41 protein-coding genes and 1 riboswitch (1 of these 42 only partly in view) are annotated in these 46690 nt (G+C 71.1%); of the genes, 25 read left to right on the top strand and 16 right to left on the bottom strand.

What is annotated here, in order from left to right; translation table 11 throughout:
- Positions 1 to 46: 46 nt before the first annotated feature.
- The 3 genes from BIV25_RS26805 (at position 47) to BIV25_RS26795 (ending at position 4426) form a co-directional block, all read left to right on the top strand.
- Positions 47 to 1348: a PP2C family protein-serine/threonine phosphatase gene (locus tag BIV25_RS26805; RefSeq protein WP_071374999.1), complete on the top strand. Its 1302-nt coding sequence runs from the start codon at positions 47 to 49 to the stop codon at positions 1346 to 1348.
- Positions 1349 to 1509: 161 nt separating this feature from the next.
- Entirely contained in the window at positions 1510 to 2985 is a 1476-nt protein-coding gene (locus BIV25_RS26800) for an aminopeptidase P family protein (RefSeq protein ID WP_071374986.1), read from the top strand.
- Positions 2986 to 3052: 67 nt separating this feature from the next.
- A complete protein-coding gene (locus BIV25_RS26795; RefSeq protein ID WP_071374985.1) occupies positions 3053 to 4426 on the top strand; it encodes a PLP-dependent aminotransferase family protein in 1374 nt (457 codons plus the stop codon).
- 14 nt (positions 4427 to 4440) lie between these two features.
- Here BIV25_RS26795 and BIV25_RS26790 read toward each other — a convergent pair whose 3' ends face one another.
- A complete protein-coding gene (locus BIV25_RS26790) occupies positions 4441 to 4911 on the bottom strand; it encodes an ATP-binding protein (RefSeq protein WP_071374984.1) in 471 nt (156 codons plus the stop codon).
- Positions 4912 to 5146: 235 nt separating this feature from the next.
- On the opposite strand from BIV25_RS26790, the gene BIV25_RS26785 reads away from it, so the two are divergent.
- The 9 genes from BIV25_RS26785 to BIV25_RS26745 all read left to right on the top strand — a co-directional run bounded on the left by BIV25_RS26785 (position 5147) and on the right by BIV25_RS26745 (position 15193).
- Entirely contained in the window at positions 5147 to 6010 is an 864-nt protein-coding gene (locus tag BIV25_RS26785) for a hypothetical protein (protein WP_071374983.1), read from the top strand.
- A 139-nt stretch (positions 6011 to 6149) separates the two neighbouring features.
- A complete protein-coding gene (locus tag BIV25_RS26780) occupies positions 6150 to 6887 on the top strand; it encodes a YcnI family protein (protein WP_071374982.1) in 738 nt (245 codons plus the stop codon).
- Between the two features lie 118 nt (positions 6888 to 7005).
- Positions 7006 to 7662 carry an SCO family protein gene (locus tag BIV25_RS26775; protein WP_071374981.1) on the top strand — a complete coding sequence of 219 codons (657 nt, stop codon included), beginning with the start codon at positions 7006 to 7008 and terminating at the stop codon, positions 7660 to 7662.
- Positions 7659 to 8150, top strand: a complete 492-nt coding sequence (locus BIV25_RS26770) for a copper chaperone PCu(A)C (protein ID WP_071374980.1) — start codon at positions 7659 to 7661, stop codon at positions 8148 to 8150. The genes BIV25_RS26775 and BIV25_RS26770 overlap by 4 nt, the downstream gene beginning before the upstream one ends.
- 13 nt (positions 8151 to 8163) lie before the next feature.
- On the top strand, positions 8164 to 10158 hold the full coding sequence (locus tag BIV25_RS26765; RefSeq protein WP_071374979.1) for a copper resistance protein CopC: 1995 nt from the start codon (positions 8164 to 8166) through the stop codon (positions 10156 to 10158).
- 8 nt (positions 10159 to 10166) lie between these two features.
- A complete protein-coding gene (gene efeB, locus BIV25_RS26760; protein ID WP_071374978.1) occupies positions 10167 to 11450 on the top strand; it encodes an iron uptake transporter deferrochelatase/peroxidase subunit in 1284 nt (427 codons plus the stop codon).
- A gap of 142 nt (positions 11451 to 11592) precedes the next feature.
- A complete protein-coding gene (pheA, locus tag BIV25_RS26755; protein ID WP_071374977.1) occupies positions 11593 to 12525 on the top strand; it encodes a prephenate dehydratase in 933 nt (310 codons plus the stop codon).
- A 593-nt stretch (positions 12526 to 13118) separates the two neighbouring features.
- Positions 13119 to 14396, top strand: a complete 1278-nt coding sequence (serS, locus tag BIV25_RS26750; protein WP_071374976.1) for a serine--tRNA ligase — start codon at positions 13119 to 13121, stop codon at positions 14394 to 14396.
- The gene (locus tag BIV25_RS26745) at positions 14393 to 15193 is read left to right on the top strand and encodes an HAD family hydrolase (RefSeq protein ID WP_071374975.1); all 801 of its coding nucleotides are present in this window, start codon (positions 14393 to 14395) and stop codon (positions 15191 to 15193) included. The genes serS and BIV25_RS26745 overlap by 4 nt, the downstream gene beginning before the upstream one ends.
- A gap of 338 nt (positions 15194 to 15531) precedes the next feature.
- On the opposite strand, the gene BIV25_RS26740 is transcribed toward BIV25_RS26745, so the two are convergent.
- The 5 genes from BIV25_RS26740 to BIV25_RS26720 form a co-directional block, all read right to left on the bottom strand.
- Complete coding sequence (locus BIV25_RS26740; protein WP_071374974.1) at positions 15532 to 15783, bottom strand: hypothetical protein; 252 nt, start codon at positions 15781 to 15783, stop codon at positions 15532 to 15534.
- Positions 15784 to 15860: 77 nt separating this feature from the next.
- Complete coding sequence (locus BIV25_RS26735; RefSeq protein ID WP_071374973.1) at positions 15861 to 16580, bottom strand: ABC transporter permease subunit; 720 nt, start codon at positions 16578 to 16580, stop codon at positions 15861 to 15863.
- A 10-nt stretch (positions 16581 to 16590) separates the two neighbouring features.
- A complete protein-coding gene (locus BIV25_RS26730) occupies positions 16591 to 17502 on the bottom strand; it encodes an ABC transporter ATP-binding protein (protein ID WP_071374972.1) in 912 nt (303 codons plus the stop codon).
- Complete coding sequence (locus BIV25_RS26725) at positions 17499 to 18407, bottom strand: ABC transporter permease subunit (RefSeq protein ID WP_071374971.1); 909 nt, start codon at positions 18405 to 18407, stop codon at positions 17499 to 17501. Before BIV25_RS26725 ends, BIV25_RS26730 begins: the two co-directional genes overlap by 4 nt.
- On the bottom strand, positions 18397 to 19380 hold the full coding sequence (locus tag BIV25_RS26720) for an ABC transporter ATP-binding protein (RefSeq protein WP_071374998.1): 984 nt from the start codon (positions 19378 to 19380) through the stop codon (positions 18397 to 18399). Before BIV25_RS26720 ends, BIV25_RS26725 begins: the two co-directional genes overlap by 11 nt.
- Before the next feature lie 255 nt (positions 19381 to 19635).
- On the opposite strand from BIV25_RS26720, the gene BIV25_RS26715 reads away from it, so the two are divergent.
- From BIV25_RS26715 to BIV25_RS26685, 7 genes are all read left to right on the top strand, one after another.
- Positions 19636 to 20478, top strand: coding sequence for a M24 family metallopeptidase (locus tag BIV25_RS26715; protein ID WP_071374970.1), 843 nt, complete (start codon positions 19636 to 19638; stop codon positions 20476 to 20478).
- 32 nt (positions 20479 to 20510) lie between these two features.
- A complete protein-coding gene (locus tag BIV25_RS26710) occupies positions 20511 to 22265 on the top strand; it encodes an SDR family oxidoreductase (RefSeq protein ID WP_177235428.1) in 1755 nt (584 codons plus the stop codon).
- A gap of 1 nt (position 22266) precedes the next feature.
- Positions 22267 to 23214 (top strand): MerR family transcriptional regulator, encoded by a 948-nt coding sequence (locus tag BIV25_RS26705; RefSeq protein ID WP_071374969.1) that lies wholly within the window; start codon positions 22267 to 22269, stop codon positions 23212 to 23214.
- Between the two features lie 121 nt (positions 23215 to 23335).
- Positions 23336 to 23896: an RNA 2'-phosphotransferase gene (locus tag BIV25_RS26700; protein WP_071374968.1), complete on the top strand. Its 561-nt coding sequence runs from the start codon at positions 23336 to 23338 to the stop codon at positions 23894 to 23896.
- A gap of 58 nt (positions 23897 to 23954) precedes the next feature.
- Entirely contained in the window at positions 23955 to 24413 is a 459-nt protein-coding gene (locus tag BIV25_RS26695) for a hypothetical protein (protein WP_071374967.1), read from the top strand.
- Positions 24414 to 24455: 42 nt separating this feature from the next.
- Positions 24456 to 25367, top strand: coding sequence for an LLM class flavin-dependent oxidoreductase (locus tag BIV25_RS26690; protein ID WP_071374966.1), 912 nt, complete (start codon positions 24456 to 24458; stop codon positions 25365 to 25367).
- A gap of 94 nt (positions 25368 to 25461) precedes the next feature.
- A complete protein-coding gene (locus BIV25_RS26685) occupies positions 25462 to 26349 on the top strand; it encodes an HAD-IIB family hydrolase (protein WP_177235425.1) in 888 nt (295 codons plus the stop codon).
- Between the two features lie 128 nt (positions 26350 to 26477).
- Here the strand turns inward: BIV25_RS26685 and cydD are convergent, their stop codons facing one another.
- From cydD to BIV25_RS26670, 3 genes are read right to left on the bottom strand one after another with little or no spacing between them, the layout of a single operon-like run.
- On the bottom strand, positions 26478 to 29987 hold the full coding sequence (gene cydD, locus BIV25_RS26680) for a thiol reductant ABC exporter subunit CydD (RefSeq protein WP_071374964.1): 3510 nt from the start codon (positions 29985 to 29987) through the stop codon (positions 26478 to 26480).
- Positions 29988 to 30046: 59 nt separating this feature from the next.
- Entirely contained in the window at positions 30047 to 31051 is a 1005-nt protein-coding gene (cydB, locus tag BIV25_RS26675) for a cytochrome d ubiquinol oxidase subunit II (protein ID WP_071374963.1), read from the bottom strand.
- A gap of 15 nt (positions 31052 to 31066) precedes the next feature.
- Positions 31067 to 32575, bottom strand: coding sequence for a cytochrome ubiquinol oxidase subunit I (locus BIV25_RS26670; RefSeq protein ID WP_071374962.1), 1509 nt, complete (start codon positions 32573 to 32575; stop codon positions 31067 to 31069).
- Positions 32576 to 32783: 208 nt separating this feature from the next.
- Here BIV25_RS26670 and BIV25_RS26665 point away from each other — a divergent pair, with 208 nt between their 5' ends.
- Positions 32784 to 33167, top strand: a complete 384-nt coding sequence (locus tag BIV25_RS26665) for a cyclophilin-like fold protein (protein ID WP_071374961.1) — start codon at positions 32784 to 32786, stop codon at positions 33165 to 33167.
- A 15-nt stretch (positions 33168 to 33182) separates the two neighbouring features.
- On the opposite strand, the gene hisC is transcribed toward BIV25_RS26665, so the two are convergent.
- A complete protein-coding gene (gene hisC / locus BIV25_RS26660; RefSeq protein WP_071374960.1) occupies positions 33183 to 34262 on the bottom strand; it encodes a histidinol-phosphate transaminase in 1080 nt (359 codons plus the stop codon).
- 432 nt (positions 34263 to 34694) lie between these two features.
- Between hisC and BIV25_RS26655 the strand changes: the two genes are divergently transcribed.
- From BIV25_RS26655 to BIV25_RS26645, 3 genes are all read left to right on the top strand, one after another.
- Positions 34695 to 35807, top strand: a complete 1113-nt coding sequence (locus BIV25_RS26655) for a LacI family DNA-binding transcriptional regulator (protein ID WP_079176901.1) — start codon at positions 34695 to 34697, stop codon at positions 35805 to 35807.
- A 284-nt stretch (positions 35808 to 36091) separates the two neighbouring features.
- The gene (locus tag BIV25_RS26650) at positions 36092 to 37195 is read left to right on the top strand and encodes a metallophosphoesterase (protein WP_071374958.1); all 1104 of its coding nucleotides are present in this window, start codon (positions 36092 to 36094) and stop codon (positions 37193 to 37195) included.
- A 181-nt stretch (positions 37196 to 37376) separates the two neighbouring features.
- Complete coding sequence (locus tag BIV25_RS26645) at positions 37377 to 38240, top strand: hypothetical protein (RefSeq protein WP_071374957.1); 864 nt, start codon at positions 37377 to 37379, stop codon at positions 38238 to 38240.
- 689 nt (positions 38241 to 38929) lie between these two features.
- On the opposite strand, the gene BIV25_RS26640 is transcribed toward BIV25_RS26645, so the two are convergent.
- Both BIV25_RS26640 and thiC read right to left on the bottom strand, forming a co-directional pair.
- Positions 38930 to 40201, bottom strand: a complete 1272-nt coding sequence (locus BIV25_RS26640; RefSeq protein WP_071374956.1) for a DUF4241 domain-containing protein — start codon at positions 40199 to 40201, stop codon at positions 38930 to 38932.
- 187 nt (positions 40202 to 40388) lie between these two features.
- Complete coding sequence (gene thiC, locus BIV25_RS26635) at positions 40389 to 42173, bottom strand: phosphomethylpyrimidine synthase ThiC (RefSeq protein ID WP_071374955.1); 1785 nt, start codon at positions 42171 to 42173, stop codon at positions 40389 to 40391.
- A riboswitch (TPP riboswitch) is annotated at positions 42166 to 42343 on the bottom strand. Its footprint overlaps the gene before it by 8 nt.
- An 81-nt stretch (positions 42344 to 42424) precedes the next feature.
- Here thiC and BIV25_RS26630 point away from each other — a divergent pair.
- On the top strand, positions 42425 to 43924 hold the full coding sequence (locus BIV25_RS26630; RefSeq protein ID WP_071374954.1) for a YibE/F family protein: 1500 nt from the start codon (positions 42425 to 42427) through the stop codon (positions 43922 to 43924).
- A gap of 142 nt (positions 43925 to 44066) precedes the next feature.
- Here BIV25_RS26630 and BIV25_RS26625 read toward each other — a convergent pair whose 3' ends face one another.
- The 4 genes from BIV25_RS26625 to BIV25_RS26610 all read right to left on the bottom strand — a co-directional run bounded on the left by BIV25_RS26625 (position 44067) and on the right by BIV25_RS26610 (position 46562).
- Positions 44067 to 44504: an SsgA family sporulation/cell division regulator gene (locus BIV25_RS26625; protein ID WP_071374953.1), complete on the bottom strand. Its 438-nt coding sequence runs from the start codon at positions 44502 to 44504 to the stop codon at positions 44067 to 44069.
- Positions 44505 to 44602: 98 nt separating this feature from the next.
- A complete protein-coding gene (locus BIV25_RS26620; RefSeq protein ID WP_371273067.1) occupies positions 44603 to 45337 on the bottom strand; it encodes an IclR family transcriptional regulator in 735 nt (244 codons plus the stop codon).
- A 532-nt stretch (positions 45338 to 45869) separates the two neighbouring features.
- The gene (locus BIV25_RS26615; protein WP_071374951.1) at positions 45870 to 46082 is read right to left on the bottom strand and encodes a DUF5326 family protein; all 213 of its coding nucleotides are present in this window, start codon (positions 46080 to 46082) and stop codon (positions 45870 to 45872) included.
- Positions 46083 to 46244: 162 nt separating this feature from the next.
- The gene (locus tag BIV25_RS26610) at positions 46245 to 46562 is read right to left on the bottom strand and encodes a cupin domain-containing protein (protein WP_071374950.1); all 318 of its coding nucleotides are present in this window, start codon (positions 46560 to 46562) and stop codon (positions 46245 to 46247) included.
- Positions 46563 to 46621: 59 nt separating this feature from the next.
- Between BIV25_RS26610 and BIV25_RS26605 the strand changes: the two genes are divergently transcribed.
- Positions 46622 to 46690 carry the 5' portion of a phage holin family protein gene (locus BIV25_RS26605; RefSeq protein WP_071374949.1) on the top strand. Its footprint extends 309 nt past the window's final position, so only the first 69 of its 378 coding nucleotides appear in the window; it begins with the start codon at positions 46622 to 46624; the stop codon falls past the right edge of the window.

The following is a 46690-nucleotide window of genomic DNA, read 5'->3' as shown; positions in this document are numbered from 1 at the left end:
GTCTGGAAGCCGGACACCATGAGTGCCCCGCACCCTCCGAAAGTGGCTGGAATCGATTCAACGGTTCCGACGTTCCCCCGGCGTCCCCGCCCCCGGCACCCTCCTCCAGGACCGGCTGGCCGGCTGGGTCTCGGACCTCACCACCCTGCACGAACTGACCGAGCGCATGTCGCGCACGGACAGGCTGGAACCCGCCCTGCACGAGTTGCTGCGCGCCGGAGCGACCCTCGTCGGCGCCCGCCGCGGCCTCGTCGTCCTGGAGCCCGCCGACGGGCTCGGCCCGCACACCTCCCTCGGCCTCGGCCTCGCCCGCGCCGACCTCGGCCACATCGAGACCGTCCCGCGCGGCGCCCTGCCCTACGACACCGGCGCGGGCACCGAGATCGCCCACCCCGACCTGCTCGCCGAGGACGGTCTCGACCCCCGCCACCGTGAGGTCGCCGCCCGCCTCGGCTACGCCGCCAGCTACGCCCTGCCCCTCGCCGGCGAGTCCGCCGGCCGCCTTGGCGCCGCGGTCTGGCTCTACGACGAACCCGCCGAGCCCGACGAGCGCCGGCGCCACCTGACCGGCCTCTACGTCCGGTACGCCACCGAGCACCTGGCCCGGCTGCTGGAGGTGGAGCGCGCACGCGCGCGCGTGGCGACCATCACCGCGGAACTGCTGCCCTCCCGGCTGCCCCGTGTGCCCGGCATCCAGCTCGCCGCCCGGCACCGCACCGGCCCGCGCGGCGGCGGCGACTGGTACGACGCGCTGCCGCTGCCCGACGCCGCCCTCGGCCTGTCCGTCGGCTCGGTCACCGGCTCCGGCCCGAGCGCGGTCGCCGCCATGGGCCGGCTGCGCGCCTCCCTGCGCGCGTACGCCGTGATGGAGGGCGAGGACCCGGTCGCCGTCCTGTCCGACCTGGAGCTGCTGCTCAGGCTGACCGAGCCCGCCCGATCCGCCACCGCCCTGTTCGCCTACTGCGAGCCCGCCCTGCGCAAGATCACCCTGGCCGGCGCCGGACACAGCCCGCCGCTGCTCATCGGCCGCCTGCGCACCGAGTTCGCCGAGACCTCCGTCTCCGCCCCGCTCGGCATGCTCGCGTGCTGGGAGGCGCCCAGCGTGGAGATCCAGGCCGAGGCCGGAGAGACGGTCCTGCTCTACACCGACGGGCTGCTGCACCGTACCGGCGACCCCATGGACCGCGCCTTCGCCCGGCTGCACACGGCCGCCGCGAGCGTCCCGCGCGCGCTGCGCCACGACCCCGGCGCGGTCGCCGACCACGTCCTGCGCACGGTCCTGCCGGACGGCCTGGACGCGGCCGACAGCGACGAGGACGTGGTCCTGCTGGCGGCCCGCTTCGACTGAGCATCCGGTGCGTATCCGGAATGCATGACCGGGCATAACAGGTCATCCGGCCCTGGTCCGCCCGCGGTACGACCGTACGATGATGGAGGCCCCCGCTCGGAGACGATCGCGAGCGACGTGGGCCGCCGGGGGAGATCACACGCCGTACCGAGGAGGATCACGTGTCCGACGAGCTCAACCCGGAGACCCCGGAAGAAGCGTCCGAGGAGCCCATCAAGCAGCGGAAGAACGGCCTGTACCCGGGCGTCTCCGACGAGCTGGCCGAGAACATGCAGTCCGGCTGGGCCGACACGGAGCTGCGTGACCTGAAGCCGATCGCGCAGGCCGCCGAGACCGCGCGCCGCCGCGCCGCGCTCTCCGCCCGCTTCCCGGGCGAGCGCCTGGTGATCCCGGCGGGCAACCTGAAGACCCGCTCGAACGACACGGAGTACTCCTTCCGCTCCTCCGTGGAGTACGCGTACCTCACCGGCAACCAGACGGAGGACGGCGTCCTCGTCCTGGAACCCACGACCGCCCCGGACGGGACGAGCAGCCACCAGGAGACGATCTACCTCCTGCCGCGCTCGAACCGCGAGAACGGCGAGTTCTGGCTCTCCGGCCAGGGCGAGCTGTGGGTCGGCCGCCGCCACTCCCTCACCGAGTCCGAGGCGCTGTACGGCATCCCGGCCGCCGACGTGCGCGAGCTGACCGACCGGCTGCGCGAGGCCACCGGCCCGGTGCGCGTCGTGCGCGGCTACGACGCCGGCATCGAGGCGGCCCTGACCGACAAGGTCACCGCCGAGCGCGACGAGGAGCTGCGCGTCTTCCTCTCCGAGGCCCGGCTGGTCAAGGACGAGTTCGAGATCGGCGAGCTGCAGAAGGCCGTCGACTCGACCGTCCGCGGCTTCGAGGACGTCGTCAAGGTCCTGGACAAGGCGCAGGCGACTTCCGAGCGCTACATCGAGGGCACGTTCTTCCTTCGCGCGCGCGTGGAGGGCAACGACGTCGGCTACGGCTCCATCTGCGCCGCCGGCCCGCACGCCTGCACCCTGCACTGGGTCCGCAACGACGGCCCGGTCCGCTCCGGCGACCTGCTCCTGCTCGACGCCGGCGTGGAGACCCACACCCTCTACACCGCCGACATCACGCGCACGCTGCCCGTCGACGGCACGTACAGCGAGATCCAGAAGAAGATCTACGACGCCGTGTACGAGGCCCAGGAGGCCGGTATCGCGGCCGTGCAGCCGGGCGCCAAGTACCGCGACTTCCACGACGCCGCCCAGCGCGTGCTCACCGAGAAGCTCGTCGAGTGGGGCCTGGTCGAGGGCCCGGTCGAGCGTGTCCTGGAGCTGGGCCTGCAGCGCCGCTGGACCCTGCACGGCACCGGTCACATGCTCGGCATGGACGTCCACGACTGCGCGGCCGCGCGGACCGAGACGTACGTGGAGGGTGTGCTGGAGCCGGGCATGGTGCTGACGGTCGAGCCCGGCCTGTACTTCCAGGCCGACGACCTGACGGTGCCCGCGGAGTACCGGGGCATCGGCGTCCGGATCGAGGACGACATCCTCGTGACCGCGGACGGCAACCGAAACCTTTCGGCCGGGCTGCCGCGCCGGTCCGACGAGGTCGAGGCGTGGATGGCCTCGCTGAAGGGCTGAACTGCGTTTCAATGGCCGGGTGCCGGGGAGGTGCCCGGCCATTGGCATGCCTAGGGGGAGGGTGTTGGTGGACGACTTCTGGTCCGGTGCGGGTGTGGACCTGCATCTTGAGACCGACGCGGGGGACGGCCGGCGGATCGGGCTGGAGCGGGCGCTCAGGGACGGCATCCGGGACGGACGGCTCGCGCCCGGGACGCGGCTGCCGGCCACCCGGCGCCTCGCGGCCGACCTCGGAGTCTCCCGGGGCACGGCGAAGGCGGCGTACGACCAGCTGGTGGCGGAGGGCTACCTGACGGCGCGACAGGGCTCGGGCACCCGGGTCGCCGCGCTGCCGCCTGCCACGGATGCCACGGGCCCGCAGGCCGCCGCACACGCGCGTGCGCCACGTTTCGACCTGCGCCCGGGCAGCCCGGACGTCGGCGCGTTCCCGGCCGCGGCCTGGCTGCGCGCGCTGCGCCGCGCCATCGCGACGGCACCGTCCCTGGCGTACGACTACGGCGACCCGCGCGGCCGCGTCGAGCTGCGCACGGCCCTGTCGGGCTACCTGGGCCGGGCCCGCGGCGTCGTCGCGCCTCCGGAACGGATCGTCATCACCTCCGGGTACGTCCAGGGCCTCGCGCTCCTCACGCGCGTGCTGGACGGCGCCACCGTCGCCATGGAGGATCCCGGGCTGCCGTTCCACCGGGAGGTGGTGCGACGCAACGGCGGGACCGTGCGCCCGGTACCGGTCGACGCGCACGGCGTACGCCCCGGGGAGCTGGGCGAGGCGGCCGCCGTGGTGGTCACCCCGGCGCACCAGTACCCGACCGGGGTCACCCTGCGCCCCGAGCGGCGGCGGGCACTCGGCGACTGGGCACGCGCGCGTGGCGGGCTGATCGTCGAGGACGACTACGACGGCGAGTTCCGCTACGACCGCCAGCCGGTCGGCGCGCTCCAGGGCATGGCACCGGGCCAGGTGGTCTACCTGGGCACCGCCTCCAAGACCCTCGGCCCCGCACTCCGCCTCGGCTGGATGGTGCTGCCCGCGCACCTGGTCGACGCGGTCGCCGACGCCAAGCTGCACAGCGACCACCACACCGAGACCATCGGCCAGCTCGCGCTCGCCGAGCTGATCGACAGCCACGCCTACGACCGGCACGTACGCGCGTGCCGGCTGCGCTACCGGCGCCGCCGCGACCAGCTGCTGGACCGGCTGGGGACGGACCGGGGCGTGCGCGGGATCGCGGCCGGACTGCACGCCCTGATCGACGTACCCGACGAGGCCGAGGCCCTCGCCCGCGCGCAGGAGCAGGGCCTGGCCCTCGGCGCCCTGGGCGACCACTGGCACACCCCCGGCGCCCCTGCCGACCGCCCCCAGGGCCTGGTCGTCGGCTACGGCACACCGCGGGAACGGGCGTATCCGGAGGCACTGGAGGCGCTGGCGAAGGTGCTGGACGGCTGAAGGGCGACTGCCCGTCACGCCGTCAGCAGTGACGGGTCCTTCGTCCACTTGAGGATCTTGTCGAAGCTGACCACCGTCCCGCCGCGGCCCGGCTTGGCCCCGATGTGGACGTGATCGGCCAGCTCCCGGATCAGACACAGCCCCCGGCCGTGCTCGGCGTCCGCGCGGGCGGGGCGGATGTCCTGGGTGCGGGTGAACCCCGGGCCGTGTCCCGGGCCGAACCCCGGCCCCGAATCGGCCACTTCGATACGGCACTTCTCGCCGTCGAGGTACGCCGTCACCCGGTACGCCTCCACCGAGCCGTCCCGGGATCCGTCCCCGCCGTGCTCGACCGCGTTCGCGCAGGCCTCGCTCAGGGCGACGGACAGGTCGTAGGAGATCTCGGGGTCGACGCCTGCCGTCTCCATGGTGCCGATCAGCAACCGCCGGGCGAGCGGCACGCTCGCGGCTTCGCGACGCAGATGGAGTGACCACCAGATGCTCATGCTCCAGCCTCCTGGCCGCGGCTCGACATACCGATACCTATTGCCGCCCATAGGGGGCCGTAAGCACACCGTTGACGTGACACCGCCCATACAGCCGATGCGCGGCGGGAGGAATCGGTGTATGAGGGACGGCTCGAGCGCGCTGCCGACAGGCCGGCTCCCGCGTCCTGCCCCTGGCCGACTCCCGCGCCCTGCCGTAGGGAGCCGATAAGGGCAGTGCGATGATGAGGCCGCCATGACTGCCCCCCACGCGCGCACGGCGCACCCCGGAGCCGGGCTCCGGATCCTGCGGGCCGCGGTGTTCGCCGCGGTCTGCGTCGTGCTGGCCGCGTGCGGACACGCCCTGGCCTCCTGCGCGGGCGTGCCGCTGTGGACGCTCGGCGCCGGGTTCCTGGGCTGTCTGCTGGTCGTCGTGCCGCTCACCGGGCGGGCCCGCTCGCTGCCCGGCATCGCCGCGCTGCTCGCGCTCGGCCAGGCCGCGCTGCACGCGCTGTTCGGGCTGGGCCAGCACGGGGCCGCGATGGCCTCCGGCGGCATGGTGATGACCACCCAGGGGACGGCTGGCGCGCCGGGCACCACGGGTGCGTCGCTCAGCGACACCGCACTCGTGGAGAACGCCGCCCGGCTGCTGTGCGGCTCGAACGCCGCCGCGCTCACCCCCGGGCACTCCTTCCACCTGCTGCTCGACGCGCGCCTCATCGACCGCGCCGGTCGGCCCGTCGCCGCCCCGGGCGCCCTGTCCGGCGCGCGCGGCGCCACCGGCTCCGCCGCGGGGCTGCTGCCCTCGCTGCCGATGCTGCTCGGCCACGTCCTCGCGGCCGTCGCCGCCGGCTGGCTGCTGCGCCGCGGCGATCTGGCCCTGCTGCGGCTGATCGAGCTGTCGGCGCACGGAGTCACCGAGGGGGCGCTCGTACGGTCCCTGCGCGCAGCGCTCGCGCTGGCGTGCGCCCTGTGCGCCGGGCTGCTGCCCGCCGCCGATCCCTTCCCGCGCGGCCGTCGTACCGCCCGGGACGAGGCGCCCGCCCCGCACGCCACCGCACTCCGGCACGCGGTGATCCGGCGCGGCCCGCCCGCCGCCGCCTTCCTCCTCGCCGCCTGACGCGACGCGCGCACTCCGCCCCGGTTCCCACCGTGTATCCGGTTCCGACCGTGAAGAGGCCGCCGTCGTGCGGCGCGCGCGTGTGCGCACGCGTACCTCTCTTCATCACCGGAACTCTCACCAGTGGAGTGCTCCTGCCATGCAGGCTTCCCGTATCGCCTCTCGGGTCACCGCCGCCACCGCCGTCGCGGGCACGGCCGTCCTCGCCCTGTCCGCCCCCGCCTTCGCGCACGTCTCCGTGCAGCCGGAGGGCGACGCGGCCAAGGGCGGCTACGCGGTCGTCGACTTCAAGGTCCCCAACGAACGCGACAACGCCTCGACCACCAAGGTCGAGGTCACCTTCCCCACGGACCACCCGCTCGCCTCGGTCATGCCCGAGCCGATCGCCGGATGGAACGTGAAGGTCACCAAGTCCAAGCTGGACAAGCCGCTGACCATGCACGGCGAGAAGATCGACGAGGCCGTCTCCCAGGTCACCTGGACCGCCGCCGACGGCAAGGGCATCCAGCCCGGCTACTTCCAGAAGTTCCCGCTCTCCATCGGTGCCCTGCCGGACAACACCGACCAGCTCGTGTTCAAGGCGCTCCAGACCTACTCCAACAAGGAAGTGGTGCGCTGGATCGAGGTACCGCAGGCGGGCCAGGACGAGCCGGAGAACCCGGCCCCCGTCCTCCAGCTGTCCGCCGCGACCGACGGCCACGGCGGCTCGGCGGGCGCCAGGGACACCTCCGACAAGACCGAGACCGCGGCCTCCGCCACGGACTCCGAGGCGCACGACACCGACACCACCGCGCGCGTGCTCGGCATCGTCGGCATCGTCGTCGGCGCCGCGGGCGTGGCCTACGGCGTCTTCGCGGGCCGCCGCCGGACCGCCTAGCCCCCTTCCTTCCGGAGCGCGCACCGGGGTCGTACGACAGGTTCGAACGGCCCGCCCGCGGGACCCGCCCGTCCGGCCCCGGTGCGCACCGGAGTTCTTACATCTGGGACATTTCTCTATGCGCAAGAAGACGTTCGCAGCGGCTCTGCTGCTCGCCGCCACCGCCGGTCTCGCCCTCTCCGCCTGCGGCAGCGGCGCCGACAGCACCTCGCCGGTCACCGCGGTCTCGCAGGAGTCCGACTCCGGCAAGGCCGCCACCGTGCTCGACCAGCCCTTCGCCAAGCCGGACCTGGTCCTCACGGACACGCACGGCAAGAAGTACGACCTCCGCAAGGAGACCCAGGGCCACCCGACCCTGCTCTACTTCGGCTACACGCATTGCCCCGACATCTGCCCGACGACGATGAGCAACATCGCCGTCGCCAAGAAGGCGCTGCCCAAGGCCGAGCAGGACGACCTCCGGGTCGTGTTCGTCACCACCGACCCCGGCCGCGACACCCCCACCGAGCTGGGCAAGTGGCTGAAGGGCATCGACCCCCAGTTCATCGGCCTGACCGGCGACTTCGCCACCATCCAGGCCGGCGCCCGCTCCGTCGGCATCTCCGTGGAACCGACGACGAAGGACAAGAACGGCAAGCTCGTCTCGGTCCACGGCACCCAGGTCATCGCGTTCTCGCCGAAGACCGACGGCGGTTACGTCCTCTACGGCGAGGGCGCCACCGTCGACGACTACACCAAGGACCTGCCCAAGCTCGTCAAGGGAGCCAACCCGTGAACCGTCCCGTGACGCGCCGCTCCGCCCTGGCCGGCACGGCCGCCGCACTCGCCGGCGTGCTGGCCCTCGCCGGCTGCTCGGACTCCGGGTCCGGCTCCGGCTCCGGTTCTTCCAAGCCCGAACTGTCGGTGAGCGGGCCGTACATACCGCAGCCCGTCTCCGCCGACATGGCGGCCGGCTTCCTGACGATCACCAACAAGGGCGGCACCAAGGAGGAGCTGACCTCGGTGACGAGCGAGGCCGCCGGCCAGGTCACCATGCACAGCACCGCAGGCGGCACCATGCAGGAGCAGAGCTCCTTCGCCATACCCGCCCACGGTCAACTCGTGTTCAAAAGCGGCGGCAACCATCTGATGTTCGAGAAGCTGAAGCGGCAGCCGAGGCAGGGCCAGACGGTCACCGTGAAGCTCACTTTTGCCAAGTCCGGTCCCCTCACCGTCGAGATGCCGGTGAAGTCCGCCACGTACAACCCGGCGACCGGCCACTGAGGGAGGGACCACCTTGACCCGGACCATCACCCCCAAGGGGAGGAACGGCGGCCTGCGCAGCCTGGTGCTGCTGCTGTTCGCCGTCGCCGGCGTGCTGCTCGCGGGCGCCGCCCCGGCCTCCGCGCACGCCGCGCTGACCGGCAGCGACCCGGCCCAGGGGGTGGTGGTCAAGCAGGCGCCCAGCCAGGTGACGCTCACCTTCTCCGAGAAGGTGGCGACGAACGACGACTCCCTGCGCGTCCTCGACCCCCGCGGCAAGCCGGTGCAGACGGGCAAGCCCGCCAACCTGAGCGGGACGACGTACGGCATCAAGCTCAAGAGCGGGCTGGGCAAGGGCACCTACACGGTCACCTACCAGATCGTCTCGGCCGACAGCCACCCCGTCTCCGGCGCCTACACCTTCTCCATCGGGGCGCCCTCGCCGACGGTCGTCAGCGGCACCGGACCGACCGCCGGCGGCGGCACCGTGGGCGCGCTCTACGCGATCGGGCGGTACGCGTCGTACGCCGGCTTCATCGTGCTCGCCGGCGGCGCCGCCTTCGTGCTCGCCTGCTGGCAGCGCGGCGCGGGCGTACGGCCCGTGCAGCGCCTGGTCGTCGGCGGCTGGCTCACGCTCACCGCGGCCACCCTGTGGCTGCTGCTCCTGCGCGGCGCGTACACCACCAGCGGGAAGTTCGGCGACGTCTTCGACCTCGGGCTGCTCGGGCCGGTGCTCCAGACGAAGACCGGCGCCGCCCTGGTCTCGCGGCTGTTGCTGCTCGCCGCCGCCGCGCTCTTCATCGCCGTCCTCTTCGGTGCCTACACCAAACGCGAGGAAGGCCAGGAGAAGCGCGATCTGACCTTCGGGCTGGCGATCGGCGGAGTGGTCGTCGCGGCCGGGCTCGCGACCAGCTGGGCCATGGCCGAGCACGCCTCGGTCGGGCTCCAGCCGGGCATCGCCATGCCCGTCGACGTCCTCCATCTGCTCGCCGTCGCCGCCTGGCTGGGCGGGCTCACCGCGCTGCTGGTCGCCCTGTACCGGGCGCCCGCCGAGACACCGGTCGAGGCCGCCGCCGTCCGCCGCTTCTCCCGGCTCGCCTTCTGCTCCGTCGTCACGCTCGTCGCCACCGGCGCCTACCAGTCCTGGCGCCAGCTCGGCTCCTGGTCGGCCTTCACCGACACCCGGTACGGCCAGCTGCTGCTGGTCAAGATCGGTCTGGTGGCCGTGATGGTCGCCACCGCGTCGGTGTCACGGCGCTGGACCCGGCGGCTCGCCGGCATCACCGGCCCGGGTGCGGAGGCGGAGGCGACCGCCGGGGAGGCGGAGAAGGCAACGGAGACCGAGAAGGAGCGGGTGACGACCGGCGCGGCCAAGCAGTCCACCGACAAGAGCGCCGACAAGAGCGCCAGCAAGGGCACCGGCAAGGGCAGGACGAGCGGCAACCCACAACGGGCCGAGCAGCTCGCCCGCCAGCGGGCCGCCATGGCCGCCGCCCGGCAGAAGCGGCTGCGCGACGGCGACGCCCACCGCTTCGGACTGCGCCGCTCGGTACTCGCCGAGGCGGGCGTCGCCGTCGTACTGCTCGCCGTGACCACCTGGCTGACCCAGACCGAGCCCGGCCGCACCGAACTGGAGGCCAAGGCCGCCACCTCCTCCTCTGCCGGTGCCGCCACCGCGCCCACGAACGGCGCCCTGACCCTGGACATGCCCTTCGACACCGGCGGCACCAACGGCAAGGGTGTCGTCAGCATCGACCTCGACCCCGCGGGCGTGGGCGCGAACGAGATGCACCTCTACGTCCAGAACCCCAGCGGCAAGCCCTTCGACATCCCTGAGGTGAAGGTCGAGTTCACCCTTGAGGCGAAGAAGATCGGACCCCTTCCCGTGACCCCCGAGCACATCACCACCGGTCACTGGTCGGCGAGCGGGGTACAGATCCCCATGGCCGGCGACTGGAAGGTCGCCGTCACCGTGCGAACCTCCGACATCGACCAGGTGACCGTCTCCAAGAACGCGCAGATCGGCTGAACCACACCATGACCGACCAGTCCGTCCCGCAGGTCCGCACCTCCGCCGAGGTGCCGAAGTCCTCCGAGTCCGCACGCGGCCACGGAGTCTCCCGGCGTGCGCTGCTCGGCACCGCCGGTGCCACCGGGCTCGTGCTCGGCACGGCCGGCGGGGCCGTGGGCTACGCCACCGCGCCCGCCTCGGCCACCCCGCTCACCTCGGTGGGCTCCGACCGGGTGATGTTTCACGGGAAACATCAGCCCGGCATCACCGAGGGCCTCCAGGCGCGCGGACATCTCGCCGCCTTCGACCTGGCGGCGGGTGCGGGCCGCAAGGAGGCGGCGGCCCTGCTGCGCCGCTGGTCGGCGACGGCCGAACGGCTGATGGCGGGCGAGGCCGCGCCGCACGACGACACCGACGTGGCCCGCGACGCCGGCCCCTCGTCGCTGACGATCACCTTCGGCTTCGGGTACGGCTTCTTCGGGAAGACCGGCCTGGAGACACAGCGGCCGGGTGAGCTGGACCCGCTGCCGGACTTCTCCTCCGACCACCTGGACAAGACGCGCAGCGGCGGCGACCTGTGGGTGCAGATCGGCGCGAACGACGCTCTGGTCGCCTTCCACGCCCTGCGCGCGATCCAGAAGGACGCGGGCGGCGCGGCCCGGCTGCGCTGGCAGATGAACGGGTTCAACCGCAGCCCGGGCGCCACCGCACACCCCATGACGGCCCGTAACCTCATGGGCCAGCTCGACGGCACCCGCAACCCGAAGCCAGCCGACCCGGACTTCGACCGGCGGATCTTCGTGCCCGCCTCGGGCGAGCCCGCCTGGATGGCGAACGGCTCCTACGCCGTCGTACGCCGTATCCGGATGCTCCTGGACGACTGGGAGAAGCTGTCGGTGGCCGCCCAGGAACAGGTCATCGGGCGACGCAAGGCCGACGGGGCGGCGCTGTCCGGGGGCGACGAGACGACCCCGATGGACCTGGAGAAGACCGACTCCCAGGGCAATTACGTCGTCCCGCTCAACGCGCACGCCCGGATCACCCGGCCCGACAGGAACGGCGGCGCGGCCCTGCTGCGGCGCCCGTTCTCGTACCACGACGGCTTCGACGCGGACGGCACGCCCGACGCCGGTCTGCTCTTCGTGTGCTGGCAGGCGGACCCGCTGCGCGGCTTCGTCCCGGTGCAGCGCAAGCTCGACCGGGGCGACGCGCTGTCGCAGTTCATCCGGCACGAGGCGAGCGGGCTGTTCGCGGTGCCGGGCGGTGCGGCGCAGGGCGAGTACGTGGGGCAGCGGCTGCTGGAGGGCTAGCCCGGAACCCGGGCGGTCCGGAACTCGGAGAGGTTACGGGGTTTACCGGTTTTACTGGGCGTTCCCGGCTCAAACCATCCGGTCGAGTGGCTTTCCTGAGACGGCCGGGCCGGTGCGGCCAGCGGCCATTAGGGTGAGGGACATGCCAGCGAGCTATGCGTATCTCGGCCCCGAGGGCACCTTCACCGAAGTCGCCCTGCGGACACTCCCGGAAGCGGCCACCCGGGAGCTGATCCCGTACGTGTCGGTGCAGTCCGCGCTGGACGCGGTGCGGGCGGGCGAGGCCGAGGCCGCGTTCGTGCCGATCGAGAACTCCGTCGAGGGCGGCATCACCACCACCCTGGACGAGCTGGTCGCGGGTGAACCGCTGACCATCTACCGCGAGGTGCTGCTCTCGATCACCTTCGCGCTGCTGGTCCGGCCCGGCACGAAGCTCACGGACATCAAGACGGTCTCCGCCCACCCGGCGGCCCAGCCACAGGTGCGCAACTGGCTGCGCACACACCTCCCGGACGCGGTCTGGGAGTCGGCCGCCTCCAACGCGGACGCCGCCCGCCTGGTCCAGGAGGGCCGTTACGACGCCGCGTTCGCGGGCGAGTTCGCCGCCGCCCGGTACGGCCTTGTGGCCCTGGAGACCGAGATCCACGACGCGGAGAACGCGCAGACCCGGTTCGTGCTGGTCGGCCGCCCGGCCCGGCCCGCCGCGCCGACCGGTGCCGACAAGACCTCGGTGGTGCTGTGGCAGCGCGACGACCACCCCGGCGGCCTGCGCGACCTGCTCGGCGAGTTCGCCTCGCGCGGGATCAACCTCATGCTGCTCCAGTCCCGGCCGACCGGTGCCGGGATCGGCAACTACTGCTTCTGCATCGACGCCGAGGGCCATATCTCCGACCGGCGGATGGTGGAGGCGCTGATGGGGCTGAAGCGGATCTGCCTCCAGGTGCGCTTCCTGGGCTCCTACCCGCGCGCGGACATCACGTCGTCCGAGACCCGTCCGACGCCGGCCTGGGCTTCGGACGAGGAGTTCATGGCCGCCTCGGACTGGGTGGCGCGCTGCCAGGACGGCCGGTTCTGATCGGGCCGATCAGGCCGCAGGACCGGCTGGGGCCCGCTTCCAGCCAGTCCTACCTGCATATCATCGTTATCCACAGAAGTTATCCACAGGTCCGCTTCTCGACCTGGGGACAAGTCGACAGAGGTGCGTGAGTCGGTCGACAAATCGCCCCTCACGTCTCCGATGCGGCCATCGGTCCGCACCTCACCCTTCGTCCACCCGTTTCCTTTGATTCATCTTTTGGGGCGACCGCTTTCCACCGAAAGTGGGTGTCACCCAGGTTTGTCCTGGGAATTCTTCACTCGGTCACGGAGTTCCGGAGTGATCAATTCCGAAGTCCACAGACCTTCCACACAGCCTGTGGATAACTCTCGGGAGGGTGTGGATTCCTGTGGACAGCGAGGCCGTGAAGTCCCGTTCTCCACAAGGGAATCCGGTCAACCCGGCGCCGGAGGCATGCCTCGTCCCAGGGAGTGAGACACTTTCCCTTGACCAGTTCCGACACGTTCCGCAATTCGTTCATAACGGAACGTAAGTGACGAATTGTGGCGCATCGGAACCTCCACGGAATAGTGATTCGTGAGCGGCGAGCCCACACCGGTAGCCTTGGCCTCGTGATTGACCTTCGCCTGCTTCGTGAGGACCCCGACCGTGTGCGCGCGTCCCAGCGCGCCCGTGGAGAGGACGTCGCGCTCGTCGACTCCCTCCTGTCTGCCGACGAGCGGCGCAGGTCCTCCGGCGTCCGCTTCGACGAGCTGCGCGCCGAGCAGAAGCAGCTCGGCAAGCTGATCCCCAAGGCCACCGGCGACGAGAAGGCCGAGCTGCTGAAGAAGGCCGGCCAGCTCGCCGCCGACGTCAAGGCCGCCGACGCCGACCGCGACGCGGCCGACGCCGAGACCCAGGAGCTGCTGCTCCGGCTCGGCAACCTCGTCCACCCCGACGTGCCCGTCGGCGGCGAGGAGGACTTCGTCACGCTGGAGACGCACGGCACGATCCGCGACTTCGGTGCCGAGGGCTTCGAGCCCAAGGACCACCTGGAGCTGGGCCAGCTGCTCGGCGCGATCGACGTGGAGCGCGGCGCCAAGGTCTCCGGCTCCCGCTTCTACTTCCTCACCGGTGTCGGCGCCCTGCTGGAGCTCGCCCTGGTGAACGCGGCGATGGCGCAGGCCACGGCCGCGGGCTTCACCCCCATGCTCGTGCCGGCCCTCGTCCGCCCCCAGTCCATGGCGGGCACCGGCTTCCTCGGCCAGGCGGCCCAGGACGTCTACCACCTCGACAAGGACGACCTGTACCTGGTCGGCACCTCCGAGGTCGCGCTCGCGGCGTACCACATGGACGAGATCATCGACGCCGACCGGCTGCCGCTGCGGTACGCGGGCTTCTCGCCCTGCTTCCGCCGCGAGGCCGGCTCGCACGGCAAGGACACCCGGGGCATCTTCCGGGTGCACCAGTTCGACAAGGTCGAGATGTTCTCGTACGTCGACCCCGAGGACTCCCGCAATGAGCACCAGCGCCTGCTGGAGTGGGAGAAGCAGTGGCTGGCCTCGCTGGAGCTGCCGTTCCGCGTGATCGACGTCGCCTCCGCCGACCTCGGCTCCTCGGCCGCCCGTAAGTACGACTGCGAGGCATGGATCCCGACCCAGGGCAAGTACCGCGAGCTGACCTCGACCTCGGACTGCACCGAGTTCCAGTCCCGTCGGCTGTCGATCCGCATGCGTGACGGCAAGCAGGTCAAGCCGCTCGCCACGCTCAACGGCACGCTGTGCGCCGTACCGCGCACGATCGTGGCGATCCTGGAGAACCACCAGCTGGCCGACGGCTCCGTCCGGGTCCCCGAGGTGCTGCGCCCCTACCTGGGCGGCCGCGAGGTCCTGGAGCCGGCCGCGCAGTGACCGGCTTTCCGTACCGGCTGATCGCGACCGACCTCGACGGAACGCTCCTGCGCTCCGACGAGTCGGTCTCGCAGCGCACCCGTGACGCGCTCGCCGCGGCCACCGCGGCGGGCGCGGCCCACATCGTCGTCACCGGCCGCGCCGTCCCCTGGACCCGGCACATCCTGGACGACCTCGGCTACGACGGCCTCGCCGTCTGCGGCCAGGGCGCGCAGGTCTACGACGCCGGCGCCCACCGCCTGCTGACCTCGGTCACCCTGGACCGTCAGCTGGCGGGGGTCGCCCTGGCCAAGATCGAGGCCGAGGTGGGCCCGCTGTACCTGGCGGCGAGCCGGGACGGCCTGGACGGCGATGTGCTGGTGGGACCGGGGTACGCGGTGACGGGCGCGCTGCCCGCGATCCCCTTCACGGACGCGTCCGACCTCTGGACGGCCCCGCTGAACAAGATCTACATACAGCACCCGACGCTGTCCGACGACGAGCTGGCGGCGGCGGCCGAGCGCGCGGCCGGCGGCTTCGTCACCGTGGCCATGGCGGGTGAGGGCATCGTCGAACTGCTTCCGCTCGGCCTCTCCAAGGCAACGGGCCTGTCCCTGGCGGCCCGCCGCCTGGGCCTGAAGGCCGCGGACACGATCGGCTTCGGCGACATGCCCAACGACATCCCGATGTTCGCCTGGGCCGCCCGGGGTGTGGCCATGGCCAACGCCCACGAGGCACTGCGCGAGGTCGCCGACGAGGTGACGACGTCCAACGAGGACGACGGGATAGCGGTCGTGCTGGAGCGGTTGCTGGGCTGAAGGCCGGGGAGGCGGCCGCGCGGCCGACCGCTGTGGGCCATCGTTCCGCAGGGCGGAACGGGTGGGCGCAGCCTGCAGTGCGGGGCGCCGACATGACCAACCCCGGCTGAAGACCGGCCGTACCACAGCGGCAGCGCCGCGCGGCTGCCCCGGACAGCTCCCGTGGCTCCACGGTGGGGTAACTACACCGGAGCCGGCCTCGGGCTGTCCTGTCGGGAGCTGGGCGCAGTGCCGTGCATGGGCATCGCCCACCTCCACTCCCGGATCACGGCGCCGGGGCGATCCCGGCGGATGGGGCACAACCACTCTGCCCCGCCGCCGAGTTGGGCGCCACCGAATTACCGGCGGCGCCACCTGCGGCGCCGGGCCTTGCCGAAGAACCAGCCCGCCGGCGGCTCGTCGGAGCGCCATGGCTGCGGCTCGGGCGCCTCGGCACGCCAGCGGGCGGCGAGCATACGGGCCCGCGCGGACGGCTCGGAGGTCTCGGCGCCGCGGATGAAGGCCTCGTCCAGGACCAGTTCGTCCAGCCCGTCCCAGACATCGCCCCCGGACCGCCCGCGCCCGTCGTTTTCCGGTATTTCCTCCGTCATCGACGACCTCCTCGCCCTGCATCCGCTTTGCTCAGTTTGCCCGGACCGGTGTGAAGCCCCCGTCAAGCCGCCGGGGCCTACTCCTCGCCCGCGAGCTTCAGGGCCCGCAGCTTCTGGCCGGCGTACCAGGTGGCCAGCACGGTGACCGCCACCAGCAGCACCGTGGCCGTCGGCAGGCCCACGGTGGAGGTCACGAGGTCCCCGCCGGCGACCTTGTGGGCGACGGCCAGCGACCACTGCTGGACGCTGAGCGTGCGCGCACCGGGCACCAGGGAGCCGAACAGCGCCTCCCAGACCAGTGCGTAGACGAGCCCGAAGACCACGGCGTGCCGGGAGACCGTGCCGAGCAACAGGAACAGCGCCGAGTAGGCGATGGACGAGACCAGCGCGGCGACCGTGTAGGCGACGGCGATCTGCTGGCCGTTGCCGTTGAGGATCAGGCCCGCGATCAGGGTCGGCAGCGCCGAGAAGACCATGGTCACGGCGATGGCGACGATCAGCTTGGTGAAGATGATCGTGGGCCGCTTCAGCGGCTTGGACAGCAGGTAGACGACGGAGCCGTCGTCGATCTCGGGGCCGATCGCTCCCGTGCCCGCGATGACGCCGATGATCGGCACCATCGTGGCGATCGCGAAGCCGCCGAGGACGTCGGCCGCGGTCTGGTCGTCGGCGCCGGTCAGGGCCCGCACGGCGACGGCGAGCACGATCAGCAGCAGCGGCAGCGCGCCGAGGATGAGGGCCCGGCGACGGCCGAGCAGGGCCCGGTAGGTGAGCCGGGCGACGGTGGGGTCGTACATCTTCGGCCTCCTACGCCGCGACCAGGTACGAAAAGACGGACTCCAGGGACTCGTCGGACGGCGAGACCGTGAGGAGCCGGATGCCGTGGTCCCGGGCGACCTTCGGCAGCAGGGCGGTGAAGCGGCCGAAGTCGACGGCCTGGATGCGCAGCGCGCCCTCGCTGTGGTCCACCTCGATGCCGGCCGTCGAGGGGTCGGCGATCAGCGCGGCCGCGAGGGCGCGGTCGTCGCTGGAGCGGACGAGGTAGCGGTGCGGGCGGTCGGTCATCAGGCGGCGGATCTTGCGGAAGTCGCCACTGGCCGCGTGCCGGCCGGCGACGACGACCTCGATGTGCCGGGCGAGCTGCTCGACCTCTTCGAGGATGTGCGAGGAGAACAGCACGGTGCGGCCCTCGTCGCCCATCTTGCGCAGCAGGTCCATCAGTTGCATGCGCTGGCGCGGGTCCATGCCGTTGAACGGCTCGTCCAGCAGGAGCAGCGACGGCTCGTGGACGAGGGCGCTCGCCATCTTCACGCGCTGGCGCATGCCCTTGGAGTACGTGGAGATCCGCCGGTCCTGCGCGTACTCCATCTCGACCGTGGCCAGGGCCTTCTGGGCCGCGCTCGCGCCCAGGCCGTGCAACTCGGCGTTGGCCACGACGAATTCGCGGCCGGTGAGGAAGTCGTACATCGCCTCACGCTCGGGGACGATGCCGATGCGCCGGTAGATGGCCTCGTTGCGCCACACCGGCTGTCCGTCGAGGGTGACCGTGCCGGTGGAGGGGGCGAGGAAGCCGCCCATCATGTTGATCAGGGTGGACTTTCCGGCGCCGTTGGGGCCGAGCAGGCCGGTGACGCCGGGGCCGATCGTCATCGTGATGTCGTTGACGGCGACCACGTTGCCGAACCAGCGGGAGACGTGGTCGATGCTGAGCGTGGTCACAGTCCCACCTTCTTGTAGCGGCGCATCAGCAGGCCGTAGCTGCCGGCGATCAGGCCGAGCACGAGCAGGACGTAGACCACGCCCTGTCCGGCCGACGGGTTGATCGCGCCGGGGTTGCGGGCGGTCGCGCCGAGGAAGGCCGACTGGACGCCGTCGATGAGCGTGACCGGCGAGAACAGGCCGATCCACGGGATGGCGGAGGAGTGGTTCTGCACATCGGCGATGGCCTGGAGCGTGGAGACCGCGCCGTAGGAGATGATCATCACGGCGATCACGGCGGCGATGCCGAAGCCCCGGCGCGGGGTGACGGCGGCGATGACCAGGCCGATGCCGGCGAACAGCAGGGAGAGCAGCGCCACGGAGACCAGTCCTTCGGCGAATTCCTTCGTCTGGTGGGCGAAGCCCAGCTTGGCCAGCAGCGCGCCCACGTACATCACGAGCAGGGGAGTGGCGGTCAGGATGAAGATCGCCGAGGCCAGCGACGCGAACTTGGCGCGGACGTAGTCGGCGGTCTCGATGGGCCGCGAGAAGTACAGCGGCACGGTCTTGAAGCGCAGGTCGCGGGAGACGGACTGGGGTGCCTGCGCAGCGACGTACAGGCTGATCACGGCCTGCATGATGATCGCGTAACGCGTGTAGGTCACGGGCAGTTCGTGCGCCTTGGTGAAGACCGTGACGGCCACCATGATGGCGGCGGGCACGCACATCACCGCGAACAGCACCATCGGCAGCACCTTGGACTTCACCGAGCGGCCGAGTCCGTAGGAGCCGCGCAGGGACTGCGCGTACAGCGAGCGGCGGGCGTAGGCGCGGCCGAGGCGGGGGCCGTCGTAGCCGCGGTAGCCGATGTCGTGGATGCGGGTCTGGTCGCCGGCCGGGGCCGGCAGGGGGTGCTCAACCGCCATGTCCGACGGCCTCCTTCCGCTGCTCGTCGCTGCTGTGTGCGTCGTCGGTGAACACCTCGGAGATGTGGTGCCGGCGCTGCTCCATGCGCACCAGGCCGAGGCCGAGGTCGGCGACGACGTCCCGGACGAGGTCGTAGGTCTCCTCGCCCTCGGCGGTCAGCAGCAGGATGTGGCCCGCGCCGGGCAGTCCGGCGCCCTCGTTCTGTGTGTCGAGCCCGCGCGCGTGGAGCGCCTCGCGGACCGCGCGGGTGCCGTCGGGGTGGGTCTCGCTGTCGGTGACCTCGATCGCCAGGGTGGTCGTGGTCCGGGTGAAGTCGGTGGTGGAGCTGGAGCGCAGGAGCTTGCCGCCGTCGATGACGACGACGTGGTCGCAGGTGCGCTCCAGCTCGCCCAGCAGATGGGAGGTGACCAGGACGGAGATGCCGAAGTCGGTGTGGATGCGGCGGATCAGGCCGAGCATGTCGTCCCGCCCGACCGGGTCGAGGCCGTTGGTCGGCTCGTCCAGGAAGACCAGCTCCGGATCGTGCACCAGCGCCTGGGCGAGCTTGACCCGCTGCTTCATGCCCGTGGAGTAGCCGCCGATGGGGCGGTAGCGCTCCTCGTACAGGCCGACGTGGCGCAGGGTGTCCGCGGTGCGCTCGCGCGCGGCGGTGGGCGGCAGGCCGGACATCCGCGCCATGTGGACGACGAACTCGGTGGCCGAGACGTCGGGCGGCAGGCAGTCGTGCTCCGGCATGTACCCGACGCGCTCGCGGATGGCGCGGCCCGACGACGGGTCGGCGACGTCCAGACCGAGCACCTCGGCGCGGCCCTCCGTGGCGGGGGACAGACCCAGCAGGATCTTGATCAGGGTGGACTTGCCGGCGCCGTTGGCACCGACGAGTCCGGTCACACCGGGTCCGATGTCCACGGACAGCCGGTCGAGAGCGGTCACCCGGGGGAACCGCTTGCTCAGGCTTTCGGTCGCGATCACAGTCACGCATACGACCGTAGTGATGCGGGCCACGCCGGTCGTCAGACCTCAGAGCCGTCTTCGTGTCAGTCCCAGGTATTACGGGGCCCTAAGGGATGCCCTGCCTAAGGGTTACCGCAGGTTCTCCACAGCCTGCCGCCCCTCCTATTGACGCCGCCTCTAACAACTGTCACATTCACCAGTGTCAAGTTACGGACGCGTACCGCAGTCGGCGAGGCGACGCGTCGAGTCGGCGGCACGACGGGACGGGGCGGCATGACGACGGCAGTGAGCAGCGAACTCTCCGTGGAGCTGCGGGGGTTCAGGCGGGTGCAGCGCCTCGCCTACGAGTGCGCGGAGGCGGTCGCGGCACGCCTGGAGCCGGGTGTGACGGAGCGCGAGGCGGCGCGGATGCAGCGCGAGTGGCTGCGCGAGCGCGGGGTGCGGGACTGGTTCCATCTGCCCTTCGCCTGGTTCGGCGACCGCACGGCGTTCGTGAACTTCCGCGTCCCGCTCCAGTTCTTCCCCACCGACCGCGCCCTGGCGCCCGGGATGCCGTTCATCCTGGACATGGCGCCGGTCTACGAGGGATACACGGCGGACATCGGCTACTCGGGCTCCCTCGGGGTCAACCCGGTGCAGGACCGGCTGATGGCCGACCTGGAGGCGCACCGGGAGCTGATCCTGCGCGAGGTGCGCGAGCGGCGCCCGCTGCGCGAGATCTACGAGGACGTGGACCGCCTCATGGTCCGCCAGGGCTACGCCAACCGGCATCGCGCGTACCCGTTCGGCGTGATCGCCCACAAGGTGGACCGGGTGAAGCAGCGCCGATTCTCCCCGCACCTGTTCGGGTTCGGCACGCAGTCCCTGAAGGGACTGGCCGCCGACGCGCTGCACGGCCACCGCGAGGGCTGGTCGCCCCTGTGGTCGCCGTACCGCTTCTCCGACCATCCGCCGCAGCCGGGCCTGTGGGCGGTCGAACCCCACCTCGGCTTCCGGGGTACGGGCGCGAAGTTCGAGGAGATCCTCGTGGTCACCGACTCCGGGGACCCCGAGCAGAGCGCGTTCTGGCTGGACGACGATCTGCCGCACGTGCGGCGCTGGGCGGAGGAGAAGTGACGGCGGACGGAGCGGGAGAGGCGAGGGCGGACGTGACGCTGAAGGGGGCGCGGGAGCGCCGGATCGCGACCGGCGGGGTCGAGCTGTGCGTGGCCGAGCTGGGAGATCCGGAGCAGCCGACGGTGGTGCTGGTGCACGGCTACCCGGACAGCAAGGAGGTCTGGTCGGAGGTGGCCGGCCGCCTCGCCGACCGCTTCCACGTGGTGCTGTACGACGTCCGGGGCCACGGCCGCTCGACGGCGCCGCAGCCGCTGCGCGGCGGCTTCACGCTGGCCAAGCTCACCGACGACTTCCTGGCCGTGCTGGACGCGGTCAGCCCGGACCGGCCGGTGCACCTGGTCGGGCACGACTGGGGCTCGGTGCAGTCGTGGGAATTCGTCACGGTGGGCCGCACGGAGGGCCGTATCGCCTCCTTCACCTCGATCTCCGGCCCGTCCCTGGACCACTTCGGACACTGGATCAACGCGCGCGTGAAGCGGCCGACGCCCCGCCGGGTGGGCCAGCTCCTCGGCCAGGGCGCCAAGTCCTGGTACGTGTACATGCTGCACACGCCCGTGCTGCCCGAGCTGGCCTGGCGCGGTCCGCTGGGCAAGCGCTGGCCGCGCATCCTGGAGCGCGTCGAGCAGGTCCCCGGCGGCGACTACCCGACCGCGTCCCTCTCCTCCGACGCGGCACACGGCGCCTGGCTCTACCGGGACAACGTCCGCGCCCGGCTGACCAGGCCCCGCCCGGACGCCTACGCACACGCGCCGGTGCAGCTCATCACGCCGCAGGGGGACGCGTTCCTGTCCGAGCGGCTCTACGACGACCTGGAGCGGTGGGTGCCGCAGCTGACCCGCCGCACGCTCCCGGCCAAGCACTGGGTGCCGCGCACCCGGCCCGACCACGTCGCCTCCTGGATCGAGGAATTCATCGTGTCCGTCGACGGCGGCCGCCCGGAACCGAAGGCCACCGGCCGCCACGCGGCCCGGTTCGGCGGGCAGTTGGTGCTGGTCACCGGCGCGGGCAGCGGCATCGGCCGGGCCACGGCCTTCGCCTTCGCGGAGGCCGGCGCGCGCGTGGTCGCCGTCGACCGCGACGCCGAGTCCGCCGCCCGCACCGCCGAGCTGTCCCGGCTCGTCGGCGCGCCCGAGGCCTGGGCGGAGACGGCCGACGTCTCCGACGAGCAGGCCATGGAGAAGCTCGCCGAGAAGGTGCACCGCGAGTACGGCGTGCTGGACGTGCTGGTCAACAACGCGGGCATCGGTCTGTCCGGCTCCTTCTTCGCCACCACGACCGACGACTGGCGCAGGGTCCTGGACGTCAACCTGTGGGGCGTGATCCACGGCTGCCGGCTCTTCGGCGCGCGGATGAGCGAGCGCGGGCAGGGCGGCCACATCGTCAACATCGCCTCGGCGGCGGCCTTCCAGCCCTCCCGGGCCCTGCCCGCCTACAGCACCTCCAAGGCGGCGGTGCTGATGCTCTCCGAGTGCCTGCGGGCCGAACTCACCGGTCAGGGCATCGGGGTGAGCGCGATCTGCCCCGGCATCGTCAACACCAACATCACCTCCACGGCCCGCTTCGCCGGGGTCGACGAGACGGAGGAGAAGCGCCGGCAGAAGAAGTCGGCCCGGCTGTACGGCAAGCGCAACTACCCGCCGGAGAAGGTGGCCGAGGCGATCCTGGACGCGGTGATCGACGACAAGGCGGTCGTTCCGGTGACCCCGGAGGCGCGGGGCGCCCACCTCATGTCCCGCTTCCTGCCGGGGGCGCTGCGGCGCATCGCGCGCGTGGAGCCGAGGCTGTGACATGACCGGACCGCCGCCCGCGCGGACGTACCGCATCGAGGACCTGGCACACCACACGGCCACGACCGTGCGGACCATCCGCGCCTACCAGGACCGCGGTCTGCTCCCGCGGCCCGAGCGCCGGGGCCGTGCCAACCTCTACTCCGAGGCGCACGTCACCCGGCTGCACCAGATCGCCCATCTCCTCGACCGCGGCTACACCCTGGCGTCGATCAAGGAGTTGCTGGAGGCCTGGGACACCGGCCGGGGCCTCGGCGCGGTGCTCGGTCTGGTCACCGAGGTGGAGGGCCCGTGGACGGACGAGCGCCCCGACCGGATCACCCGGGCCGAGCTCGGCGCCCGCTTCGGCGCCGAGCCCGACGACGACGCCGTGGCGGAGGCGGTCGAGCTGGGCGTGCTGGAGCGGATCGACGGCGACCCGGACACGTTCGCGGTACCGAGCCCCCAAGAGCTGGCCGTGGCCGTCGAGTTGCACGCGGCCGGGGTGCCGCTGTCGGCGATCTCTGGCCACCTGCGGGAGTTGAGGGGCCAGGTCGAGCACATCGCCGCCCGTTTCCTGGAGTTCACCACCGAGCATGTCTTCGCGCGCTATCTGGACGATCCCGGGCGGCGCACGGACGCGCACGCCGAGGAGGCGGCCTCCCTCGTACGCCGGCTGCGGCCGCTGGCCCAGCAGACGATGGAAGCCGAACTGGCACGGGCCATGCGCACGTTGGCGACCAGACGGCTGCGCACCCACCTCGTCACCGAGAAGCCCGCGGAGGAGGCGTCCGGCACACGTTCGGTGCGCTTGCCCACCGGGACGATCTCCGCTGTGGAAAGGCTTGTTGGACCGGCACATGTCGCCGAGTTCATCGCACTGGCAACCGAACGGGAGGTGGGAGGACGGGCCTTGGAAAAGCTTGCCTCAGCTCTCCCTGTGGACAAGGGACTTCTCGAATCACCCTAAATCACCTGCCACTTATCCACAGTTTCACCAATTCCCCTGTGGATAACCACAGTTGGTTGTGGATCAAACCTGGGGGCAAAAAAGACCTGCGTGATCCGCGTCTCTCGCGCACGCTGGACACATGAACGACGAGCATGACGAAAGACGCACCGTGAAGGTGTCGAAGTACCTCTCCAAACACCTGCGCCACCAGCCGGAGCGCATCGGGCTCACCCCGGACCCGGCCGGCTGGGTGGAGATCGACGCGCTGATCGCCGCGGCCGCCGCGCACGGGTTCCCGGTCACGCGCGAGGAGCTGGACCACGTGGTGGCCGCCAACGACAAACGGCGCTTCGCGGTCGACGGCGACAGGATCCGCGCCAGCCAGGGCCACAGCATCGAAGTCGACCTCGGCCTGCCCCCGGCGACCCCGCCGCCGTACCTCTACCACGGGACTGTCGCCCGCGTCCTGGACGCGATCCGCGCGCAGGGGCTGCGGCCCATGAACCGGCACGACGTGCACCTGTCCGCCGACCGCGAGACCGCCACCCGGGTCGGCGCCCGCCGCGGCCGCCCCGTCGTGCTCACCGTGGACGCCGGCGCCATGCACCGTGACGGCCACGTGTTCCGCGTCAGCGCCAACGGTGTCTGGCTGACGAAGGCCGTACCACCGCGCTACCTGCGCTTCCCCGGCCCCCGCTGACCTGCGCTCTCCCCTCCCTACGAGGAACCCTCGCGCGCACGTCGCCGTCCTCGGTGGTATGGACCACTCGCCCGGACACCTGCCGACCACCCAGGCCGCCGTCGAAGCCCTGCGCGCCCTCGCCGCCCGCTACGCGCGCGAGATCGAGGTGAGCGACGACATCGGCGCCGACCGCACCTCCCGCCGCGGCGCCGCGGGCATCGGGGTGACCACGGACCCCGACGGATCCCTGCCGCACGAAGCGTACGTCGAATTCGGCGGCCTGCCCCGGGTGAGCGTGCGGCTCTATCCGGACGACGACGCGCTGATCACCGTCGAGGGCGTCGAGTGCCCCGACATCGCGCGCGACGACGTGCCGGCCTTCCTCCGCTCCGTCTTCGACGGCCTCGCCCACGTCAAGGTGCGCCGCTTCCCGCCCGGCTACCGCCTGGTCGTCCCGCTGCCCGGCGACCGCACGCACACGGAGTACGTCCCGATGATCCTGCTGAGCCCGTGGCTGAGCCGGAACATCCGCTGACCGTTTCGGCCGTTGTCCGTGGGGCCGCTTACTCTCGGACGCATGAGCCTGCGTCTGAGCACCGTGATCCTGCCCCACCGCCGCTGGAGCGAAGGCGGCCGTTCGACCTGGACACGGGCCGAGCAGCTGGGCTTCCACACGGCGTACACCTACGACCACCTGTCCTGGCGCACCTTCCGTGACGGCCCCTGGTTCGGCGCGGTCCCGACCCTGGCCGCGGCCGCCGGCGTCACCGAGACCCTGCGCCTCGGCACGCTGGTGACCTCGCCGAACTTCCGCCATCCGGTGACCCTCGCCAAGGAGCTGATCTCCCTCGACGACATCTCCGGCGGCCGGATCACCCTCGGCATCGGCGCCGGCGGCACCGGCTTCGACGCGACGGCGCTCTTGAACAGCAGCCAGGAGCCGTGGAGCCCGCGCGAGCGCGCCGACCGCTTCGCCGAGTTCGTGCCGCTGCTCGACCGGCTGCTCACCGAGGACGCGGTGACCCAGGAGGGCCGGTTCTACTCGGCGGACGAGGCGCGCAACATCCCCGGCTGTGTGCAGCGGCCCCGGCTGCCGTTCGCGGTCGCGGCCACCGGCCCGCGCGGCCTCAAGCTCGCCGCGCGGTACGGACAGGCCTGGGTGACCACGGGCGACCCGAAGCTCTACGAGACCGGCACCCCGGAGCAGTCCGTCGAGGCCCTGCGCGGCCAGGTGGGCAAGCTGTCCGAGGCCTGCGCGGCCGCCGGGCGGGACGTGGCCGAGCTGGACAAGATCCTGCTCACCGGCTTCACCCCGGACCGTTCCCGGCCCCTTCGGTCCGTGGACGCCTTCGTGGACTTCGCCGGCCGGCACCGGGAACTGGGCTTCACCGAGATCGTGATCCACTGGCCCATCCCGGACTCCGACTTCGCCGCGGACGAGAAGGTCTTCGAGGAGATCGCCATGGAAGGGCTCGCTCAACTGGGCTGACCCGCAAGGCGGTTCGGTGCACCGGATGCCGTCCGTGCCGCTGAGCGTCATGTGTGTCTCATCTGTGCGGAGTGCCGCACGGGCGTGCTGGCATATGCGCGAGAATGGCCGGGTGACCTCAGCGACCAGACAGCCCGGGACCCCGTCCGCCGCCGTACGACCGCGGCTGATCGCCACCGACCTCGACGGCACGCTGCTGCGCGACGACAAATCGGTCTCCCCGCGGACCGTCGCCGCGCTGGCCGCCGCCGAGGAGGCGGGCATCGAGGTCTTCTTCGTCACCGGCCGCCCGGCCCGCTGGATGAACGTCGTCAGCGACCACGTCCACGGCCATGGCCTGGCGATCTGCGGCAACGGCGCCGCCGTGGTCGACCTGCACGGCGGCCCCGGCGGCCACCGGTTCGTGAAGGTGCGCGAACTGGCCCGCGCGAACGCCCTGGACGCCGTACGGCTGCTGCGCGAGGCGGCGCCCGGCACGGTGTTCGCGGTCGAGCAGACCTACGGCTTCCACCAGGAGCCCGACTATCCCAAGCTGCACCTGGAGATACCGGACAACCTCCAGCCCGCCGAGCGGCTCCTCGCCCCCGACGGTCCGGACGCCGACCAGCCCGTGCTCAAGATCCTGGCCTACCACCCGGATCTCGATCCCGACGCCTTCCTCACCCTCGCCCGGATCTCGATCGGCGACCGCGCCAACGTCACCCGCTCCAGCCCCAGCGCCCTGCTGGAACTGAGCGGCCCCGACGTCTCCAAGGCCAGCACGCTCGCCCTGTGCTGCGCCGAGCGCGGCATCGCGCACGACGAGGTCGTCGCCTTCGGGGACATGCCCAACGACGTCGAGATGCTGACCTGGGCCGGCCGCTCGTACGCGATGGGCAACGCCCACCCCGACGTCGTCGCCGCCGCGTCGGGCCGCACGGTCGCCAACAACGAGGACGGCGTGGCGGTCGTGATCGAACAACTGCTGGCGGACCGTTTGTAGGTCCTGCCGGCCCGGCGTCCCGCCGAGCCGGAGGCATCTCGGCGGGTGCCTCCGCCACGGCCGTCGTCGCCCCGGCGTTCAGGTTCGGCCGACCGCTGCGCCGGCCCCGCGCGCGGCCCGGATGACGGTCACCGCGCCGCCACCAGCGACTCAGCCGCCTCCTCCCGCAACGCCATCGCCCGCAGCGGCCCGTCCACCGCGACGAGCTCCGCGTACCCGCCCCGCTGCACCACCCGGCCCGCGTCCAGGACGATCACCTCGTCCACCGCGTCCAGCCCCGCCAGGCGGTGCGTGATCAGCAGCGTCGTACGACCCTCGGTGGCGGCCAGCAGATCGGCGGTGAGCGCGTCGGCCGTCGGCAGGTCCAGATGCTCGGCGGGCTCGTCGAGGACCAGGACGGGGAAGTCGGCCAGCAGGGCACGGGCCAGGGCGAGCCGCTGGCGCTGACCGCCGGACAGCCGCGCCCCGTGCTCGCCGACCAGTGTGTCCAGGCCGTCCGGCAGCGAGTCCGCCCAGTCCAGCAACCGGGCCCGGGCCAGTGCGCGGCGAAGCTCGCCCTCGGTGGCGTCCTTCCTGGCCAGCAAGAGGTTCTCGCGCACCGAGCTGTCGAAGAGATGCGCATCCTGCGCACACAGCCCGACGAGCCGCCGTACGTCGTCACCGGCCAGCGCGTACGCGTCCACACCGCCGAGCGTGTACGCGCCCTCCTGCGGGTCGAGGAACCGCAACAGCACCTGCGCGAGGGTCGTCTTGCCGGAACCGGAGGCCCCGACCACGGCGATCCGCCTGCCCCGCTCCAGCGTGAGGTCGAACCCGGCCAGCGCCTCCCGCCGCTGCCCCTCGTACCGCGCGGCGAGCCCCTTGACCGCCAGCGGGAACGGCGAGGCCGGCGCCTGACGCGGACGCTCCGGCTCGCGTACGGGCTCCGGGGCGTCCAGCACCTCGTACACCCGCTCCGCGCTGCGCCGCACCCGCTGCCGGTGGCGCACGGCGAGCGGCAGCCCCAGAACGGCCTCGAACGCGGCCAGCGGGGTGAGGACGACCACGGCCATCGCCACGCCGCCGAGCCGGCCCGCCGCCACCGCCTGGGCGCCGAACAGCGCGGTGGCGGCGACGGTCAGGCCGCAGATCAACGCGGTGAGCCCGTCGCCGAGCGCGGTGGCCACGGCGGCGCGCGAAGCGATCCGGGTGAGGGTGCCGTCGGCGCGCCGGGCCGCGTCCTTACGGGCGGGCAGCGCACCGGCGACGGTCAGCTCGGCGGTGCCCGTGAGCAGATCGGTTACGCGGGTGGCGAGCACGCCCCGCGCGGGCGCCAGCCGCCGCTCGGCGCGCCGGGCCACGGAGGCAGTGACGAAGGGGACACCGACACCGGCCGCTGCCAGACCGACCGCGAGGGCGGCCCCGGCCTCGGGCAGCAGCCACGCCGTGAAGCCGACGGTGCCGGCCGAGACGAGGACGGCGACCGAGGCGGGCAACAGCCAGCGCAGCCAGTAGTCCTGGAACGCGTCCACGTCCGCGACCAGCCGCGTGAGCAGATCACCGCGCCGGGCACTGCGCAGTCCGGCAGGCGCGAGCCGCTCCAGACGCCGGTAGACCGCGACCCGGGTGTCGGCCAGCATCCGCAGCACGGCGTCGTGCGACACCAGCCGCTCGGCGTACCGGAACACGGCCCGCCCGATCCCGAAGGCCCGCGTCGCCGTCACGGCCACCATCAGATACAGCACGGGCGGCTGCTGCGATGCCCGTGAAATGAGCCACCCGGACGTCGCCATCAGCCCGACGGCACTGCCGAGCGCCAGCGCCCCGAGCACCAGCGCGAGCACGAGCCGCCCGCGCAGGGGCCGGGCAAGCCCGCGAACCCGGGCAAGAGGGCTGCGGGGCTGGGCGGGGGTCTGCTCCGGCAGGTCTGCCGCGTCTGCGGCGTCTGTCGGGTCGCTCTCCAGCCGAGAGTCGCGGGTGGTGGGCGGACAGGGGCGGGGGTCCAGAGGACGCACTTCCCCGGCAGGGCCATGGCCGGTCAGCCGCACGACCCGGTCGGCCACATCCAGCAGCGCAGGCCGATGTACCACAAGCAGCACGGTCCGGCCCACCGCCAGCCGCCGCACCGCCGCCACGACCTCCGCCTCGGTCTCCCCGTCCAGCGCGGCCGTCGGCTCGTCCAGCAACAGCACGGGCCGGTCGGCGAGAAACGCCCGAGCCAGCGCCAGCCGCTGCCGCTGCCCTGCCGACAGCCCGGCCCCGTCCTCGCCGAGCACGGTCTGTGCCCCTTCGGGCAGCGCGTCCACGAACTCCAGCGCGCCCGCATCCCGCAGCGCCCGCCGTACGGCACCGTCGTCCGCGTCGGACCGGGCCAGCCGTACGTTCTCCGCGATGGTCCCGGCGTACAGGTGCGGCCGCTGTGGCACCCAGGCGATCCGCGAGCGCCACTCCTCCAGCTCCAGGCCCGCCAGCTCCCCGCCACCGATCCGCACCCGGCCCTCGGCGGGCTCCACGAAGCCCAGCAGCACGTTCAGCAGCGTCGTCTTGCCCACACCGCTCGGCCCGACCAGCGCCACGGTCTCGCCGGGTTCGACGGTGAACGACACGTCGGTCACCGCGTCGGCCGAACGGCCGGGGTAGCGCACGGTGACCCCGTCGAAGGCCACCGCGCCCTGGGGCACCGGACCCGTGCCGGACGCCGGGACCGGCGTCTCCAGCACGGCGAAGATCTCCTCCGCGGCGGCGAGCCCCTCGGCCGCCGCGTGGAACTGCGCCCCGACCTGGCGCAGCGGAAGGTAGGCCTCGGGCGCCAGCACCAGGATCACGAGGCCGATGTACAGGTCCATGTCGCCGTGGACGAGCCGCATGCCGACCGTCACCGCCACCAGGGCCACCGACAGCGTGGCGAGCAGTTCCAGCGCGAAGGAGGAGAGGAAGGCGATCCGCAGGGTCTGCATCGTCGCCTGCCGGTACTCGCCGGTGATCCGCCGGATGGACTCGGCCTGCGCCTTGGCCCGCCCGAACACCTTGAGGGTGGGCAGACCCGCTACCACGTCCAGGAAATGGCCGGACAGCCGGGACAGCAGCCGCCACTGACGGTCCGTCCGGGACTGCGTGGCCCAGCCGATCAGGACCATGAACAGCGGGATGAGCGGCAGGGTGCCGACGATGATCGCCGCCGAGACCCAGTCCTCGGTGACGATCCGCGCCAGCACCGCCACCGGCACGACCACCGCGAGCCCCAACTGCGGCAGATAGCGCGAGAAATAGTCGTCCAGGGCGTCCACGCCTCGCGTGGCGAGGGTGACCAGCGAGCCGGTCCGCTGGCCGCTCAGCCATCCAGGACCGAGCGCCGCCGCCCGGTCCAGAAGGCGACCGCGCAGCTCGGACTTCACCGCCGCGCTCGCCCGATGGGCGGCGAGTTCGGTGAGCCAGGCGACGACCGAACGCCCCATCGCCACGGCCACCAACAGCAGCAGGGGAGTGCGCAGTTCAGCCACGGACCGCCCGTGCTGGAAGGCGCCGACCACGACCTCGGCGATGAGCATCGCCTGGGCGATGACCAGCCCCGCACCGACGGCTCCCAGGCCGATGACCGCCACGAGGAAGAGCCGGGTGGCGCGTGCGTAGCGCAACAGACGCGGATCGATTGGTTTCACGTGAAACGTGCCCTTCGGTCCAGAGGGTGTGTTTCACGTGAAACACACCCTCGGCGGACTCAGTGCGCGATATCGGCGATGTGCTGCGTGCCGATCCGCTTGCGGAACACCCAGTACGTCCAGCCCTGGTAGAGCATGACGAGCGGGGTGGCGATCGCTGCACACCAGGTCATGATCTTCAAGGTGTACGGGGTCGACGAGGCGTTGGTGACCGTCAGGCTCCAGTCCCCGTTCAGGGTGGACGGCATGACGTTCGGGAAGAGCGACAGGAAGAGCATCGCCACGGCGGCCACGATGGTGAGACCGGACAGGGCGAACGACCATCCCTCGCGCCCGGCCTGGTTGGCCACCAGAGCGGCGACCAGCGCGGCTACCGCCACGATCAGGGCCACCAGGCTCCTGCCGTTACCGCTGTGGACCTGCGTCCACAGCAGGAAGGCGAGCGCCACGACGGCGGCGACGAGACCGACCCGCAGGGCCAGCTTCCGTGCCCGCACCCGGATGTCCCCCACCGTCTTGAGCGCGGTGAACACCGCACCGTGGAAGGTGAAGAGCGTGAGCGTGACCAGACCGCCGAGCAGGGCGTAGGGGTTGAACAGGTCCCAGACGCTGCCGACGTACTCGAAGTGCTGGTCGATCTTCACGCCCCGCACGATGTTCCCGAAGGCCACGCCCCACAGGAACGCCGGAATCAGCGAGGTCCAGAAGATCGCGTGCTCCCAGTTGCGCTGCCAGTTCTCCTCGGGCCGCTTCGCGCGGTACTCGAAGGCGACACCCCGGACGATCAGGCAGACCAGGATGACCAGCAACGGCAGATAGAAGCCGGAGAAGAGGGTGGCGTACCAGTCCGGGAAGGCGGCGAAGGTCGCGCCGCCGGCCGTGAGCAGCCACACCTCGTTGCCGTCCCAGACGGGCCCGATGGTGTTGATCAGCACCCGGCGCTCCGGCCGGTCGCGGGCCAGCAGCTTGGTCAGGATGCCGATCCCGAAGTCGAAGCCCTCCAGGAAGAAGTAGCCGGTCCACAGGACGGCGATCAGAACGAACCAGACGTCGTGAAGATGCATGACTGTTCCCCCGGCCTAGTAAGAGAAGGCCATCGGCTTGTCGGCGTCACGGGTGTCGCCGCCGATCTTCGTGGGCGGGTTGAGGTCGGCCTCGGTCAGCTCGGGCGGACCGGCCTTGACGTACTTCGCGAGCAGCTTGACCTCGACGACGGCGAGGATCGCGTACAGCGATGTGAAGACGATCATCGAGGTGAGGACCTCGGCCTGGGAGACCCCTGGGGAGACCGCGTCACGCGTCTGGAGGACGCCGTAGACGACCCACGGCTGGCGGCCCGTCTCGGTGAAGATCCAGCCCCAGGAGTTGGCGATCAGCGGAAAGGCCATGGTCCAGGTCGCGATACGCCAGTACCAGGGGGACAGCTTCGAGCTGAGCACCTTGTTCTTGAACAGCACCAGGTGCGGCACCTCGTCCTCGCCGACCCGCAGATGCTGGGGCAGCATGAACTTCTTACGGGTCAGCCACAGCCCGGCGAGGCCGATCGCGAAGGAGGCCATGCCGAAGCCGATCATCCAGCGGAAGCCCCAGAAGGCGACCGGGATGTTGGGCCGGTAGTCGCCCGGGCCGAACTTCTGCTGCTCGGCCTTGTTGACGTCGTTGATGCCGGGGACGTAGGAGGTGAAGTTGTCGTCGGCCAGGAAGGACAGCAGGCCCGGGATCTCTATCGCCACGGTGTTGTGGCCCTTCTCCACGTTGCCGTAGGCGAAGATCGAGAAGGGTGCGGGCTTCTGGCCGTCCCACAGCGCTTCGGCGGAGGCCATCTTCATCGGCTGCTGCTTGTACATGACCTTGCCGAGGGTGTCGCCGCTGATCGCGGTGAGCATGCCGGCGATGACCACGGTGATCAGGCCCAGCCGCAGCGTGGTCTTCATCTCGCGGATGTGCTTCTTGCGGGCCAGGTGGTAGGCGGAGATGCCGACCATGAAGGCGCCACCGGTCAAGAAGGCCGCCGTCAGGGTGTGGAAGGCTTGGCTGAGCGCGGTGTTCTGGGTCAGCACGGCCCAGAAGTCGGTCAGTTCAGCGCGCCCCTTGGCCTTGTCGATCTTGTAGCCGACCGGATGCTGCATCCAGGAGTTGGCGGCGAGGATGAAGTACGCCGACAGGATCGTGCCGATCGAGACCATCCATATGCAGGCCAGGTGGATCTTCTTGGGGAGCTTGTCCCAGCCGAAGATCCACAGGCCGATGAAGGTGGACTCGAAGAAGAACGCGATCAGCGCCTCGAAGGCGAGCGGCGCACCGAAGATGTCACCGACGAAGCGCGAGTAGTCGGACCAGTTCATGCCGAACTGGAACTCCTGCACGATGCCGGTGACCACGCCCATGGCGATGTTGATCAGGAAGAGCTTGCCCCAGAACTTGGTCGCCTTGAGGTACTTCTCCTTCTCCGTGCGCACCCAGGCCGTCTGAAGCCCGGCCGTGAGGGCGGCCAGGGAGATCGTCAGCGGGACGAACAGGAAGTGGTAGACGGTGGTGATACCGAACTGCCATCGCGCCAGTGTCTCCGGCGCCAAAGCCAATTCCACGTCGTCAGCTCCTTACTTCGCCGTGGTAGCGGCAGTTTGCCCCTTTTGCCGCACGCATCATGGGAGCAATCGGGACGCGCTTGTGAACGCGTTCACATTCACAAGCCATTATGACGCACTGATTTTCAGCCCGGGGAGGCGGGGTGGCCCTAGTGCCACGAAGTCAAGACCTTGGCAGCGACTTCAACATATTGTTGAATTGCGCGCCATGCAGATACGGATCTCCTGGCCCGCGGGGCACATCACCGCGACCCTCGACGCAGACACACCGACCACACAGACCCTCGCCAAGGCGCTGCCGTTCGCCTCCAGTGCCCGCACCTGGGGCGAGGAGGTGTATTTCGACACAGGTGTCTCCGTTTCACGTGAAACGGACGCCCGGCAGGTCGTGGAGCCTGGCACCGTGGCCTTCTGGACGGATGGCGACGCACTCGCCCTGCCCTACGGCCCCACACCGATCTCGCGAGGCGAAGAGTGCCGCCTCGCGAGTCCGTGCAACATCCTGGGGCGCCTCGACGGAGACCCCCGAGTCCTGGCGACCGTACGGGACGGCGACCCCGTCCGCGTGGAGCTGACCGGCGACCAGGACTGACCCTCGTACCGGGGGCTACAGCTCCTTGCGGAACGACTCCGCCACCTTCAGGAAGATGTCGTTCGCCTCGGTCTCGCCGACCGTGACCCGCACACCCTCGCCGGGGAACGGCCGGACCACCACTCCGTGCTGCTCACAGGCCTGCGCGAACGCGACCGTACGCTCCCCCAGCCGCAGCCAGACGAAGTTGGCCTGCGTCTCCGGCACCGTCCAGCCCTGGCCGCTCAGCGCGTCGACCACGCGCGTGCGCTCGCACACCAGCGAGCCCACCCGGCCCAGCAGCTCGTCCTCGGCCCGCAGTGAGGCGATGGCCGCCTCCTGCGCGATCTGGCTGACGCCGAACGGCACCGCCGTCTTGCGCAGCGCCGCCGCCACCGGCTCATGGGCGATCGCGAAACCGACGCGCAGCCCGGCAAGCCCGTAGGCTTTGGAGAACGTGCGCAGGACGCAGACGTTGGGGCGGTTCCGGTAGATGTCGACGCCGTCGGGCACTTCGAGGTCGCGGATGAACTCCCGGTAGGCCTCGTCCAGCACCACCAGCACGTCGCCGGGCACCCGGTCGAGGAACCGCTCCAGCTCAGCCCGCCGCACCACCGTGCCGGTCGGGTTGTTGGGGTTGCAGACGAAGATCAGCCGCGTCCGGTCGGTGATCGCCTCCGCCATCGCGTCCAGGTCGTGCACATCGCCAGGCGTGAGCGGCACCTGCACCGACCGGGCGCCACCGACCTGCGTGATGATCGGGTACGCCTCGAAGGATCGCCAGGCGTAGATCACCTCGTCGCCGGGCCCGCAGGTGGCCTGGACGAGCTGCTGGGCGACGCCCACGGAGCCGGTACCGGTGGCCAGGTGGGAGAGGGGAACACCGAAGCGCTCCGACAGCTCGTTCATCAGCCCGGTGCAGGCCATGTCCGGGTAGCGGTTGAAGTCGGCCGCGGCCGCCGTCACGCTCTCCATCACGCCGGGCAGCGGCGGGTACGGGTTCTCGTTGGAGGACAGCTTGTAGGCGACCGGCCCCTCGGCCGCGGCGGGCTTGCCCGGCTTGTAGGTAGGGATGCCCTCCAGTTCGGCGCGCAACTTCGGGCTCGTCTCGCTCACCGCAGTCCTCCTCGCGACCTCCGGCGGACCGTCGACACCGCCGGCTTCCAATACTCCACACCCTATGAGGATTCGGCGCCGGTGCGTACAGGTTCCGGGGACGGCAACGGGAGAACCTCGCTCCTCCTCGGCCGCATCGCGGGCATCCCGACACGAAGGCGTACGTTTCCGGGGGCGCGCCGTACATATATCTATGCGCCGGTGGCTCGCGCCGTAGCGCGCATCCCCCGTGCAGGTGAGTTGAGACCTCTTCGAGACATCAGGCACTTGGCAGGTCCACACGCGTCGCCACGTCACGTCTTACCATTAGATCGTTCAACTGGCTTTCTTTCTAAGGCAGTTGACTCCGTATGACCATGCAGAAACGTGCCTGTCAACGCGTGCATATGCGTCCGCACTACCCCACCGCATGAGCCCTACTATCGGCTCGCCATGACAGCAGCAGGGAAGCACCAGGTGAGCCGCGCGGAAACCTCACGTCGAGGCAGTCGGCCGGGCCGGGCGGGCATCAGAGACGTGGCCGCCGCCGCCGGAGTCTCCATCACGACCGTGTCCGACGCCCTCAACGGCAAGGGCCGGCTCCCGGATGCCACCCGGCGCCATGTCCGCGAGGTCGCCGACCGGCTCGGATACCGCCCGTCGGCCGCCGCCCGCACCCTCCGTACCGGCAAGTCGGGTCTCATCGGCCTGACCGTGACGACGTACGGGGATGAACCTTTCACCTTCACGGAGTTCGCCTACTTCGCGGAGATGGCCCGGGCCGCCACGTCGGCGGCGCTCGCCCGCGGCTACGCCCTCGTCATCCTGCCCGCGACCTCGCGCCACGACGTGTGGTCCAACGTCGCCCTGGACGGCACGGTCGTCATCGACCCCTCCGACCAGGATCCGGTGGTCAGCGAGCTGGTGCGGCAGGGACTCCCGGTCGTCTCCGACGGCCGCCCGGCCGGCGCGCTGCCCGTCACCGCCTGGGTCGACAACGACCACGAGGCCGCCGTACTCGGCATCCTCGACCATCTCGCCGACGCCGGCGCCCGCCGTATCGGCCTGCTCACGGGCACCTCGACGGACACGTACACGCATCTGTCGACCACGGCCTATCTGCGCTGGTGCGAACGGGTCGGCCAGACCCCGGTCTACGAGGCCTATCCCGCGCACGACCCGTGCGCGGGCGCCGTCGCCGCGGACCGGCTCCTCGCCCGCCCCGACCGGCCCGACGCGGTCTACGGCCTGTTCGACCCCAACGGCACCGACCTGCTCGCCGCCGCCCGCCGCTACGGGCTGCGTGTCCCCGACGACCTGCTGCTCGTGTGCTGCAGCGAGTCCACGGTGTACGCCAGCACCGAGCCGCCCATCACCACCCTCTCCCTGAAGCCCCGCCGCATCGGCACCGCGGTGATCCAGCTCCTGATCGACGCCATCGAGGGCGTCGAGTCGGACCACCCGGTCGAGCAGGTGATACCGACCGAGCTGATCGTGCGCACCTCCTCCCAGCGGCGTCCCCCGCGCACGACGGTGAGTCCGCCGCGGTCACCGGACAGGGCGTAAGGCCGCACAGAGCGGGGCGCGCACCCCGTACTCTCGGCGGCCGGTGGAGGGGACCCGGCGGGCCGACGACCGGCCGGCCGGGAGTCCGGCCGGCGTGGAACCAGGCCGAACACCTGCCGAAACGGGGCGAAAGCGGCGGTGAACTGGAGTCCTGTTCCGATTCACCACCCCTGGGTCATCACACGGCGCGACGCGCATTCCTATGATGGGCCCACGGCACCGCGGACCGCTGCGACCAGGCAGTCCGAAGAGGTGCAGCTGCGGCGCGATGGTGGAGGGGTCTGATGACTCAGGGGGCCGGTCAGGGACCCGAGGTGGAGCGGACGGCGACGTTGCGCGACTTCCGGGTACCTGCGTACGTCCACGAGACCGGTCCGTACGTCCGCACCGCCGACCCCGGCGACGGCCCGCAGCCCCACCCGGGCGACGGCGTGCCGCCCGCCGCCGAGGCGTACCCCGACGGCTACACGCCCACCCGGCGCGACCTGCCGGTCATCACCCGCACCGACACCGTCCAGGTCCACGTCGAACCGGCGCCCGCGGCCCCGGCACCGCAGCCTACGTCCGGCTCCGGACCGCTGTTCGTCGTCGGCGACGTCCACGGATACCTCGACGAACTGATGACCGCACTCCGGGAGCAGGGGCTCATCGACGCCTCGGGCCAGTGGTGCGCGGGCGACGCCCGGCTGTGGTTCCTCGGCGACTTCACCGACCGCGGGCCCGACGGCATCGGCGTCATCGACCTCGTGATGCGGCTGTCCGCCGAGGCCGCCGCAGCGGGCGGCTACTGCAAGGCCCTCATGGGCAACCACGAGCTCCTGCTCCTCGGCGCCAAGCGGTTCGGCGACACCCCCGTCAACTCCGGCGCAGGCACCGCCACCTTCCAGGCGGCCTGGCTGCTCAACGGCGGCCAGAAGACCGACATGGACCGCCTCCAGGACCACCACCTCCAGTGGATGGCGCGCCTCGACGCCGTCGAGGAGGTCGACGGCTATCTGCTGGTGCACTCGGACACCACCGCCTACCTCGACTACGGCGACTCGATCGAGGCGGTCAACGACACGGTCCGCGAGACCCTCACCCGCAATGACGCGGACGAATGCTGGGATCTGTTCCGCAAGTTCACCAAGCGCTTCTCCTTCCGCGACGAGGGGGGTGCAGACGCCGTCCGTTCCCTCCTCGATACGTACGGCGGTACCCGCATCGTTCACGGTCACAGCCCGATTCCCTACCTCCTCGGCGAAGTCGGCTCCGAGGACGGCGAGGAAGGCAGCGGCCCGGTCGTGGAGGGACCGCACGTGTACGCCGACGGGCTCGCCATCGCGATGGACGGCGGAGTGACCATGGCCGGAAAGCTACTGGTCCGGCAACTTCCTCTGGATAACTGACCGTTCTCCGGGAAGGCGTCCCCCCGGCGGAGTACGCGCAGGCCGGAACGTAATTTCCGCAACCCCCTGTCACCGCGCACCGTCACGGCTCTACCATCGGCTTATCCGTAGCAGGCTCCCCTCCGTTTCTGCCCGACGGCTCGCCGGCGTGCGAGCCCCAAGCCCTACGGAGCATCGGGGGATGCACATGAACAGCGTTCCGCAGCACCTGCTGAGCGAGGACCGCCAGGAATTCGAGCGGCTCCTCGATGAGGCGCTGCGCTCCGCACCACACCGACCGGAACTGGCCGCTGTCGGACAGCGGCTCAACTCCGAACAGCTGCGCACCATGGCGCTCAACGCCACCACCCTGATCACGGAGGCCGCCGCAAGCGAGTACGAGCACTACATCGAGGTCCGCGACGAACTGCGCCGCCCGGCGATGGCCCCTGTCCTCAGCGGCGATTCCGGTTCCGCGGAACCAGGCCCGGCCGCGGCTGGGCTCGCCACCGCCTTCGGCGAGTCGGCCGAGGACACCGGCGCGGGCGCCATCGCGGTCGTCGCCGTACTGGCTCCCGTTCTGTCCGGCACCGCCGCGGCGATCTTCCTCCTCATCGGCTACATCCTGAAGACGCTGAATCCCGGCCAGACCTTCGGCGACACCATGCTCACCGCCGGCTGGGTGTTCGGCGCCGTGACCGCGGCCTCGATCCTCGTCGCCGCCGTCGGTCTGCTCCTCACCGCCCTGCGCAACAGCTCCTCGGCCCAGGCCCAGACGCTGAACGCGGCGCACAAGGAGGTGGACCGGGCCAGAGAGGCCTGGCGCAGCGCCCTGCTGGAGCGCGGGATCCTGCCGTTTCTGCGCGAGGCGCTCGCCGAGCCCGGACCGGCCCCCGCACGGCTGCGCACGACCCCGTCCGCCCCGACCGGCCGGATGCCCCGCCTGGGCTACGACCGCCCCGGCTTCAGCAGCCCCGACAACGGCACCGAGTCCGGTCGCACGGGTTTCTCCAGTCCCGACTACACAAGCCCGGACTTCGGCGGCCCGGACCACCGCCCGGAGTGACCCACGGCCCCCGGCAGCCCAGACGACTCCGGTGCAGCCGGCGGGCCGGGAGCTGCACGATGCCCGATGGCCGGGTGGTCTGCGGCCCGGTGCCCTGCGGCGGCCCGGAGCCCAAGTGACTCCGGGCGGCCCAGGCCCGCTGTGGCTCGGTCGGCGTAGGTCCGGTCGGCGAGAGCCTGGCAGATGTGAGCCAGGCCGGGACGGGACCGGCCGGTGTGATGTGGGCTCGCACGGGCGGTCGACCGGGCGGGCGCAGGTCTCCGGAGCGGCTGCGGCTTCGTGTCGGCGCACCGCACCGGTGCCTCGTCATGTCTCAGCACACGCATGCCCTCGGCGCATCCCGGCGTACGGCCGCCTCGGCTGTGCCGTACGCGGGCGGCGGCGGGGTACGCCGAGCGGGCCGTCCGCCGCGGCGAACTCCGATGCGTCGCCCATGCCGGTTCCAGTCGCCGAACCAGCCCGGCAGGAGAGCGGCCGCCCTGGCTCCCGGGGCGTAGTGCAGCGCGGCGGCCGGACTCGCCTTGCGGGCGACCGCGCAGAACACCCCCGTCGGCTCCCTCGCCCGGCATCAGCTCTCCCTCTCCGTGCGAAGAAGGGCTCGTCGTCACAGCCCCGGCGGCGCGGCCGCCGCCCGGTCGGTCGGGCACGGCGCCGACCACCCGACGTTCTGGTCTCACTCATCTCACGGCTCACAGAATCCTGAGGTCCAGGAGATAGACGCACACGACCACGACGGAGACCAGCTTCCCGGACGCCGAACGGCCCAGCCAGACCGGCCACACCCCGTCTCCTCCGGTGGCGAACTGGATGAGGTCACCGCCGGTCGCGCTGTCCGCGGTGCGCACACCGTAGCTGTCGCCGACCCGTTCGCCCGCGTGCTCCTCCCCGTCCATGCTGTAGCGCCGGTACTTGTCCGCGAGCACGTCCCACGCGGCGGAGTCGGCGAAGCTGCCCAGCGCGGCATCGGTGGCGAAGCCATAGGACTCGTGGTCCCTCAGCAGCCTGGGGTCCTCGCCCTCGGCGAGCGCCGGCTCCCAGGTGACCGCTGGTTCGGCGTCGACCAGGAGCCGCACGGCGGCGCTCTCCTCCGTCGGGAACACCTCGCCGTCGTACTCCAACTCGTAGCCGAGCACGGTCTCCTGCACCGGGTACGCGCCCGGCGGGATGCGCTCCAGCAGCTCGCGCTGCCCGCCGTCGTCCGTCGTCAGGGGGCAGGCGACGGCAAGTCTGCCGCTCGGCACCCGCAGCACCGCGATCTCCCGCACGGCGGCGACGGTCATCTCCGGCTCATCCTTCGTGGCCAGCCGCGTGCCGGGCCGGAACAGCTCGCTGAGGTGGGACGGTGCGGTCGGGCGCGGCGGCAGCCAGGGGGACGGCGTCGCGGGTGCGCCGTCCGCAGCGGTAGCGGGCGCCGCCGGGGCGTCCGCGTGCCGACCGCGCAGGGACGGTGCGGCCAGGAGCGGGCTTCCGACGCCTCCCACGCCGAACTGCGCCCGGTCCCGCCGGCGCTCGGCCTCCGGCACGTCCGGGCGCCCGTGCCGTGACGGACCCAGGACACCCTGCGGCTCGGACACCGTGCGGCCTCTGCCGCCCGGGTAGAGGTCCGTCGTCGTACGCCAGGCGTCCTGCGCGAACTCGGCCTGCTCCGGGGAGTCGTAGCGCCACTGCGACCTATGGCGCAGGAACAGGCACCCCGGTTCGAGCAGACGCCAGTCCAGCTCCTGCGTACGGCGGCCCCGCTCGTCGTACGCCCACACCCCCACGTAGTGGTCGGCCCAGGCCACGAGGTGGACCTCGACCGGTACTGTCCACCCCGGCACCCGATGGACCATCACATACGGCTGCTCCGCCCGGTCCCGTGCCTCGGCCTCGGCCCGCGTGAGCGGTTCCAGGGCTCCGTACGAGGACAGATCCCACCCCTTGGCGTACGACACCAGCACGGTACGTCCGTCGTCGGCCATGTCGATTCCCCCTCCACGCCTGACAGGTTGCTGCGCTGGAATCGACCGTAGCGTCCGCCTCTGACAACGGGCCAAGGGCCGGGCGGCGGGCGCGTCGCAGCTGCGTGCGGTACGCCCGAGCACCTGTGAGCGCGGCCGGGCGGTGCTCACTGCCTCCCTCTGTGAGCACCGCCCGGGGGGGGAGCCGTCAGTCGGCGATCGGCAGGTACACCCTGTTGCCGCTCGCCGCGAACTCCTTCGACTTCCGGGCCATGCCCTCCTCGATCTCGACCCGGCTGCCGCCGTGTTCGCGGCGGATGTCCTGCGAGATCTTCATCGAGCAGAACTTCGGCCCGCACATGGAGCAGAAGTGGGCCGTCTTCGCGGGCTCGGCCGGCAGGGTCTCGTCGTGGAACTCCCGCGCCGTGTCCGGGTCCAGCGCGAGGTTGAACTGGTCCTCCCACCGGAACTCGAAGCGGGCGTCCGACAGCGCGTCGTCCCATTCCTGCGCGCCCGGGTGCCCCTTGGCGAGGTCAGCCGCGTGGGCGGCGATCTTGTAGGTGATGACGCCGGTCTTGACGTCGTCCCGGTTGGGCAGGCCCAGGTGCTCCTTGGGCGTGACGTAGCAGAGCATCGCCGTGCCCCACCAGGCGATCATCGCGGCACCGATACCGGAGGTGATGTGGTCGTACGCCGGAGCGACGTCCGTGGTCAGCGGGCCGAGCGTATAGAACGGAGCCTCATCGCAGATCTCCTGCTGAAGGTCGATGTTCTCCTTGATCTTGTGCATCGGGACGTGTCCCGGGCCCTCGATCATGGTCTGTACGTTGAAACGCTTGGCGATCCGGTTGAGTTCCCCGAGCGTCCGCAACTCCGCGAACTGCGCCTCGTCGTTGGCGTCCGCGATCGAGCCCGGCCTGAGGCCGTCGCCCAGCGAGTACGTGACGTCGTAGGCGGCGAGGATCTCGCACAGCTCCTCGAAGTTCTCGTACAGGAACGACTCCTTGTGGTGCGCGAGACACCACGCGGCCATGATCGAGCCGCCGCGCGAGACGATGCCGGTCTTGCGGTTGGCGGTGAGCGGCACGTACGGCAGCCGGACGCCCGCGTGGACGGTCATGTAGTCCACGCCCTGCTCGGCCTGTTCGATGACCGTGTCCTTGTAGATCTCCCAGGTCAGCTCCTCGGCCCTGCCGTCGACCTTCTCCAGGGCCTGGTAGAGCGGCACCGTTCCGATGGGAACGGGGGAGTTGCGCAGCACCCACTCGCGCGTCGTGTGGATGTTGCGGCCGGTAGACAGGTCCATGACCGTGTCGGCACCCCAACGGGTCGCCCAGGTCATCTTCTCCACCTCCTCCTCGATGGAGGAGGTCACCGCGGAGTTGCCGATGTTGGCGTTGACCTTCACCAGGAACCGCTTGCCGATGATCATCGGCTCGATCTCCGGGTGGTTGACGTTGGCCGGCAGCACCGCACGGCCGGCCGCGATCTCGTCACGGACCACCTCGGGCGAAACGTTCTCCCGGATGGCCACGTACTCCATCTCCGGTGTGATCTCGCCCCGGCGCGCGTACGCGAGCTGCGTCACCGCCTGGCCGCTGCGGCCCCGGCGCGGCTGGCGCGGCCGTCCCGGGAAGACCGCGTCGAGGTTGCGCAGCCCGCCGCGCGGCGACGTGTGCTTGATCCCGTCGTCCTCGGGACGGACGGGACGACCCGCGTACTCCTCGGTGTCACCACGGGCGATGATCCAGTTCTCCCGCAGCGGCGGCAGGCCCCTGCGGACGTCGGTGTCGACGTCTGGATCGGTGTACGGGCCCGACGTGTCGTACAGCGTGACCGACTGCCCGTTGGTCAGGTGCACCTGGCGGACCGGCACGCGCAGGTCGGGGCGCGAGCCCTCGACATACGCCTTGTGCCAGCCGATGGACTTCCCGGTCTCCTCGGACTTCTCGTCCTGAACGGAGACAGGCGTGCGTGCGTCCTTGTTGGTCATGAGACCTACTCCCTACGCCGGCATTACCCGGTAACAGGTTCGGCGGTCGACGCAGCGGTTCCCGTCTGCCGGTGCTTCCTGTGGAACAGACTTCGTTCCACGTGAAACATCGCGAATACGGAGGTCAGCGCCCTCTCAGCCCGGTGCTCCGAGCTCCCGCGTGTGCAAAGGTGCCTCCACGCTAGCGTCATATGTGGCGTACTGAACAGTGGGCCCCGGGCGTTCTTGCAATGATTCGGGCCGTGACCAGGATGGAGCAGTACCCGTATCAGCCCCCCGAGCCCCGCCGCCGGGACGGCTCAGCGGCAGGCGACGGCCACGGCCGGGCCGTCACCGCGGCGGGGCACGGGCACGACTCCGGCCACGGCCCCGGGCGGGGATCCGGCGGTGACGACGACCATCGCCACGACCGCGGCCACGCGCACGGGCACGCGCAAGCTCCTGGTCACGCACACGGCCACAGTCACAGCCATGGGCCTGCCGCGCCGGTCTCCCGGCACCTGCGCAAGGTCATCGCGGCGATCCTGATCCCCTTCACCGCCGCTGTCGTGGTGGGGCTCGTGGTGCTGTGGCCGGGCGGTGCGCCGCCGCACAAGCGCACCGGCGTCGGCTTCGACCAGCAGACCCAGCAGGCCACGGTCACCCAGGTCGTCGAGGTCAGCTGCAAGTCGGTGAACGCCTCCGGCGAGACCCCCACCGGCGACACCTCCACCGCGGAGGGTAACTCGGCCCAGCAGGAGGCGAACGGCACCTGCCACAAGGCCACGATCCGGATCGACACCGGCAAGGACAAGGGCCGCACCTTCACCGAGATCGTGCAGCCCGACCAGCCACGGCAGCTGCACCAGGGCGAGAGCGTCGTAGTCGCGTACGAACCCTCGGCGCCCAAGGACCTGCAGTACTCCGTCACCGACGTCAACCGCCGCTTCCCGATGGGCCTGCTGGCCGGGATCTTCGCGCTCGCCGTCGTGGTCGTGGGCCGACTGCGCGGCGTCATGGCGCTCGTCGCGCTGGCCATCAGCTTCATGGTGCTGAACTTCTTCATCCTGCCCGCGATCCTGCAGGGCTCGAACCCGCTCCTCGTGGCGGTGATCGGGTCCAGCACGATCATGCTGATCGCCCTCTACATGTGCCACGGCCTGTCCGCCCGTACATCGGTGGCCGTGCTCGGCACGCTCGCCTCACTGGCACTGATCGGCCTCCTCGGCTCACAGTTCATCGACTGGGCCGCGCTCACCGGCAACACCGACGACCAGACCGGCCTGATCCACGGCCTCTACCCGAAGATCGACATGAGCGGTCTTCTGCTCGCCGGCGTCATCATCGGCTCGCTCGGCGTCCTGGACGACGTGACCGTGACGCAGACGTCGGCCGTCTGGGAGCTGCACGAGGCCAATCCCTCGCTGGGCTGGCGCGCGCTGTACCGGGCGGGCATCCGCATCGGCCGCGACCACATCGCGTCCGTGGTCAACACCCTCGTCCTCGCCTATGCCGGTGCGGCCCTGCCGTTGCTGCTGCTGTTCTCGATCGCGCAGAGCAGTGTCGGAACGGTGGCCAACAGCGAGCTGGTGGCCGAGGAGATCGTGCGCACCCTGGTGGGCTCGATCGGGCTGGTCGCCTCGGTGCCGGTCACCACCGCGCTCGCCGCGCTGGTGGTCTCCGCCGACCGCCCCGGCCCGGACGCCCTGGCCGACAACGGCGCGCAGCTCGCGCCGGCTCGCGGCGGCCGGGGCCGACGCCGGAAGCGGTGAAGCGTCCGCCCCGGCGGAGGTGAGGCAGCGGACTCTGCCGGATGTCCCGCAGCGGGTGCGGAACCTCCCAACGCCCCAAAGAAGCGTTCCTGCACAGCTCCACGCATCAGGTGGAGGACCTGAGCCCCCCTGCCGTAACGCTTCAGCCGGCGCTCTGTTCCTCGGCCAGGATGCGGTCCAGGGCCTCCTCCAGATGCGCGTCGAAATCGGCGAGCGCGCCCTCCTGCCCGAGTGGCACCAGCTTGTCGGTGCGGTCCAGGAAGGCCACGAGCGGTGGCGTCGACGAACGGAACAGCGCCTGGTCACCGCCGACCTGAAGCCTGATCAGCACTTCACCCAGCGCCTCGGAATCCGCGGGGGCGATGTGCACATCCCCTTCCCCGCACGGCCGACCGACTCCGTCGATCAGCAGCTCGCGCCCGAAAGCCCAGGTCACCGGAGCATCACCGGGCAGATGGAAGGTGAGCCGCACGGCATAGGGATCATCGGTCTCGTAGCGCAACTCCACCGGAATGCGGAAGGAGAGCTCCTCCGAAACGAGAAAGCTCATCATGACTTCTGCCTGTACGGACTCGCGCATCGTCTACCCCGTCATATGACATCGACTGGCTGGGAGTGGCCCTCTAAGCGTGGTCAAATCTTGCTGAACGTACACAGCACATCACAAGGAGTAAGTTTTCAGATACTGATAGAGAGACTGAGGGTCCCCAGGTGGCGCCCGATCTCCGCCTGAAGCCGATGAGCCGCGGGCAGCAGCCGGTCGGCCTGGCTCACGGGCAGCGACATGGCCATCGTGGCCACGGTGGTACCGACCGTGATCGGGACCGCGGCGCAGACCGTCCCGAGCACGTACTCCTGGCGCTCCACCACCGGCTCCATCCGCCGCACGCGGGCCAGCCGCCGCAGCAGGGCGTCGTTGTCCCGCACCGTGTACGGCGTGATGGGCTGCACGGGATAGCGGGCGAGGTGGTCGCGGCGGGCGTCCTCGTCCAGCTGGGAGAGCAGACACTGCCCGATCGCGTGTGCGTGGCCGGTCGCCCGGAAGTCCGCCCACTCCTCGACCGCGGGCACCTCGGGGGAGTCGGAGACGCACATGACCTCGATCTCGCCGTCCCGGTACATCGCGTAGTACACCGGCACACCGATGACATCACGCCAGTGTGCGAGCGTCTCCTCGACCGCGCTGCGACGTTTCTGCTGTGCTCCGCTGCTGCCCAGCCGCTCGGCCGCGTCGCCGAGGAAGAACAGCCCCTTCTCACGGCGCAGATAGCCCTCGTGGACCAGGGTGCGCAGCAGGTGGTACGTCGTCGGCAGGGCGAGGCCGGTCTCGCGCGCCAGTTGCTTGGCGGGGGCGCCGTAGACGTGCCCGGCGACCGTCTCCAGCAGGCGCATCGCGCGCTGGACGGACCCGATGAGCGTCGTGGCGGCCGCGGGCTCCGGGGCGTCCGCGGAGTGCGGCTGGACGAGCAGGGCCGAGGAGGGGCGTCGGCCGGAACCTGCCGTGGAATGAGGCCGGTTCGTGTCGCCGGGCGGTGGTGGTCCGGCGGCGTCCGGGGAGCGGGAAGGACGGGACGCGTCAGCGCGAGGGGCAGCGGCGGCGTCGATGTCCGCCGAGTGCGGCTGTCCGGGGACGGCCACGGTGGGCGCGCGCCGTGTGGGTGGTACGCAGGGACGCGGCGGGGTGGGGGGTACGTGGGATTCTGCCGGTGCGGTGTCGACCGTGGCCAAGAGGTACTCCCGGAGCGCGATGGGCAGCCCGTGCCGGGGAAGAGCACGGAGGGGTCTGCGCCGCCCACGGGGCCGGACCCCGCGGGGAGTTCCGGACTTTAACCGTCCGCCGCCGCGTGCAGACGGCCTCGCGGGGAAACTTCCCTCCCCCGAGGGAACCCGTCACCCTGGCCGGGACCGGTGATCGCGTGGTTCGCTCACCAGTCCCCGCGTTCCGTCACCAGTCGCCGCGCGACGAGGAGTTCGACAGGAACTTGCGCACGATGTAGATCAGTCCGCCGACCAGCGCGACGAAGACCAGCGCCTTGAACAGCAGGCCGATCACGAATCCGACGACGGTCGCTATCAGGCCGCCGAACACGACCAGGGCGATGACCGGCACCGCGACCCACTTCACCCACCACGGCAGTCCCGCGAAGATCTCTCGCATCGCCTTTGTCCTTTGCGTTGTCGTATGCGTAGTCGTACGTCTGCGTTCTCGTACGCCCTTGGTGTTCCGCATTCGATGCTAGAGCCGCGAGGGGGCCCTGCGGGGGTCCGGCGTCCCTTGTCCTCCCCTGACCCGTCCCCTAGGGAACCCCGACGCCGGGTCTCACGCCTCGGGCGGAGAGAAGACGACGAGCACCCTCAGATCCTCGCTGATGTGGTGGAACTTGTGGGCGACGCCGGCCGGGACGTACACGACGCTGCCCCGTGCCACCTCGGTCGTCTCCATGCCGACCGTGATCGACGCCCGGCCGCTCACCACGAAGTACACCTCGTCCTGGTTGTGCGGCTTCTGCGGGTCGTGCTCACCCGCGTTGAGCGCGTACAGACCGACGGACATGTTCCGCTCCCGCAGGAACTGAAGGTAGGCCCCCTCGTTGGCGGCGCGCTCCGCCTCCAGTTCGTCCAGCCGGAATGCCTTCATCGCCGCTGTCGCCCTCGTCTCACTGCTCGGTTCCGATCGGGTCTGCCACGATCAGACACATGAAGAATTTCGTAGTCAAGACGATCGCCAACGCAGGCGCCCTCGCAGTCGCCGTCTGGCTGCTCGAC

It is taken from the genome of Streptomyces sp. MUSC 14 (assembly GCF_001866675.1).
Taxonomy (GTDB): Bacteria; Actinomycetota; Actinomycetes; order Streptomycetales; family Streptomycetaceae; genus Streptomyces.
Note: the sequence above shows the minus strand (reverse complement) of the source record. Positions and strands in the feature narration are given on the sequence as shown.

What these genes read in the sequence shown, in the direction of transcription:
- BIV25_RS26715 (WP_071374970.1), top strand. Translation starts at nt 19,636, where the DNA reads ATGACGACGGCAGTGAGCAGCGAACTCTCCGTGGAGCTGCGGGGGTTC.
- BIV25_RS26685 (WP_177235425.1), top strand. Translation starts at nt 25,462, where the DNA reads ATGCGCGAGAATGGCCGGGTGACCTCAGCGACCAGACAGCCCGGGACC.
- BIV25_RS26705 (WP_071374969.1), top strand. Translation starts at nt 22,267, where the DNA reads ATGACCGGACCGCCGCCCGCGCGGACGTACCGCATCGAGGACCTGGCA.
- BIV25_RS26780 (WP_071374982.1), top strand. Translation starts at nt 6,150, where the DNA reads ATGCAGGCTTCCCGTATCGCCTCTCGGGTCACCGCCGCCACCGCCGTC.
- BIV25_RS26725 (WP_071374971.1), bottom strand. Translation starts at nt 18,407, where the DNA reads ATGGCGGTTGAGCACCCCCTGCCGGCCCCGGCCGGCGACCAGACCCGC.
- BIV25_RS26740 (WP_071374974.1), bottom strand. Translation starts at nt 15,783, where the DNA reads ATGACGGAGGAAATACCGGAAAACGACGGGCGCGGGCGGTCCGGGGGC.
- BIV25_RS26690 (WP_071374966.1), top strand. Translation starts at nt 24,456, where the DNA reads ATGAGCCTGCGTCTGAGCACCGTGATCCTGCCCCACCGCCGCTGGAGC.
- BIV25_RS26785 (WP_071374983.1), top strand. Translation starts at nt 5,147, where the DNA reads ATGACTGCCCCCCACGCGCGCACGGCGCACCCCGGAGCCGGGCTCCGG.
- BIV25_RS26665 (WP_071374961.1), top strand. Translation starts at nt 32,784, where the DNA reads ATGCAGATACGGATCTCCTGGCCCGCGGGGCACATCACCGCGACCCTC.
- BIV25_RS26700 (WP_071374968.1), top strand. Translation starts at nt 23,336, where the DNA reads ATGAACGACGAGCATGACGAAAGACGCACCGTGAAGGTGTCGAAGTAC.
- BIV25_RS26790 (WP_071374984.1), bottom strand. Translation starts at nt 4,911, where the DNA reads ATGAGCATCTGGTGGTCACTCCATCTGCGTCGCGAAGCCGCGAGCGTG.
- thiC (WP_071374955.1), bottom strand. Translation starts at nt 42,173, where the DNA reads ATGACCAACAAGGACGCACGCACGCCTGTCTCCGTTCAGGACGAGAAG.
- BIV25_RS26775 (WP_071374981.1), top strand. Translation starts at nt 7,006, where the DNA reads ATGCGCAAGAAGACGTTCGCAGCGGCTCTGCTGCTCGCCGCCACCGCC.
- BIV25_RS26655 (WP_079176901.1), top strand. Translation starts at nt 34,695, where the DNA reads ATGACAGCAGCAGGGAAGCACCAGGTGAGCCGCGCGGAAACCTCACGT.
- efeB (WP_071374978.1), top strand. Translation starts at nt 10,167, where the DNA reads ATGACCGACCAGTCCGTCCCGCAGGTCCGCACCTCCGCCGAGGTGCCG.
- BIV25_RS26650 (WP_071374958.1), top strand. Translation starts at nt 36,092, where the DNA reads ATGACTCAGGGGGCCGGTCAGGGACCCGAGGTGGAGCGGACGGCGACG.
- BIV25_RS26695 (WP_071374967.1), top strand. Translation starts at nt 23,955, where the DNA reads ATGGACCACTCGCCCGGACACCTGCCGACCACCCAGGCCGCCGTCGAA.
- cydB (WP_071374963.1), bottom strand. Translation starts at nt 31,051, where the DNA reads ATGCATCTTCACGACGTCTGGTTCGTTCTGATCGCCGTCCTGTGGACC.
- pheA (WP_071374977.1), top strand. Translation starts at nt 11,593, where the DNA reads ATGCCAGCGAGCTATGCGTATCTCGGCCCCGAGGGCACCTTCACCGAA.
- BIV25_RS26610 (WP_071374950.1), bottom strand. Translation starts at nt 46,562, where the DNA reads ATGAAGGCATTCCGGCTGGACGAACTGGAGGCGGAGCGCGCCGCCAAC.
- BIV25_RS26735 (WP_071374973.1), bottom strand. Translation starts at nt 16,580, where the DNA reads ATGTACGACCCCACCGTCGCCCGGCTCACCTACCGGGCCCTGCTCGGC.
- BIV25_RS26645 (WP_071374957.1), top strand. Translation starts at nt 37,377, where the DNA reads ATGCACATGAACAGCGTTCCGCAGCACCTGCTGAGCGAGGACCGCCAG.
- BIV25_RS26630 (WP_071374954.1), top strand. Translation starts at nt 42,425, where the DNA reads ATGGAGCAGTACCCGTATCAGCCCCCCGAGCCCCGCCGCCGGGACGGC.
- BIV25_RS26640 (WP_071374956.1), bottom strand. Translation starts at nt 40,201, where the DNA reads ATGGCCGACGACGGACGTACCGTGCTGGTGTCGTACGCCAAGGGGTGG.
- BIV25_RS26615 (WP_071374951.1), bottom strand. Translation starts at nt 46,082, where the DNA reads ATGCGAGAGATCTTCGCGGGACTGCCGTGGTGGGTGAAGTGGGTCGCG.
- BIV25_RS26625 (WP_071374953.1), bottom strand. Translation starts at nt 44,504, where the DNA reads ATGCGCGAGTCCGTACAGGCAGAAGTCATGATGAGCTTTCTCGTTTCG.